The organism is Micromonospora sp. NPDC005173, assembly GCF_040608515.1.
GTDB lineage: Bacteria > Actinomycetota > Actinomycetes > Mycobacteriales > Micromonosporaceae > Micromonospora.
Genome location: NZ_JBEXIK010000023.1, coordinates 57,672 through 104,068, shown reverse-complemented (window position 1 = coordinate 104,068; position 46,397 = coordinate 57,672). Strand labels below are relative to the sequence as shown.

Here is a 46,397-nt window from a genome sequence, read left to right as displayed (position 1 = left end):
CGCGCCGCCGGTGAAGGCGAGTCCAGCAGCGGTCAGAGCGGTCTTACGAATCAGATCGGTACGCATGATGGCGTGCTCCTCTGCATCGGGGGTGCGCGGCACGCGACAACGGGGGACGGTGCGCCGCACGAGGGAAGTTCAAGAGAGGGGGAACGGTCCGGCGATCCGGGGGGACCTGCTCGGGGTTCCGGGGGTGTAACCGTGCCGGCCGGTCGGGTGTTCCCGGCGGGCTGGCGACTGGCTACGGGGGGTGTAACCGTGCCGGCCTGGCGGGTGTTCCCGGCGGGCTGGCGGCTGGCTACAGGGGGATGTAACCGGGGCGGCCTGGCCGGTGTTCCCGGCGGCTGCCGCGCACCGGGCCAGGGGGCCACGGTCGCATGCCAGGTATAACGACCCGGGCCAGCCCACGATTCCACGCTGAGGGTGGCCCCGACCACGGGACGGCCCACCCCAAACGGGACGACACCCCCAGCCCGTCACGGGCCGACAACCCCAACCCGCCCGTCCGCCCCCACAACCGGGACCCACCGGCGATCTACCCCGAGCGCGTCACACCCGATCGGACTCGCATCCCGAACCGGACACCACACCCACGTGGCCGCCCACGTCGACCGGCGTCCAGCCACGCACTTTCCGGGAAAACGCTGCCTCCCCGGCACGCCGAGGCCACACCTTCCCGGAACGTGCGCAGACCTAAGAGGCCGCCGCTCGGCGGGCGGGTGCGTGCTTTTGAGCGTGATGACTCTGAGGTATCAATATGACTCTCAGGTATCACGCTCAACCATGCGGATGTCCCCCCGCCGTCGACCCGCCCGACCGCCGGTCTCCCAGCCGGGCTCGCCCCCGTGAGGTCTGGGGTGACGGGTGAGGCGAGGCCGCGGGCGCGACACGGAACGCAGTGCGGGGTTGGCAGACGACGCAGGTGCGCGACGGCGCGGGCCACGGACGCGGGGCCACAGACGGCACGGACTGCACAGATCTTGGCCGCCGCTCGCGTCGTGCCGGGTGCAAACGGCGCGTTCGCAGCCGACGCGATTGCCCCGAGGGCGCGCGGCCACAGACGGCACGGGGGCACACAGCACGGGGTGCGCAGACCGCGCCGCGTCCACAGACCGCGCAGGTGCGCGGACGGCAAGCGGCACGCGGACAGCGCGGGGGCACGCGGACAGCGCGGGCTGCCCGGGCGAGATCGTGCTCGATCCAGGAAATAGTCCCCACGCGGCGCGAACGAGGCCACTACATCCAGGATCGAGCACGATCATGAGGCAAACGCGCGCCGTTCGGCGGCTGGCGGTGGGTTCGCCCGCGCCGGGTGGGTCAGGGTGTGGCGGTAATGCCGAATGGCGGCGGGTTCACGAACTCGGCGTCGCCTCGACGCCCTCGACGACCCCCGTGCCCTTGTCGAGCGCGGCAAGGATCGCTTCGGCCGTGCGGCGGCCCACCCCGGGCACCTCGGTGATCTCCTCGACCGTGGCGGCGGAGAGCCGCTTGAGTGAGCCGAAGTGCCGCAGCAGCGCCTTGCGCCGCACCTCCCCCAGGCCGGGCACGTGGTCCAGCGCGGACTCGGTCATCCGCTTGGAGCGGCGCTGCCGGTGGAAGGTGATGGCGAACCGGTGCGCCTCGTCGCGGATCCGTTGCAGCAGGTAGAGCCCCTCCGACGTACGCGGCAGGATGACCGGGAACTCGTCGTCGGGGAGCCAGACCTCCTCCAGCCGCTTGGCCAGCCCGCACAGCGCCACGTCCTCGATGCCCAGCCCCGCGAGTGCCTGGGCGGCCGCCGCGACCTGCGGCGCGCCGCCGTCCACGACCACCAACTGCGGCGGGTACGCGAACTTGCGTGGCCGGCCAGTGGTGGGGTCGACGAGGGTGCCGATCCGTGGCTCCTCAGCGCCGGACGGGGCCTCCAGGTCGTCGGCCGACTCCACCCCCACCTCGCCGGTCTCCGAACGCGCGTCCAGATAGCGGGCGAAGCGACGGCGCAGCACCTCGGACATCGCGGAGAGGTCGTCGGTGGCGCCCCGGACGATGAACCGCCGGTACTCGCTCTTGCGGGGCAGCCCGTCCTCGAAGACGACCATGCTGGCCACCACGTCGGTGCCCTGGATCTGGGAGATGTCGAAGCATTCGATGCGCAGCGGCGAGGTGCGCATGCCCAGCGCCTCGCTGATCTCGTCCAGCGCCTTCCCCCGGGTGGTCAGGTCACCGGACCGCTTGAGCTTGTGCCGGGCCAGCGCGTCCTTGGCGTTGCGCTCCACGGTCTCCATCAGCGAGCGCTTGTCGCCGCGCTGGGGCACCCGCAGCGACACCCGGCTGCCCCGGTGGGTGGAGAGCCAGTCGGCCAGTGCGTCGGCGTCCGCGGGCAGCTCGGGAACCAGCAGCTCCCGGGGTACGTCCGCCTCGCCGTGCTCGCCGCCGTACACCTGGGTGCAGAAGTGGTGCACCAGGTCGCCGGTGCTCAACTCCTCGGTCTTCTCCACCACCCAGCCGCGCTGGCCGCGGACCCGGCCGTCGCGGACGTGGAAGACCTGCACGGCCGCCTCGAGCGGGTCGTCGGCGAACGCGACCACGTCGGCGTCGGTGCCGTCGCCCAGCACCACGGTCTGCTTCTCCATCGCCCGGCGCAACGCCGCCACGTCGTCCCGCAGCCGGGCAGCCCGCTCGAACTCCAGCTGCTCGCTCGCCTCGGTCATCTCACGTTCGATCTTGCGGACCATGGTGTCGGTGCGACCGGCCATGAAGTCGCAGAAATCGTCGACGATGGCCCGGTGCTCGTCGGCGGAGACGGTGCCGACGCAGGGCGCCGAGCACTTGCCGATGTAGCCGAGCAGGCAGGGGCGACCGACCTGGCCGGCCCGCTTGAACACCCCGGCGGAGCACGTCCGGGCCGGGAACACCCGCAGCAGCAGGTCGAGGGTCTCCCGGATCGCCCAGGCGTGCGAGTACGGCCCGAAGTAGCGCACGCCCTTGCGTTTCGCGCCGCGCATCACCTGCAGCCGCGGGTACTCCTCGTCGAGGGTGACGGCCAGGTAGGGGTAGGACTTGTCGTCGCGGTAGCGGACGTTGAACCGCGGGTCGTACTGCTTGATCCAGGTGAACTCCTGCTGGAGCGCCTCGACCTCGGTGCCGACGGTGATCCAGTCAACCGACTCGGCGGTGGTGACCATCTGCCGGGTGCGCTCGTGCAGATTCCAGACGTCGCCGAAGTAGGAGTTGAGCCGGCTGCGCAGGTTCTTCGCCTTGCCGACGTAGATCACCCGGCCGGTGCTGTCCCGGAAGCGGTAGACCCCCGGCGACTCCGGAATGGTGCCGGGTGCGGGACGGTAGGTCGAGGGGTCAGCCACGCCAGCAAGCCTAGTCCGGCCCCCCGACACCGACCCCGTCCGGCACCATCACGCAAGATCCACTCGGTCTCCGGGAAGTCGGCGTGCCGACGGGCGCCGCACACCCCGACTTCCCGGAACGCGAGTCGATCAAGCGGCTGAGCCGCGCCGGCCCGACCCGACGGGAGCGGGCTGGACGCGCCGGCCGGTCAGGCCAGCGAGATCTGGTCGCCGGTGACCTTGATGCTCTTGGGCGGCAGCGGCTTGGTGGCCGGACCGGCCTTCACCGAACCGTCCTCGATCGAGAACTTGCTGCCGTGGCAGGTGCAGTTGATGGTGCCGCCGTCGACGTTCGTCACCGGGCAGTTCTGGTGGGTGCAGATGGCGCTGAAGCCCTTGAACTGGCCGGCAGTCGGCTGGGTGATGACCACGCCCGCGGGGAGGATCTTGCCGCCGCCGACCGGGATGTCGGTGGTGGTGGCCACCGACTGCGCGTCCTGCCGGTCACCGCCGCCAGCGTCGCCGGTGCTGGGCACCGCCGGGCCGCCGCTGGTGGGAGCGCCACTGCCGGCGTCGTTGTCGTCGTCGCTGCCGCAGGCAGCCAGTACGACGGCTGCGCCGATCGCCCCGACACCGGTGAGCAGGGTCCGACGGGTCTGCGTACCCGGACCGGTCAGCGCCTGATCGTCACTCATGCCTCGCCTCTCTCTGGGCTGCTGCGCCGGTCCCGATCAGCCGGCCACATTGGTCAACACGGGCAACTGTGCCGGATGGTTCACGGCGGTGTGGCCTCGACCCGGGAAATGGGAAACGCCGGCGATGCCCGATGGGGCACCGCCGGCGTTTGGTCCGCTCAGCGCGCGGTGGCCGCGACCTTGCGCGGCGCCCGAGTCTTGGTGACGCCGTTGGCCTGGGCGGCCCGCTTGGTGGCCGCCGCCGCGCCCTTGGCCTCACCGTCGAGCTTGAGCACCTGGCGCAGGAACTCGCCGGTGTGACTCTCGGGCACCTCGGCGACCTCCTCCGGGGTGCCGGTGGCGAGCACGGTGCCGCCCCGGTGGCCCCCCTCCGGACCCATGTCGATCAGCCAGTCGGCCGTCTTGATCACGTCGAGGTTGTGCTCGATGGTGATCACCGTGTTGCCCTTGTCGACCAGCCCTTCCAGCACCATCAGCAGCTTGCGGATGTCCTCGAAGTGCAGGCCGGTGGTCGGCTCGTCGAGCACGTAGACCGTCCGCCCGGTGGAGCGCTTCTGCAGCTCGGAGGCGAGCTTGACGCGCTGCGCCTCACCGCCGGAGAGAGTCGGGGCGGGTTGGCCGAGGCGGACGTACCCGAGGCCGACGTCGACCAGCGTCTTGAGGTGCCGGTGGATGGCCGGGATGGCGGAGAAGAACTCGGCCGCCTCCTCGATCGGCATCTCCAACACGTCCGAGACGGTCTTGCCCTTGTAGTGCACCTCCAGGGTCTCCCGGTTGTACCGGGCGCCCTTGCAGACCTCACACGGGACGTACACGTCGGGCAGGAAGTTCATCTCGATCTTGATGGTGCCGTCGCCGGAGCACGCCTCGCAGCGCCCGCCCTTGACGTTGAACGAGAACCGGCCCGGGCCGTACCCGCGCACCTTGGCCTCGGTGGTCTCGGCGAAGAGCTTGCGGACGTGGTCCCAGACCCCGGTGTAGGTGGCCGGGTTGGAGCGCGGCGTCCGGCCGATCGGCGACTGGTCCACGCCGACGACCTTGTCCACGTGGTCGAGACCGGCGACCCGGGTGTGCCGGCCGGGCACCAGCCGCGCGCCGTTGATCTGGTTGGCCAGCACCGCGTACAGGATGTCGTTGACCAGCGTCGACTTGCCCGAGCCGCTGACCCCGGTGACCGCGATCAGCTGGCCCAGCGGGAAGGAGACGGTCAGGTTGCGCAGGTTGTGCTCGCGTGCGCCGTGCACCACCAGCTCCCGGTCCGGGGTCTGCGGACGACGCTTCTTCGGCGTCGGGATCGACCGGCGCCCGGACAGGTACGCCCCGGTGATCGACTCTGGGTTTTCCAGGAGCGCCGGCACCGAACCGCTGTGCACGATCTCGCCGCCGTGCTCGCCGGCGCCGGGCCCGATGTCGACGATCCAGTCGGCGGTACGGATGGTGTCCTCGTCGTGCTCCACCACGATCAGCGTGTTGCCCAGCCCACGCAGCCGGATCAGAGTCTCGATCAGCCGGTGGTTGTCACGCTGGTGCAGCCCGATCGACGGCTCGTCGAGCACGTAGAGCACACCCACCAGCCCGGAGCCGATCTGGGTGGCCAGCCGGATGCGCTGCGCCTCGCCACCGGAGAGGGTGCCGGCCGGCCGGTCCAGGGAGAGGTAGTCCAGGCCGACGTCGAGCAGGAACCGCAGTCGGGCGTTGATCTCCTTGAGCACCCGCTCGGCGATCATCTTCTGCCGGTCGGTCAGCTCGATGCCGGCGAGCAGGTCGGCGCACTCCCCCACGGACAGGTTGCAGACCTCGGCGATGCTCTTGCCGGCCAGGGTCACCGCGAGCACCTCGGGCTTGAGCCGGGCGCCGCCGCACGCCGCACACGGCACGTCGCGCATGTAGCCCTCGTACTTGTCGCGGGACCACTCGGACTCGGTGTCGGAGTGCCGACGCTCGATCCACTGCACCACGCCCTCGAAGCCGGTGTAGTAGGAGCGCTCGCGGCCGTACTTGTTGCGGTAGCGCACGTGCACCTGGTCGTCGGAGCCGTGCAGGATCGTCTTCTGCGCCCGCGCCGGCAACGCCCGCCACGGGGTGTCGACGTCGAAGTGCTGGGCCTCGCCGAGTGCCTCCAGCAGGCGCAGGAAGTATTCGAGGTTGTGCCCGGTGGACCAGGGCTGGATGGCGCCCTCACGCAGGCTGCGCTCCGGGTCGGGCACCAGCAGCTCCGGGTCGACCTCCTTCTTGGTGCCCAGGCCGGTGCACTCCGGGCAGGCGCCGTACGGCGCGTTGAAGGAGAAGACCCGGGGCTCCAGGTCCTCGATGGCGAGCGGGTGGTCGTTGGGGCAGGCCAGGTGCTCGGAGTAGCGGCGCTCCCGGTCCGGGTCGTCCTCCGGAAGGTCGACGAAGTCGAGCAGCACCAGGCCGCTGGACAGGCCCAGGGCGGCCTCGACCGAGTCGGTCAGCCGCTGCTTGGCGCTCGGCTTGACGGTGAGCCGGTCGATCACCACCTCGATGGTGTGCTTCTCCTGCTTCTTGAGCTTCGGCGGCTCGGTCAGTGGGTGCACCACGCCGTCGACCCGGGCCCGGGCGTAACCCTTGGCCTGCAGCTCGGAGAAGAGGTCGACGTACTCGCCCTTGCGGCCGCGGATGACCGGGGCGAGCACCATGAACTTGGTGCCCTCGGCCATCGACAGCACCCGGTCGACGATCTGCTGCGGGCTCTGCCGGGAGATCCGCTCGCCACAGACCGGGCAGTGCGGCTCGCCGATGCGGGCGTAGAGCAGCCGCAGGTAGTCGTAGACCTCGGTGATGGTGCCGACGGTCGAACGCGGGTTGCGCGAGGTCGACTTCTGGTCGATCGAGACGGCCGGGCTCAGCCCCTCGATGAAGTCGACGTCGGGCTTGTCCATCTGGCCGAGGAACTGCCGGGCGTACGACGAGAGCGACTCCACGTACCGCCGCTGCCCCTCGGCGAAGATCGTGTCGAAGGCCAGGCTCGACTTGCCCGACCCGGACAGCCCGGTGAACACGATGAGTGCGTCCCGGGGCAGGTCGAGACTGACGTCACGCAGATTGTGCTCGCGCGCGCCACGGATGATCAGTCGGTCGGCCACGGTTCGTGTACTCCCGGGAGAAGATGAAGCGGAGAATCTGTCCCGCTCTGGGGTGGTTCTGAGCGGTGGTGCGGGCGCGGAAAACACGCCTCGGCAACTCTAGCCCCGAGGTATGACAGTTTTCCCCGCCCGCACATTCCCCCAGCTCAGCCCGGTCGGCCGGGCCGGTCAGTAGCCCCCGGGCGTCGGCGGTCGGGCCGCCCGACGCCGGGCCGAGCGCCACCCACCGCGCCGCTCCGCGGCCAGCCGCGCCTCCCGCCGCCGGCTCTCCTGAGCCACCTCCCGCTGCAGCCGCCGCCAGCTCTCCCACCGGCGGGTGGAGAGCTCCCCGGTGCGCAGCGCCTCGCCGACCGCGCAGGCCGGCTCGCCGTCGTGCCCGCAGTCGGCGTACCGGCAGCCCTCGGCAAGCCCGGCGATGTCGGCGAACGCCCGGTCGAGCCCGGCCACGCCGTCCAGCAGGCCGACCGCCCGCACGCCGGGCGTGTCGATCACCGCGCCGCCACCGGGGATCGGCACCAGGGCCCGCCAGGTGGTGGTGTGCCGACCCTTGCCGTCGACCCGGCGGATCGCCTGGGTCGGCATCATCACCGCGCCGGCCAGCGCGTTGACCAGGCTCGACTTGCCCGCCCCGGACGGCCCGAGCAGGCCGAGCGTGCGGCCCGGCGCCACCTCCGCGCGCAGCGGCTCCAGCCCGACGCCGCGCTCGGCGCTGACCGGCAGCACCGGCACCCCGGGGGCGACCGCGGCGAGCTGACGGGCCAGCGCGGCCGGATCGGCCGCGAGGTCGGCCTTGGTCAGCACGACCAGCGGCCGGGCCCCGGACTCGTGGGCCAGGGACAGCAGCCGCTCGATCCGACCGACGTCCGGCTCCGGGTGCACCGGCTCCACCACGGCGGCGGCGTCGAGGTTGGCGGCCAGCACCTGGCCGCTGGCGTCCTTGCCGGCGGTACGGCGGATCAACGCGGCCCGCCGGGGCAGCACCGCCTCCACGGTGGTGCGGCGGTCCGGCCAGTGGGTGAGCAGCACCCAGTCCCCCGCGCAGGGCAGCGCGGAGGGATCCCGGACGGCGGCGGCCAGCACCGCCCCGCCCAGGCTGGCCCGGACCGGGCCGGCCGCGGTGAGCACCGTGCAGACCCCCCGGTCCACCCGGGCCACCCGGCCCGGGTGGTGCTCACCGCGCCGCGCGGCGTACGCCGCCCGTTCGGCGTCCCAGCCGAGGGCGGTCAGATCGATCGTCATGGCATCCTCATCGGTGTCGAAGCTGGTGATGGCGGAACACGCGTGTCACGGCCGGCATGATCACCACCTCCGTCCGACGTCCCGGTGCCGCGTATGTCGCCGACGGTAGGACGCGCGCCGACGCGCCGAAAGCGATTTCCCCGGCGACGGCGCGACGGCGGACCGCTAGGGTCGACGCGTGACCACCGATCCGCTCCTGCTCACGGGCGAGGTGGACGACGCGACCAGCCGGCTGCTGCGTACCGCGGCCTCCTTCGACGCCGCGGACCTCGCGGCCGCGTCGCTGCTGCCCGACTGGACACGCGGCCACGTGCTGGCCCACCTGGCGCGCAACGCCGACGGCTTCGTCAACCTGCTCACCGCGGCCCGCACCGGCGAGCCGGTGCCGATGTACGCGTCGCCGGAGGCCCGGGCGGCGGACATCGAGGCCGGCGCGGGCCGGCCGCCAGCCGAGCACCTGGACGACCTGCGACGCAGCGCGAACCGGTTCACCGAGGCCGTCGCGGCCATGCCGGTCGAGGCGTGGGCGGCGACGGTGCAGACCCGCCGGGGCCCGTGGCCCGCCGCCCTGCTCGTCTGGGGCCGGCTGCGCGAGATCGAGGTGCACCACCTCGACCTGGCCGCCGACTACCGGCCCGCCGACTGGTCGGAGGCGTTCGCCCACCGGCTGCTGCACGAGGTGGCCGCACATCACGCCGACCAGCCAGCAACTCCGTCGATGGTGCTGCGCTTCGACGGCGCCGGGCACGAGTTGGTTATCGGGGAGCGGGCCGACGCCCCGATCATCGCCGGTCCCGCCCCCGACCTCGCCGCCTGGCTGATCGGCCGCGACGGCGGCGACGCGCTCGCCGTCACTCCCGACGGTCCCCTGCCTACTCCACCGGAATGGATATAGACACCTGATGACATACAGCGGAGACGTCACCAACGGCGGTGCGCCGGCGGTGCGGGAGCTGGACGGGCTCACCATCAGCAAGCTGTCGGTGGGCCCGATGGACAACAACGCCTACCTGCTGCGCTGCACGGCCACCGGCGAGCAGGTGCTGATCGACGCCGCCAACGAGGCGCCCCGGCTGCTGGACCTGATCGGCGACCGGGGGCTCACCGCCGTGGTGACCACCCACCAGCACATGGATCACTGGGTGGCGCTGGAGGAGGTGGTGGCCAAGACCGGCGCCCGGGCGCTGGTGCACGCCGACGACGCGGCCGGGCTGCCGATCGAGGCGGAGCGGCTCGCCGACGGTGACAGCGTGCCGGTCGGCGACTGCGCGTTGGAGGTCGTCCACATCAAGGGGCACACACCGGGCTCGATCGCGCTGCTCTACCGCGACCCGACCGGCACCCCGCACCTGTTCACGGGCGACAGTCTCTTCCCCGGCGGCGTGGGCAACACCGACAAGGACCCGGTGCGCTTCGCCGCGCTGATCGACGACGTCGAGGGGAAGCTGTTCGACCGGCTGCCGGACGAGACCTGGTTCTATCCGGGTCACGGCAAGGACAGCACGCTCGGCGCGGAACGCCCGGCCCTGCCCCAGTGGCGCGCCCGCGGCTGGTAACCCTGTGCGGGGCCGGCCCCCCGGCCGGCCCCGCTCCCCCCACCCGACGCGCGGACGCACCCCGCACCCGCCGTCGGGCCAAACCGGTCAGGGCGTCGGCGCCGCGGTGACGGCCCGCAGCCGGCGCCGGGTGCCCAGCAGCACCACAGTCGCGAGCACCAGCCCCACGCCCATGGTGACCAGCAGCGGGCTCGACTCCCCCGGCAGCAGCCCGGCCAGCGAGCGGGACGCGGTGCCCAGCGCGAGGTAGAGACCCGCCCAGGCCGCCGCGCCGAGCGCCGCGCAGCCCAGGAACCGCCGGTACGACATGCGCAGCCCGCCCGCGGCCAGCGGCAGCAGCGCGTTGAACACCGGCAGGAACGGCGCCACCACCATCATCCGGCCACCACCACCCCGCAGGATCCCCTCCGCCGCCGTCCAGCGCGCCTCGCCGATCCAGCCGCCGACCCGACTGCGTCGCAGCCGCTCGGAGTACACGCGACCGACCAGGAAGCTCAGCGACCACCCGGCCAGGCAGCCGACCAGCACCGCGGTGAAGGTGGCCAGCCCGGTGGCCGGGCGGCCCACCCCGACCGCGGCCAGGATCGCCACGTCACCGGGGACCAGGACGCCGAGCAGTGGGATGGCGTCGAAGAGCATGACCAGCCCGAGCGCGCCCATCAGCAGCAGGATGGGCAGTTCTCCGACCTCGGCCAGCCATTGCGTCATACCCCGTACGCTATGACCGCCGCACCACCCCCGACATCAGGTCGCACCCCCCAGCGACCCCTGGTGTCCGCCTCAGGGTCGCCCCTGAGATCGGGATCCCGCCTCAGTCGGGTCGCAGCACCTGCACCCGGCGCAGCGACGAGTCCACGGACGGTTCCGTGGTGGGCACCGGATAGTCGGCCAGCACCGTCAACCGGTCCGCCGGCAGGTGCCCCCGGTCGGGGTCGCCGACCAGCACCTCGGCACCGCGGGCGGCGGCCCGTTGCAGGAACGGCAGCATCCGGTCGGCCAGTGCGCGGCTGTAGAAGGCGTCACCGGCGAGGACCACGTCCGCCTCCGCGTCGCCGCTGTCCAGCAGGTCACTCCCGCTGGCGTCGACGGCGACCCGGTTGGCCCGCGCGTTGACCGTGACCGCCGCGACGGCGTACGGGTCGATGTCGTTGGCGACCACTTTGGCGGCGCCGGCCAGCGCGGCGGCGATGGCCACCAGCCCGGACCCGGCGGCGAGGTCGAGTACCCGCCGGCCGGCGACCAGCTCCGGATGGTCCAGCAGGTGGCGGGCCAGGGCCTGACCTCCGGCCCAGGCGGAGGCCCAGTACGGCGGCGGCAGGGCGTGCCCGGCGGCGGCCTCCATCCGGGCCCACCAGACGATCGCGTCCTCAGCCAGGTGCAGCCGCACCTCGGGGACGAACGGAGTTGGTACCAGTCGGAGCCGGTCCAGGCCGTCGCCGGGCGCGTCGATCTCGCGCTCCAGCTCGGACAGCGCGGTGGCTGCGGCACCCCTCATCGGCGCAAGCATGCCCCAGTGGCGGGTGGCGGGGGCGGGGTTTCGCATGGCGGCACGTAGAGTTCACCCGACTTCACCCGAGTGCCTACGGCACTTCGGCCGGCGGATCCGGGTTTTGCCCGTTACTGTCGGACTGGTACGGGCGATCATCGGCCACAGGCCGAGGGTCAGCCGCTTTGAACAGGGAGAGATGCATGGCAACCGGCACGGTTAAGTGGTTCAACTCGGAAAAGGGCTTTGGCTTCATCGAGCAGGACGGTGGAGGGCCGGACGTGTTCGTCCACTACTCCGCCATTGCCTCGAGCGGCTACCGGGAGCTCAACGAGGGCCAGAAGGTCGAGTTCGAGGTGACCCAGGGGCAGAAGGGTCCGCAGGCGGACAACGTCCGCCCGATGTAGCTCCGTGCCGGTGGCGGCGGCCGGTCGACGGCCGCCGCCGCAGCGCACTCAATACGCCGCCGGGGCGGCGGGCAGGTCCCGCCGCCGCCGGAGCGGCCCCATCAGCAGGATCAACGGGGTGAGCGCCAACCAGGTGGTCATCACCCTGATCGCCGTCTCGACGCCGTACCGCGCGCCGAGGGCGCCAGCCAGCACGGCCGCCAGCGGGATGGTGCCGTAGTTGAGCAGGTGCATGCTCACCGTCACCCGGCCGAGCAGGTGGTGCGGGGTGTACATCTGTCGGAAGCTGCCCTTGACCACGTTGCCGACGGCCACACCGAGGCCGATCAGCACCCCGCCGAGGGCCGGCCAGACCAGCCCGACACCCGGCGCGGCCAGCGGAATGAGCAGCGCGGGCGGGCCGGTGAGGGCCGCACCGACCAGCAGAGCCCGCGCGGTGCCGCAGCGCCGGGCCAGCGTGGTGGCCAGCAACGCACCGACGATCCCGCCGGCGCTCATCACCGCGATCAGGACGCCCACCAGGCCCGGTTCGAGCCGCAGCTCCCGGACCAGGAAGACCACCAGGACGGCCTGGTAGCCGATCAGCCCGATGTTGCTGGCCGCACCGAAGACCGCCAGCACCCGCAGGTACGGGTCGCGGACGACGAAGCGCAACCCCTCGGCGATGTCCCGGCGCAGCGACCGGGATGGGTCCGCCCGCCGGGCGCGCGGCTCGACGGTGCGGATCCGCAGCAGGAAGGCCGCGGAGAGCAGGAAGGTGAGCGCGTCCAGCAGCAGCGCGGCGACCGCCCCGGTGAGCTGGGCGATCAGGCCCGCGACTCCGGGTCCGACGACGTAGCTCACGGTCTGGGTGGCGTGCAGCTTCGCGTTGCCCTCCGGTAGCTGCTCGGGTCGCAGCACGACCGGCAGGTACACCTGGTCTGCGGTCTCGAAGAAGACCCGCGCGGTGCCAGCGCCGAGCGCGACCAGCAGCAGGTGCCAGACGGTGAGCCGATCCAGCGCGGCGGCCAGCGGCACACTGAGGAAGGCCAGCGCGCAGAACACGTCGCAGGCGACCATCACCGGACGGCGCGGCAGGCGGTCCACCCACGCGCCGGCCGGCAGGCCGATCAGCAACCAGGGCAGCCAGGCCGCGGCGGTGAGCACCGCCACCTGGAAGGTGCCGGCGTCGAGCACGGCCACCGCGACCAGCGGCAGCGCGACCGTGGTGACGTTGCTGCCGATGCTGCTGACCGCCTGGCCGGCCCAGAGCAACCGGAAGTCCCGGTGCCGCAAAAGGCCACCGGCCGGCCGGACCGGACCCGGATCGGTGCGGGTGGCCGCGGTCACGGCCGGGCCGGAACGCCGTGGGCGAACACGAACACGGGCTGCCGTTCGCGGCCGTCGTCGGGCAGTGGCCGGTCGGCCCAGCGGGCCAGCAGGTCGATCATTTCGCGGCTCAGCTCGGCCAGTTCGTCCGGGGTGAGGTGCAGCCACTTGTCGGTGGAGAACGGGCCGTCCTGCCAGGCGGCCTGCGCCGACTCGTCGGCGGCGTGCCAGGCTCGGGCCAGGGCGACGTGCCGGTCCAGGTTGAGCGACGTGGCGGCGTCGGCGACCGCCCGGGCGGCCGGGTCGGCGTCGAAGTCGCTGTTGGACCAGCGCACCGCCCGGGTGACCAGGCGCCACCACCGCTCGCGCCGGTCCCGGACCAGGTCGGGGGCCTCGGTGACCAGCCCGGCGGCGGCGAGCACCTTGAGGTGGTGACTGACGTTCGCGGGCGCCTGGTCGGTGCGCTCGGCGAGCAGGCCGACGGTCGAGGGCCCGTGCACCTTGAGCACGTCCATGAGCCGGCGGCGCAGCGGGTGGGCCATGGCGGCCAGCACCCGCGAGTCGGTGACCTGTCGTACGTCGGGACTCTCCATGCCACCGACCCTGTCATCCGCAACATCTGTTACGCAACAGATATTGCTAAACAGTCGTTGCGGATCGGCAGGTTCGGGCCAACCGACGCGGCCGGGGGCGGCTCAGGCGACCAGCCGGCGGGCCAATTCGTCGGCGACCTGCTTGGCCATCGTCGGCGGGATGGCCGCGGCGATCTTCTCCGGGGTCAACCCGGCCAGCACGCCCTGGATGATCGCCGGCTCGTCGGTGAAGTCGCGACCGGCCAGCGCGGTCAGCGCGGTCTGCAGGGCGGTCACCTGCGCGGCGAGCGACTTCAGCGTCGGGTGCGCCGGCACGTAGTTCTGGACGGTGGCATCTTCACCCATCGTCATCCGGGTGTAGATCTGCCCGACCGGGTTGCGGCCGTCCAGCACGGTCAGGTTCCGGTGGACGGTGGCCAGCCAGGCGTGTTCTTCGGGAGTCATGTCGTTCTCCTCCAGGAGTCCGATGGAGCTGAGGTAGCGGCGGAACAACGGCCGCTGGTCGCGGCCCCCCTTGATGGCGTCACGGAAGAAGCTGATGTGGGTGTGCCAGCGGTGCGAACTGTCGCCGGTGCTCCGCTTGCCGAGCCGGTCCCACCGCTTCACGGTCGTACCGTCGGGGCTGTAGATGATCTCGCGGATGTCCCGGGTGTCGGCCGCGTTCGCGACGCACTGTCCCACGCACCAGAGCGAGAAGCTGCGCAGGGTGTGCGTCCGGCCAGCGGAGCGGACGTCGAAGCCGCCGACGTCCAGTGCTGCCGCGTCGAGGGTCAGGCCGGCCCGGTCCCGGGGTGACTCCACCACCGAGTAGTCGTTGGTGACCACCCGGTCCGATCCACAGTGGTAGCCGCCCCGGTGCGCCGGATCGCCGACGATGCCGACTTCCGCCGGCTCCAGATCGTCTGGCCCGGGGGCGTTGTCGAGGTGGGTCAGGAGCAGGGTGCGGACGGCCAACAGATTCGCCGGGGCCTGGGTCATGGGGTCCCCCTCTCCAACGGGCGGGGACCGGGCACGACGTCACACCGCGTACGCGGTGCAGGGCTGCGAACGCGCCCGGTCTTACTGATGCACGGCGCCGGGCGTTGACTCAACGATAGCCCGCGTTTTCGATGAATGCCCAGCTCAGAGGGGGTCAGTTCAGATTGGAGGTTGCGCAGAGCCAGAGTGGACGATCGGCAGGAACAACGCCGAGGGGTGCGCCGGGTCGTGCAGAACCTGTCGCCAACCGGCACGCAGTGTCACGGCCGCACCGAGGGGTTCCCCGCTACCCGGGTTGCGCGCCCAGCGCGGATGGGCACCACCGGTCACCTGCACCCGCAGGCGGTGCCCGGCGCCGAACCGGTACGCGGTCGGCCACAGCGGCACCGGGACCCGGCACACCCCGGACGGGTCGGCCGCGAACCGATCGGGCGTGACCCGGACCAGACCGTCGCACACGTTCCACGAGCGACCGCGGCGGTCCACGTCGCACAGCCGGACGAAGACATCCAGGTACGGCAGCTCACTGCGGACGTGGATCTCGGCGCGCACCGGGCCGATCACCTCGACCGGCTGGGTCAGCGGGGTGCTGGTGTACGTCAGCACGTCGGGGCGGGCCTCGACACGCCGGTTGTCGACCGGGCCGGCCCGCTGCGCGACGAGCAGCGGCCCACCCAGCGACGGGGTGGGGTCGCTCGGGTCGTACCGGAACTCGTCCGGCGCCGATGCAACCGGGGGGGTCGCGGCCAGCACACCGCCGGGATGCAGGTGCCAGGCGGTGTCGACCGCCGGCGGTGGCCAGTCCGGCAGGTCCCGCCAGCCACCGCCGGCGCCGCTCACGTAGAGCTGGACCGGGGCCGACGCGGACCGGTCGACGCGGACTGCCGGCCCGCTCGCTGTGGCCGGGCCGGTCAGGTGCTCGTCGAGCCAGGCCAGGCCCTCCCGCAGGGCGGCCACGAACAGGCCGGGACTGCCATGCGTCCACGGGCCGATCACCAGGCGCGGCCGGGCGCCGGCGGCGCGCAGGGTGGCGTGGTCGTCGAGCTGGGCGGGCAGGAAGATGTCGTGCCAGCCGGTGACCATGACCACCGGTGCCCGCACCCGGGCCACCTGGTCGTCGAAGACCCGGGTCCGCCAGTACACGGCGTCCGGCGTGTGGTGGCGCAGCCACTCCTGGAAGAACGGGATGGTCACCCCGGTGGCCACCCGATCCGCCCCGGCCAGCGGCAGGTGCTCCAGTGCGGCGACCAGCCGGGGCTGCCCACGCTTGAGCTCCCACTGCCGGGCCAGCCACGGCACGGTCTGCGCGTGCAGCAGCTCCGCCCAGGTCAGCACCGTGTCCAGGGCGAAGGACTCCCCCGCGTACGTCGAATCCCGGGTCGCCGAGGCGGTCACCACCGCGACCATCGCGCGCAGCTCCTCGCCGGCGTCGGCGGCCAGCGCCCACTGTGCGAAGCCCTGGTAGCTGACCCCGAACATGCCGAGCGCACCGGACCACCAGGGCTGGCGACGCAGCCAGTCCAGGGTGTCCAGCCCGTCGTCGCGCTCGTGCACCAGCGGGGCGAACGTCCCACCGGAGCCCCCGGTGCCCCGACAGGACTGGATCACCGCGTGCCAGCCTCGCGCGGCGAGCAGCCGGCCGAGCAGCCGCAGCGGGCCACCCCGCCCGTACGGGGTGCGGATCAGCACGGTGGGTGCGTCCCGGCCGGCCGGGGCGTAGTGGTCGGTGCGCAGCACCACGCCGTCGCGGACCCGGACCGGGATGTCACGGGTGACCCGCACCGGGCCGGGGCTGGTCGCGGGCAGCCGCAGCGCGGCGCCGGCGAGGTGGGCGACGAGCCGGTGCGGCACCGGTCAGTCCGTCGGCCGTCGGGGCGACTGGGGCCGGGCGGCGCGGACCGCGTCGCGGTGCGCGCGCAACGACTGGCTCATCTCCCCCATGAACCGGTGCAGCACCTCCAGCTCGTCGTCGCTGAAGTGGGCCATCACCGAGTCGGTACGGGCGCCCAGCGGCTGGAAGAACTGCATGGCCAGCGCGGCCCCCTGGTCGGCGTAGTGCAGGAACACCTTGCGTCGGTCGACGGTGTCCCGGTCCCGGCGGATGTGGCCGGCACGCTCCAGCCGGTCGATCAGGGCGGTGACCGAACCGGAGGAGAGGTTGAGCTGCTCACCGAGGCGGCCGGGGGTGATCGGGTCACCGAACAGCTCGGCGTCCATCACCGCGATCAGCGCCTGCAGGTCGGTCGGGTTGAGCCCGTGCAGGTTGGCGAAGGCGTGCCCGACCTGCTGGGCGTCCGCCGCGTACCGCCGCAGGTTGTTGGTGATCTCCGCGACCAGCTGCTCGCGGCGCGTGTCGCGCCGTCGGTACATGCCGTGAGTCGCCACCTCGCGCCGCTTCTTCCCGTCGTCGGTCCCCAGGTTGCAGCATAGAGCAACCGTCGATAATCTCGATAGTCGAGATACTTGACCACCTGAAGGACCCTGAGGTCACCTGATGTCTGTCTTCACCAGAGTCGCCCGCGGCCGGTTGGCCGCCTGGCTCACCGTGGCCGCCGCGATCGTCGTCGGCGCGGCGATCTTCGGGCTACCCCAACCGAACAACCCGGCGCCGATCTCCGCCAGCGGCCTGTCCGTGCAGTGGCAGTCGACCCAGGTGGAACGGTTGCAGGACCAGCTCCCGTCCAGCGAGGTCCAGCCGGCCATCGTGGTGGTCAGCCGCGGCGACGGCGGTGCGCTGAGCGAGGCCGACCGGAGTGCCGTCGCCGCCCGCTCCGGCGATCTGGGCCGCTTCGCGGTGAGCGGGCAGGTCAGCCCCCCGCAGCTCTCCCCGGACGGGACCGTGGCGCTGGTCGCCGTGCCGCTCAGCACTGCCGGTGGCCAGGACGAAGTCACCGGGACGGTCAGCCAGGTACGCGCCGCGCTGGCGAACCTGCCCGACGGCCTCACCGTCGAGGTCACCGGCGCTCCCGCCTTCACCGCCGACCTCGCCTCGGTCTTCGAGGGCGCCGACATCACCCTGCTCGCGGTGACCGCCGCCGTGGTCGCGCTGCTGTTGCTGATCACCTACCGCAGCCCGTTCCTGTGGATCGTGCCGCTGGTCGTGGTCGCGGCGACCGAGCAGCTCACCCTGCGCGCGGTGGACACGATCGTGCCGGCCGTCGGCATCACCCTCCAGCAGGGCCAGGTCACCGGCATCGCCAGCGTGCTGGTCTTCGGCGCCGCCACCGACTACGCCCTGCTGCTCATCGCCCGCTACCGGGAGGAGCTGCGCCGCGAGGAGGACCGGTTCGCGGCTATGCGCGCCGCGCTGCGCCGGACGGCCGAGCCCATCCTGGCCAGCGGCGGCACCGTGGTGCTCGGCGTGCTCACCCTGCTGCTCAGTGAGCAGGAGACGAACCGCGCACTGGCCGTGGCCTGCGCCACCGGTGTGGTCTTCGCCATGCTCTCGGCGCTGTTCGTGCTTCCCGCCCTGTTGCTGCTCTTCGGCCGCGGCCTGTTCTGGCCGTTCGTACCCAAGGTCGGTGGCGCGGTCCGCGAGGGCCGGCTCTGGGGCCGGCTCGGCACCGCCGTGCAACGCCGTCCGGCGCCGGTCGCGGTGCTGGCCACGCTGCTGCTCGCCGGCCTGGCGCTGGGTGGGCTCGGGATCCGCACCGGGCTGTCCGAGACCGAGCAGTTCCGGGCCCAGCCCGAGGCGGTGACCGGCGCGCAGACCCTGGCCCGGGCGTTCCCCGCCGGCACCACCCAGCCGGTGGCCGTGCTCACCACCCCGACGGCCGTGCGGGCGGTCACCGACGCGGCCTCCACCGTGCCGGGGGTCGCCTCGGCCCGCCCCGGCGACGCCGGCCAGGCCGTCGCCCAGGTCGACGTGGTGCTGGCCTCCGAACCCGGGACCACCGCCTCCAACCGGACGATCGAGGCGCTGCGCGCCGCGGTCGCCGCGGTCCCCAACTCCGCGCCACCTACGGCAGAGGGCGCCGACGCCCCGACCGGGGCGATCGTCGGCGGCAGCGTGGCCGCCACCTACGACTCCGAGGAGGCCAACGACCGGGACCTGCGGCTGATCCTGCCGATCATCCTGCTGCTGGTCGGCGCGGTGCTCGTACTCCTGCTGCGGGGCCTGCTCGCGCCGGTGCTGCTGGTGCTCACCGTGATCGCGTCGTTCTTCGCCAGCCTCGGTGCGGCGTGGCTTCTCTTCGACCACGTGCTGGGCTTCCCGGCGCTGGACAGCGGCGTGCTGCTGCTGGCCTTCGTGTTCCTGGTGGCACTCGGCGTGGACTACAACATCTTCCTGGTCACCAGGGCCCGGGAGGACGCCCGCAAGGCGGGCACCCGGGACGGGATGCTCTCCGCGCTGCGGGTCACCGGCGGGGTGATCACGAGTGCGGGTGTCCTGCTCGCCGCGGTCTTCGCGGTGCTCGGGGTGCTGCCCCTGATCACGCTGACCCAGATCGGCATCATCGTGTGCATCGGCGTCCTGCTGGACACCCTGCTGGTCCGCACGGTCCTGGTCCCGGCGCTGGCGTTCATGCTCGGCGACCGCTTCTGGTGGCCCGGCCGGATCGCCCGCGAGCGCGTGGCGGAGGCCCCGGCGCCACCCGAGCTGGTCGCCGCCGCCCGGGACTGACCGGGCACCGCGACGGGGGCGGGGCCGGGTCTCCCCGGCCCCGCCCCCGTCGCGTCGGTCGGCGTGCTCAGTACGCCAGGCAGACGCACTCGGTCATCAGCGCCCGCACGTTGCGCACGTACGACGGGTTGGGGATGGCCAGCGGCTGTCCCTCCTGCGCCACCGCACCGTGCCCGAAGTTGTACGCGGCGATGACCGCGTTGAGCAGGCAGGAATTCAGCTCGGTGCTGCACAGGGCGGCGTCGAGCCGGTAGTCGGACTCGAAGTACATGTCGCCGATGTACTTGGTCAGCCAGGCCAGGTAGGTGCCGCCGAGGTACGCGTTGTCCCGGTAGTTGTCGATGTCGTAGCTCTGCTCGAACCGCTGGTTCATCCAGGTCGCGGTGTCCGGCATCACCTGCATCAGCCCGACACCGCCGTCGCAGGCGTAGATGTTGGACTGCCAGCCGCTCTCCTGCCAGGCGGTGGCCTTGACCAGGTTCAGCGGAATCTTCAGGGCCGGGGCGGACACCGGCCAGTAGGTGCGCGCCGCCGCGTCGGTCAGCGCCGCCTTCGCCTCGGCCCTGGTCGCCTGGGTGCCCCGGTAGCTGGGCGTGCAGGGGCTCGCTCGCGGACGTGGCGGCGGCGGCGGAGCCCAGGTCTCGGTGGGCCGTCTGGGCACCAGGCGCGGCCTCGGCGCCGCGGTGGCCGTGCGAGTCGCCGCCTTCGGCGCTGCCGGGCTCGGGGACGCGAGGCGTTGCGGGGCGGCACCCGCCGCCCCGGTCGCCGACGGGCTCGGCTCCGCGGCGTCATCGAGCGGGACCTCCGCCGGCGCCTCCACCGGTACCTCGGTCACCGCGACTGGCGCGGTCTGGTCCTGCGGGCGTTCCTTCGCAGGGCCGCAGCCGACCAGCGTGCCCGCCAGCAGCAGCCCGGCGAGCAAACCGGCGCCCACCCGACCATTCCGTCGATGCATGCCGTTCCTCCCCCATGTGATCGTCGCCGCACCCTAGCAAGGTTCGACCGGGCGGCGAGGCCCCTGCGACGGTGGCCGGACCCCGTCCGCCGGCTGCTCCCGATCCCCCATCGCCCGGTCCCGGGTGGCCCAGGCGACCATGAACACCACCGTCCAGAGCACCCCGAGCAGCACCGCTGCCGCGGTCCCGCTCGTCGTGTCCAGCCCGAGGTAGAGCCGCGCGCCGCCGACACCGACCACGCCTGCGGCGGCGGCTGTCCAGGTTGCCACCGCCACCGGCCACCGGGCGCCCCGGGACACGAGCCAGGCCAGGGTGCAGAAGCTCGCCGCGACCACCGCGTTCTGGGTCGGAAACGGGACCGACTCGCCGCCGTCCGGGCCGGCCCCCGGCGAACCGGTCAGCTCGGCCACCACGGCGAGTACCAGCAGCGGCACGAACGCGCCCACCGTGCCGACCACGCTGAGCAGGTCCGCCCGCCACGGCCGGTTCCGCCACGCCAGCACCGCGGCCACCATGGCCACCAGCACGATCAACACCCACCCGCGCACCAACGACACCACGACCATGGTGGCGTCGGCGGCGCCCGGGGTCCGGCGGGCGGCGAACCAGGCCTCGATCGCCCCGTCCAGCGTGGCCAGCCCGCTGCTGCGCACCCCGACGGCGAGCAGGCCGGCGATGGCGAGCCCGGCGGCGAAGAGCAGCACCAGCCCGGCGGCGAGGTTGAGCAGCAGCGTCCAGGCCGGTCCAATCCGCATGGCCACCAGGAAGAACAGCACCCCGTAGCGGGCGCTGAGCCAGCGCACCGGGGGCAACGCGCCGGCCCGGGAGAGCAACGCCCGTACCGGGTCGGGGTTGCGGCCCAGCCACCGGCCGGCGAGCACCACCCCCAACAGCCCGGCCAGCAACACCAGTGCCGCGCCGGTGGCCCGGCCGAGCAACCGGGAGACCGTGTCGTACGACTCACCGGCGAGGTGACCGAGCAGCACCGACCCGCCCACCCAGGTCACCACACCGGCCAGGTTCCACGGCGCGAACCGTCGGTACGGCATGTCGGACGCCCCGGCCAACCGGGGCACCAGAGTGCGGGCGAAGGCCACCCAGCGCGCGGCGAACACGCCCCGCCCCCCGAGCCGCGCGAGCATGGCGTCCGCCCGGCTCCACCGCGCGGGCCCGACCCGGTGGCCCAGCCGGGCACGCAGCCGCGGGCCGTACCGCCGTCCGGCGCGGAACGCCAGCCCATCACCCAGGACCGCCGCGACGATCATCGCGAGCAACGCCGGGCCCAGCCGCAAGGTACCGTTGTAGGTGAGGAAGCCGACGAGCAGCAGGGTAGCCTCACCCGGCACCAGCAGGCCGAAGATCACCGCGGTCTCGCCCATCACGATCAACGCGGCGACCAGGTAGATCCACAGGGTGGGCAGACCCTGCAACAAGGTCAGCAGATCGTGCACTCAGGCCCCCGGGACACGGGAGTCAGCATGCCAGCCGGGGGAACGACCCGGACAGCAGTTTCACCAGAGATCAGGGGCACCTGGGGGTGACCCCGACGCAGCCTGCGCGAGCGCAGGCGGAAGGATAGAGGGTATGCAGCTTCGCACCGACCTCCGCAACGTCGCCATCATCGCTCACGTCGACCACGGCAAGACCACCCTGGTCGACGCCATGTTGCGGCAGGCTGGCGCGTACGGCGCCCGGGGTGAGACGACCGAGCGGGTGATGGACTCCGGGGACCTGGAACGGGAGAAGGGCATCACGATCCTGGCCAAGAACACCGGCGTGCACTACCTGCCGGCGGACGGCTCCGACCCGGTCACCATCAACATCATCGACACCCCCGGCCACGCCGACTTCGGTGGCGAGGTGGAGCGCGGCCTGACCATGGTCGACGGTGTGGTGCTCCTGGTCGACGCGAGCGAGGGCCCGCTGCCGCAGACCCGCTTCGTGCTGCGTAAGGCGCTGCGGGCGCGACTCCCGATCATCCTCGTGATCAACAAGGTGGACCGGCCGGACGCCCGGATCAAGGAGGTCGTGGACGACACCTACGAGCTCTTCCTCGACCTGGACGCCGACGAGGAGCAGATCGACTTCCCGATCGTCTACGCCTGCGCCCGCGACGGCATCGCCTCGCTGACCCAGCCCGCCGACGGCTCGGTGCCGGACGACAGCACCTCGCTGGAGCCGCTGTTCCGCACCCTGCTGGACACCATCCCGCCGCCCGCGTACGAGGACGGCGCGCCGCTGCAGGCACACGTCACCAACCTCGACGCCTCGCCGTTCCTCGGCCGACTGGCGCTGTGCCGGGTCCGCCAGGGCACGATCAACAAGGGTCAGACGGTGGCCTGGTGCCGCACCGACGGCAGCACCCAGCGGGTCCGCATCTCCGAGATGCTGATGACCGAGGGCCTGGAGCGCAAGCCGGCCGACTCGGCCGGCCCTGGCGACATCATCGCCGTCGCCGGCATCCCCGAGATCATGATCGGTGAGACGCTGGCCGACGCGGAGCACCCGGTGGCGCTGCCGCTGATCACCGTCGACGAGCCGGCCATCTCGATGACCATCGGCACCAACACCTCGCCGCTGGTCGGCCGGGTCAAGGGCTCCAAGGTCACCGCGCGGATGGTGAAGGACCGGTTGGACAAGGAACTGATCGGCAACGTCTCGCTGCGGGTGCTGCCCACCGAGCGGCCGGACGCCTGGGAGGTGCAGGGCCGTGGTGAGCTGGCGCTGGCCATCCTGGTCGAGCAGATGCGCCGGGAAAGCTACGAGCTGACCGTCGGCAAGCCGCAGGTGGTCACCCGGGAGATCGACGGCAAGACCTGCGAGCCGGTCGAACGGCTGACCATCGACGCGCCGGAGGAGTACCTGGGTGCGATCACCCAGCTGCTGGCCACCCGCAAGGGCCGGATGGAGCAGCTGGTCAACCACGGCACCGGCTGGATCCGGATGGAGTGGCTGGTCCCGGCGCGCGGCCTGATCGGCTTCCGCACCGAGTTCCTCACCGACACCCGGGGCACCGGCATCCTGCACCACGTCTTCGAGTCCTACGAGCCGTGGTTCGGTGAGCTGCGTACCCGCAACAACGGTTCGCTGGTCGCCGACCGCTCCGGCGCGGTCACCGCCTTCGCGATGATCAACCTGCAGGAGCGCGGGCAGCTCTTCGTCGACCCGACCACCGAGGTGTACGAGGGCATGATCGTCGGCGAGAACTCCCGCTCCGACGACATGGACGTCAACATCACCAAGGAGAAGAAGCTCACCAACATGCGGGCGTCGACCTCGGACGAGACCGAGAAGCTGATCCCGCCGCGCAAGCTGTCGCTGGAGCAGGCGCTCGAGTTCTGCCGCGAGGACGAATGCGTCGAGGTCACCCCGACCGCCGTCCGGATCCGCAAGGTGATGCTCGACCAGCAGTTGCGTGGTCGGGCGGCGGCCCGCCGTAAGCACGCCGGCTGACCCACCAGCACCCGGCACCGGGCGCGTCGGCCGCTTGCGGCCGGCGCGCCCGGCCGCTTTTCAGCGGGGGTACGCCGGCCCCACTCGGTCGGCCCGCCCGTGATCGGCTACGGTCACCGGCATGACCTGGGATGATCTCGACGCCCACCTGGACAAGGTGCCCGGCACCGTCTCGGCGTACGTGGGCCGGCTCGACGCGCCCCCGACCTGGACCCGCCACGCCGACGCCGCCCACTACGCCGCCAGCACCATGAAGGCGGGGGTGCTCGCCGCGCTGCACCGCGCCGCCGAAGCCGGCACGCTGGAGCTGGACGCCCCGGTCCCGGTGGTCAACGAGTTCGACTCGGCCCAGCCCGGCGCGCCCCGATTCTCCTGCGCGCAGCACTACGACAACGACGACGCGGTCTGGGACCGGGTGGGTGGCACCGCGCCGCTGCGCTGGCTGGCCGACCGGATGATCGTGCGGTCCAGCAACCTGGCCACGAACCTGGTCATCGGGCAGGTCGGGCTGCCGGCGGTGGCCGAGGTGTGGGCGCTGGCCGGTGCCCGGTACAGCGTCACCGGCCGGGGCATCGAGGACTTCGCCGCCCGCGAGGCCGGCATCACCAACCTGGTCACCGCCGCCGACCTGGCCGCCCTGCTCGGCGCACTGGCCACCGGGGCCACCACCCCCGGCCGGCTCGCGTCGCCGGCCGGCTGCACGGCCATGCTGGACGTCCTGCTCGCCCAGGAGCACCGCGAGGACCTGGCCGCCGGCCTGCCCGAGGGCACCCGGATCGCGCACAAGGGCGGTTGGGTGCGCGGCGTCCGGCACGGCGCCGGGGTGGTGCTGCCCGACGACGCCCCGCCGTACCTGATCGTCGTCTGCACCACCACCGACCTGGCCGACGGCGGCCCGAGCGGAGACGAGGTCGAGGACGACGCCTGCCGGCTGATCGCCAACGTCTCGGCGCAGGTCTGGGCGGCCCGCCACCAGCTCTGACCCGCACCCGCCGATCCCGGCTAGGCTGCTCGCACCCCCACCCCGGAGCCGCTGATGCCCCGCAGTCGTACTCTCCTGGCCGCATTCCTCGCCGTGACGGTGGCGAACCTGCTGGCCAACGCCACCGGTGGCGGGGTGGCCGAACTGCTCACCAAGCCGCTGCTGATGCCGCTGCTGGCCGCGTACCTCTGGCGGGCCACCGCCGAGCGCGGTGCCCGTCCGGACCGGTTGGTGCTCGCCGCGCTGGCCTTCTCCACCGGTGGCGACGTGGCGCTGCTGGGCGACGGCACCGGCTGGTTCATGGCCGGCATGGCCTGCTTCCTCGCCGCCCACCTCTGCTACCTCGCGGCGTTCACCCGGCACGGCGCCGCGACCGCGCTGCGCCGTGCGCCGCTGGTCGCGGTCCCGCTGGTGTACGCGGTGCTGACCGTCGTCGCGCTGACCTGGATGTGGGCGGGACTGACGGACGCCGGGCTGGCCGTTCCGGTGGCCGGGTACGCGCTCGCGCTGGCCGCGATGGCCAGCACCGCCGTCACCCAGGGCTGGCGGGTCGGTCTCGGCGCCGCGCTGTTCCTCGGGTCCGACCTGTTGATCGCCACCGGGGTGGCTGGAGTGGCACAGCCACCTGGCGCGCCGGTGCTGGTCATGGCGAGTTACGCGGCCGGCCAGGCGCTGATCGTCATCGGCCGGGCCGGCCGCGCCGGAACGCCGGCCGGCGCGCCGGTCACTCCAACAACTGCGCCCGTAGCCCGGTGAGGATCTCGTCGGTCAGCCCGAGCCCGTCGCGCAGGTAGCCGTCGAACGAGCCGTGCACCCGGCGGACCTCCTGGTAGCCGGCGTCGAGGTACTCCGGGCGGACCTCCAGCACCGGCAGCACCGCGTCGACGTCCAGCTCGGGCTGCCGCCGCCGCATCGCCTCGATGATCACCGCGCGGAGGCTGTCGGTCAGCTGGTTGTTGCGCAGGTACTCGGCGCGGATCGTGGCCTCGTCCACTCCGAGCGCGGTCAGCAGGATGACGGTGAGCCAACCCGTGCGGTCCTTGCCGGCGGAGCAGTGGTAGACCAGCGGCAGGTTCTCCGGCCGGGTCGCCAGCCGTACCGCCTCGGCGAAGCCGACCCGCGCCGACGCTCCGGTGACGAACCATCGGTAGATCTCCGCCATCGCCCCCGCCGTGCCCTGCCGGGCCAACTCCGCGTACGAGTTCAGGTCGTGGCCGAGCAGCACCGCCGAGACGTACGTGAAGACCGGGTGCTCCGGGTCGTGCACCGGCAGATGCACCATCCGGGGCTCCCCGACGAGCCGGTCCGCCGGAGCCACCGCGATCTCCGAGCCGTCGCGCAGGTCGAGCACGCAGGCCGGCCCGAGCTTCGCGAGCACCGGCAGGTCCTCGTCGGTGAGCCGGCCCAACGCCGGGGTACGGATCAGCCGTCCGGCGCGCACTCGTCGGCCGTCGGCACCGACCAGGCCGCCCAGGTCACGCGCGTTCGGCGCACCCACCATCTCCCAGTCCCGCCCGGTCATCCGGTCTCCCCTCCCGCCGCCTGCCTGCGTATAGGGTGCCCCACATGACGATCTCGGCGGTACGCACCCACCGGGTTTCCGCACCCCTCCACACCCCTTTCGTCACCGCGCTGCGCCGTACCACCACAGTGGACACGCTGGTCGTCGAGCTGGTCGACGCCGACGGCCGGTCCGGCTTCGGCGAGGCGCCGCAGGTCTGGCAGGTCACCGGCGCGTCGGTCGCCGGAGCTGAGGCGTGCGTGCGGGAGCTGCTCGGGCCGCTGCTCACCGGACGCGACCCGGACGACCTGGTGACCCGCTGCGCCGAGGTACAGCGCGCGGTGGTCGGCAACGAGGCGGCGAAGGCCGCGGTGGACGTGGCCCTGCACGACCTGGCCGCCCGGCGGCTGGGCGTACCCCTGGTGCGGCTGCTCGGCGGCACCAGGCTGCGGGTGCCCACGGACGTCACGCTGGCCGCGGGCGACGCGGTGGACCTGGCAGCGGCCGCGCGGCAGCGACAGGCCGACGGCTTCGGCGTGCTCAAGCTGAAGGTCGGCACCGACGCGGCCGGCGACCTGGACCGGGTGCGGGCGGTCCGCTCGGCGGTCGGCGCCGGGGTCCAGATCCGCCTCGACGCCAACCAGGGCTGGACGCCCCGGGAGGCGGTCCGGGTGATCCGCGGCATCGAGGACGCGGGGCTCGATGTGGAGCTGGTCGAGCAGCCGGTGGCCCGCTGGGACCTGGACGGGATGGCCTGGGTCAGCGACCGGGTGTCCGTGCCGATCCTGGCCGACGAGGCGGTCTTCGGGGTTCGTGACCTGGTGGAGGTGATCCGCCGCCGGGCCGCCGACCTGGTCAACGTCAAGCTGGCCAAGTGCGGCGGGCTGCACCCGGCGCGCACCCTGCTGGATCTGGCCTCCGCGCACGGGCTCGGCACGGTGGTGGGGTCGATGATGGAGACCCAGATCGGCATCGGCGCGGCCGCGAGCCTGGTCGCCGCGTACGGCACCACCGCAGTCTCCGACCTGGACGCCGCCTGGTGGCTGGCCTGGTCGCCGGTGCACGGCGGGCTGCACTACGAGGCAGCCACCGTGGTGCTTCCGGATGCCCCCGGCCTGGGCATTTCCGGCTTGGCTGAAGCAAAGATACAGACCCGCAGTTGATGATCGTTAGTTTCTTTCATATGGTTTCCGGAGGACGGCCGACACGAGCTGGGGGTTGACGTGGAGCTGCAACCGGGCCGCGAGGCCGTCGTCCGGGTCGCGGTGGCGACGCTCTGGACCTGCCCCGAGGCGGTCCGCGCCGTCGACGGGCCGGCGCTCACCGCGCGCGCCGACATCCCGGCCTGGGTCTCCGGCCTGGACACCGACCAGCAGGTCGGCGACTGCGTGCTGAGCCAACTGCTGCTGGGTGAGCGGGTGCTCATCAGCGAGCTGCGCCCGGACGGTTGGGCGCGGGTGGTGGCCGTCGAGCAGCCCGCCGCCACGCTGGATCCGCGCGGCTACCCGGGCTGGCTACCGGCCGACCAACTGGCCCCCGTCGACCCGGCCGTCACCGGCCGCCCGCTGGTGGTGGACGCCACGGTCATCGGGCTGCGCGCCGCGCCGGACGGGCCGGTCGTGCTGCCCGGAGTGGTCGTCGGCACCCGTCTCGTCCCGGCCGGTCCGGCGCTCAACGGTTGGCAGCCGGTGCACGTCCCCGGTCAGGCCGCGCCGCTCTGGCTGCCCGACGGCCAGTTGGTCCCGGCACCGGCCGCGCCGCCCAGCGCCGCCGATGCGCTCGCGGTGGCGCAGCGGCTGCTGCACGTGGCCTACGTCTGGGGCGGGCTCTCCTCGTACGGCATCGACTGCTCCGGGCTGGTGCACCTGGCCTGGCGCCGGTTCGGGGTGCTGCTGCCCCGCGACGCGGCCGACCAGGCGGCGGCGACCACCCCGCTGCCGCTGGGCGCGGAACGCCCCGGAGACCTCTACTTCTTCGCCCGCCCCGGCCGGAAGATCCACCACATCGGAATCGTCACCGCCGTCCCCGGCGACCACGAGAACCGGCGGATGCTGCACGCCTGCTACCGGCGGCGGCGGGTCGTGGAGGAGCCAATGCCGGCCGATCGGACCGCGACCCTGGTCGGCGTGCACCGGGTCTGACCGGCCGGGCGCGTCCCCGCGCCCGGCCGGCGGTGGTCAGCGCCGGGCCTCGGCCAGCTCGCGCCGCCGGTCCCGGGAGGACTTCACCAGACTGGCGATCGTGGCGACGCCGAGCGTGCCGAGGATGATCAGCAGCGACAGCCAGATCGGGATGTGCGGCGCCCAGCCCACGTGCTCCCCGCCGTTGATGAACGGCAGGTTGTTGTCGGCCAGCGCCTCCAGCACCAGCTTCACCCCGATGAAGCCGAGCACCACGGCCAGCCCGTAGCTCAGGTAGATCAGCCGGTCGAGCAGGCCACCGAGCAGGAAGTAGAGCTGGCGCAGGCCCATCAGCGCGAAGACGTTCGCGGTGAAGACCAGGTACGGCTCCTGGGTGATGCCGAAGATCGCCGGGATCGAGTCCAGCGCGAAGATCAGGTCGGTGGTGCCGATCGCGATCATCACGATCAGCATCGGAGTGAACAGCCGCCGGCCGTTGAAGTGCGTGGTCAGCTTCGCGCCGTCGTAGTCCTTGGAGATCGGCAGCGCCTTGCGGCTCCACCGGATCAACAGGTTCTCGGAGAACTCGTCCTCGTCCGGCTCACCCTGCCGGGCCAGGTTGACCGCGGTGTAGATCAGGAAGGCGCCGAAGATGTAGAAGACCCAGGAGAACTGCGAGATCAAGGCGGCGCCGGCGGCGATGAACCCGCCGCGCATCACCAACGCCAGCACGATGCCGACCAGCAACACCTTCTGCTGGTACTGCCGGGGCACACCGAAGCGGGCCATGATGATCACGAAGACGAAGAGGTTGTCCACCGAGAGGCTGTACTCGGTGAGCCAGCCGGTGTAGAACTGCCCGGCCGCGCTGGCCCCGGAGGTCAACCAGACACCGGCGCCGAAGAGCAGGGCCAGGCCGACGTAGAAGCTGACCCAGAGGCTCGACTCACGCACGCTCGGCTCGTGCGGGCGTCGACCGATGATCAACAGGTCGACGAGCAGGACCGCAGTCAGTGCGACGAGGGTCCCCGCCCACACCAATCCGGACACGTCCAACGTTCATTCCTCCGGCAGACACGCGGCGTCGGGCACACCGTACGCCCCTGCGGGTCCCGGCGTGCCGCTCACGCTCACTCTGGTGACTGTCGGAGGTCTCTTCCGCCACCGCCCGCGAGCGGGACGGCGACCGACGGCGCCGGGTCGTACGCCGAAAACCGGCGGTCGACCGTGCTGACGACTCCGTCGCGAGGGAATACTCCCCTCCTCGATGACCATTCTTGCCCACCACGCCGTGTGATCGCACCCCGGGTAGCCGGTGTTACCGGCCACCCGCCGGCCGGGAATACCCCGCGACACACGGTCTAACGCGTCCTAGGAGGCTAGTGCGTGTCGGATGCGGCGAGCGGGTCGGCGAGCGACCAGCCGGCGGCGAGCAACGCGTCGCAGGCAGCCACAGCCCGGGTCAGCCGCTCGGCGTGCGGTCCCACCAGCTCCACCACCGGCACGCCGCACCCGGCCAGTTCGGTGCGAAACCGCTCGGTCATCCAGCCCCGCAGGTGCTCCCCGTCGCGCAGCCCGTCGTCGGCGAAGGGCACGCCCCGGTGGTCGGTCAGCAGGTACAGCGCAGGTCGACGGGCCGCCGCCCGGACCGCCGGAGACGTACCACCGAGGTAGCGCTCCTCCCAGACAGCGGTGGCCCGCGCGTCGGTGTCGCAGAAGAGCAGCGGCCCGGACGAGCGGGCCGCCGCGTCCTCGGCCGCCTGCTGCTCGCGGACCACCGTGCGGAAGTCATCCCGATCCCAGCTCACGTCGAAGACGCTCGCCCCGGGCGAGTCTTCCCGCAGCCGGGCCAGCTTGCGGGCGGTCAGCTCCCGGCCGTACTCCGGCACCCAGCCGGTGCGGTAGTGCGCGGCGAGCGCCATCGCCATCGTGGTGGTGCCGGTCGACTCGGCGCCGACCACCACCACCCGCCGGACGAACCAGGCGCGCACCGGCGGGCTCAGCCACCGCCAGTGACCCACCGGGTCCGCCCGCACGGCGGTCCCGGAGACCGGCACGGTCCGCCGGTCCGGATCCACCGACACGGGTACGGCGTCGAAGCGGCGGGCCAGCTCGGCGCCGTACGCCTCAGAGGAGAAGACGGCGTCCACCGCCCCCGGTCCGACCGCCTCGCGGAACACCGCGCAGTGCGCGTCCCAGACCACCGGGTCGGCGTAGTCCACCGGGTGGTCGTCGTACCGGCCGACGAACCGGACCCACGGGGTGTCCGCGTGCACCTCCCGCAGCCAGTCCAGCCGCACCTCGAGCGGGATGGACTCGCGGCGCGAGGGCGCCACCACCACGGTGACCGTGGCGCACCGGGCAGCCGCGGCCGCGATCAGCGAGTGGTGCCCGGCGTGCGGCGGGTAGAACTTCCCCACCACCATCCCGTGCCGGAACTCCGCAGCGTCCGCCTGCTCCGGCGAGCGGGGTGTCGGCGGGCGGGGTGTCGGCCGGCGGTCTGGTGCCCGCTCGGTCACGCGGTGACCCGGGCCGGGCCGGGCCGGACGGGGGTCGGCCGGTCGGCCCGGCGCAGGTCCGCACGCCAGGCCCGCAGCCCGAGCACGCAGAGGGCGAGGAACACCAGGTACAGGACGGCGGTCAGGTGCAGCCCCTTGTACGCGTAGAGCGGGATGTAGATCAGGTCGGCGGCGATCCAGAGCCACCAGCTCTCCACCCGCTTGCGGGTCTGCCCGTACGTGGCCAGCAGGGACAGCGCGGTGGTCAGCGCGTCCGGCAGCGGCACCGTCGAGTCGGTGGCCCGGTCCAGCAGGACCCAGAGCGCGCCGGTGAGCAGCACCCCTGCGACGGCCAGCGCCAGCCACTCCCGCCGCCCGGTCCGGCTCACCGTGAGCCGGGTCCGCCGCTCGCCACCGAACAGCCAGTGCCACCAGCCGTAGCAGCCGAGCGCGACGTAGACGACCTGGAGCCCGGCGTCGGCGTACAGGCCGGCGGTCCAGAACAGCAGCATGAGCAGCAGCACGTTGGCGATGCCGACCGGCCAGTTCGCGATCCGCTGCCGGGCCACCAGCCAGACGTTGAGCACGCCGGTGGCGAACCCGAGCAGTTCCGCCCACGTGGTCCCGGTGCCGGCCACCCGGAACGCGGTGCCGGTGAGCCAGTCGATCATCACAGTGCCCTCCCGGGCACCCACCCTAGGGCCACTGTCGACACCGGAACAGACCCCACCACCCCGTCGGGCTGACCCGCCGTGGGAGGCTTCCGACATGGTGCTTGAGGTCGCGTTGATCGACGTACTGCCCGGACACGAGGACGAGTTCGCCGCCGCGTACGCCCAGGGTCACCCGGTGCTCGCCGGGGCACCCGGCTGCCGGTCGGTGCGGATGACCCGGGGGATCGAGTCCCCGACCCGGTTCGTGCTGCTGGTCGAGTGGGACTCGGTCGAGGCGCACAACGACAACTTCCGGGCCACCGAGCGGTTCACCCGGTGGCGCGAGCTGATCGGGCCGCACTTCGCCGGGCCTCCCCTCGTCGAGCACTTCATCGACGTACCGGCCTGAGCGGAGCTGTCGTACCCCACGGTTATCGTGCCCACCGCACGCGCCGGCCGCCGGTCCCGACGGGCTCGGGGGCGCCGGGCCCGGTGGCCGCGCGGCGCCGCTGCCCTCATTCCCCGACGCGTCGGGCCAGCGCGGTGACCGTCTCCGCCGGTGACAACGCGGCGGCCAGCAACGCCTCGGTCATCCGCTCGTACCGGTCGACGTCCAGCACGGTGGCCAACCGGACGTCGGTGGTCAACGCCTCCAGCATCACCGTCCGCGGGTCCGCCGGGTCGGGGAAGGCATACCAGGAGTACGGGGTGAGCGGGTGCAGCCCGCCGTCGGCCGCCGCGCCGCGGGGCAACAGCCGGATCGTCACGTGGGCCAGCCCGGTCACGGCGACCAGGTGCCGCAGTTGCTCACGCCAGACCGGGACCGGCAGGTCGCCCGGGTCGCAGGCCGCCTCGGCGAGCACCACCGTGTAGCGCGCTGGGTCGGCGCGACGCAGCACCTCCTGCCGCAGACCCCGGGCACGCACCTCGGCGTCCACGTCGATCTCCGGCGTGAACAGGGCGCCGGCGGAGACCCGGAACCGGGCGTACTCCGGCGTCTGGAGCAGCCCCGGCACGACCGCCGGCTGGTACTCGACGATGTGGGCGGCGCCCGCCTCCAGCTCGGCGTACGTACGCTGCCGCTCGCTCATCTCGCCCAGCGTCTTCCACCAGCCGCGACTGGTGGCCGCGTCCCGGGCGATCACGATCAGCGCGTCCCGGGCCGGCGCCGGCACCTGGTAGATGTCCAGCAGATCCAGCACGTCGGCGAGGTCCGGTCGGCTCTGGCCCAACTCGATGCGGGACAGTTTCGACGTCGAGGCCCAGCCCAGCCGGTCGCAGACCTGCTCCAGGGTCAACGCCTCGCGCCGGCGTAGCTGGCGCAGCTCGGCACCGAGCCGCACACGTCGAATGACAGGACTCGTTGGCAACGGCATCCCCGCCTCCCCACCGAGGGAGAGTACGCAGGACGGTCACCCAGTGCAATACCACGCTCGCACACCGCTACCGGACTGACCTCTCCCGGCGACCGATCGGACCGGCCCGTACCTGCCGTTCCGCACCCGCTGTGGCCGCCGGGGCGGCCGTCACTTCACGCCGGTGGCGTCCATTCCGCGCAGCTCCTTCTTCAGGTCGGAGACCTCGTCGCGGATCCGGGCCGCCAGCTCGAACTGCAGCTCGCGGGCGGCGGCCAGCATCTGGTCGTTCAGCTCCTGGATGAGCTGGGCCAGGTCGGCGCGGGCCATCCCCTCCCGCGAGGTGGTGGTGGCGGCGGCCCGACTCCGGCTGCGGGTCTCCTTGACCGGCGCCTTGCCCCGGGAGAGCTGGCGCACCGCACCGCCGACCCGGGAGTTTTCGGTGTCCTCCGCCTCGCGGTAGATGTCGTCCAGGATGTCGTGGATCTTCTTGCGCAGCGGCTCCGGGCTGACCCCGTGCGCCTCGTTGTGCGCGATCTGCTTGGCCCGCCGCCGATCGGTCTCGTCGATCGCGTTCGCCATCGACGGAGTGATCTTGTCGGCGTACATGTGCACCTGACCGGAGACGTTACGGGCGGCCCGCCCGATGGTCTGGATCAGCGACCGGCCGCTGCGCAGGAAGCCCTCCTTGTCAGCGTCGAGGATCGCCACCAACGACACCTCGGGCAGGTCCAGACCTTCGCGGAGCAGGTTGATGCCGACCAGCACGTCGTAGTCGCCCTTGCGCAGCTCGCGCAGCAGCTCCACCCGGCGCAGCGTGTCGACCTCCGAGTGCAGGTAGCGCACCCGGATGCCGTTCTCCAGCAGGTAGTCCGACAGGTCCTCGGCCATCTTCTTGGTCAGCGTGGTGACCAGCACCCGTTCGTCCCGATCGGTACGCAGCTTGATCTCGTGCATCAGGTCGTCGATCTGGCCCTTGGTCGGCTTGATCACGACCTCCGGGTCGACCAGCCCGGTGGGCCGGATGACCTGCTCGACGAACTCACCCTGAGCCTGCTCCAGCTCCCACGGGCCGGGGGTCGCGGAGAGGTAGACCATCTGGCCGACCCGCTCCAGGAACTCGTCGAAGCGCAGCGGCCGGTTGTCGGCCGCGCTGGGCAGCCGGAAGCCGTGGTCGATGAGCATCCGCTTGCGGGACGCGTCGCCCTCGTACATGCCGCCGATCTGCGGGATCGTCACGTGCGACTCGTCGACGACGGTGAGGAAGTCGTCCGGGAAGTAGTCGAGCAGGCAGTGCGGCGGGCTGCCGGGCAGCCGCCCGTCCATGTGCATCGAGTAGTTCTCGATGCCCGAGCAGAAGCCCACCTGCCGCATCATCTCGATGTCGTAGGTGGTGCGCATCCGCAGCCGCTGCGCCTCCAGCAGCTTGCCCTGCCGCTCCAGCTCGGCGAGCCGTTCGGCCAGCTCCGCCTCGATGTCGCGGATCGCCCGCTCCATCCGCTCCGGCCCGGCCGCGTAGTGCGTGGCCGGGAAGATGACCAGCTGGTCGACCTCGCGGACCACGTCACCGGTCAGTGGATTGAGGTAGTAGAGCTTCTCCACCTCGTCGCCGAACAGCTCGATGCGGACCGCCAACTCCTCGTACGCCGGGATGATCTCCAGCGTGTCGCCGCGGACCCGGAACGTCCCCCGCTGGAAGGCCATGTCGTTGCGGGTGTAGCGGATGTCGACCAGCCGCCGCAGCAACTGGTCGCGGTCGACCTCCTGGCCGACGCCGACCCGGATCGCCCGGTCGAGGTACTCCTCAGGGGTGCCCAGGCCGTAGATCGCCGACACGGTGGCCACCACGACCACATCACGGCGGGTGAGCAGCGACATCGTCGCCGAGTGCCGCAGCCGCTCGACCTCCTCGTTGATCGAGGAGTCCTTCTCGATGTAGGTGTCGGTCTGCGGGATGTACGCCTCGGGCTGGTAGTAGTCGTAGTACGAGACGAAGTATTCGACGGCGTTGTCCGGCAGCAGCTCGCTGAACTCCTTGGCCAGCTGCGCGCAGAGCGTCTTGTTCGGGGCGAGCACCAGGGTCGGGCGCTGCAGCCGCTCGATCAGCCACGCGGTGGTGGCGCTCTTGCCGGTGCCGGTCGCGCCGAGCAGCACCGTGTTGCGGTCGCCGCGCCGAACCCGACGCTCCAGATCGTTGATGGCGGCCGGCTGGTCGCCGGCCGGCTGAAACTCACTGACGACCTGGAAGCGGCCGTCCAGCCGAGGAATGTCGAGCGCCATGACCTCAACGGTACGCCGGAGGTCCGACAGGAACGGCCGTCACGCCGGGTACGTGATCAGCTTCAATATTCCCATTGTGTGGCGCATGTCACCGGCACTAGGCTCTCGCTGTAGGCCGCTCGCGGCGGCCGACCGGGCCGGTGGCCAGGCCGTCATCTCGGCCGGCCGCCCCCGGCACAGCGGGTCGCAGCACCCGGCGCGTCCGGCGTGCGCACCCGTGTGGTCGCGCTCGAGGCGCAGACCGGCCGCCGCGAGCGCCCTGCTCGTCACCCCGGCGCCGCCCCGCCCGTTTCACATCCGTGGACACCTCTCCGAAGCCGGCACGCGACATCGATCCCGGGGACACGTCCCGGCCCACCGACACCGCCGACCCCGCCGGTCCGTCCCCGGCCAGCCGCCGCCGACGGACAATCCTGCTGATGCTCGGCCTGACCGCGGTGACGTCCGCGACGGCGCTGGTGATCGGGCTGTTGAGCTGGGCTCCCGACCCGCCCGAGCCGGCCCGGCCGCTGACCGTCGCCGAGGGCGAGCGGTTGGCCGCGATGCGGGTCACCAATCTGCGGGACCTGCGCGCCGGGGTCCATGTCACGGTCGGCGCCGGTGCCGCCCGTACCGAACTGGTCGGCTGGGTGGACTGGTCGCGGACGCTGCTCTACCTCGACGTGGGTGGTCCGGGCGCGGGCGCCGAGCGAGGCCTGTTGCAGAGAGCCGGCCCGTTGCTGGTGATCCGACCGGACCCGGCTGCGGTGCCCACCCCCGCAGCGCCACCACTGGTGCCCCCGGCGGACCGCTGGCGGCTGCACCACCTGGCACCCGGCGCGGGCCTGGCACCCGTGCTCGACCTGCTTCTCGGCCTCGCCGCCGACCGCCCGGACCCCGCCCAGGCGCTGCGGGACAGCGGTGCCCGCTGGGTGGCCCGGGACACCGTCGCAGCCGGGCCGGTGGACGTCCTTGAGGCGCCGCTACCCGGCGGAACCTCACCCGCCGCCAGCGGCACAGCGCCGGGAAGTACAGCACCGACGACCAGGGCAGGCGGCGACGTCGACGGGCAGCCCCGCTACTGGCTCGACCAGGACGCCCGGCTGCACAAGCTGGTCCTCCGGCTGCGCGACGTCGGCTCGATCACGGTGACCCTCAACCGGGCGGACCGGCCGACGCTGCGCCCGGTGGACGCACTCGGTGGCCGGCCCGGGCAACCCCGCGCGCTCACCGGCGCCGAACAGGACCGGCTGGACCGGCTGCCGACCCGGCTGCGCGCCCAGGGCGGTGCCGCGCTGACGTTGACGGCGCCGACGGGCACGGACACCAACCTGCGAGGCGCCGGCTGGTTGAACTGGACCGCCCGCACCGCCTACCTGGCCGCCGCCGACCTGGGCGTACCGGATCGCCGGACCCTGCTGCGGCGGGACACCGCCGGCCTGGCCCGGGTGGACGTGCCGGCCGCGGCCGGTGGCGGCGGCACCGCGGAAACGCCCGGTCGGCCGCCGCTGCCGCCCCCTGCCGGGGCGTGGCGGTTCACCCGGTCCGGCACGGACGACCTGAGCCTGCTGGTCGGGGCCGCGGTGGCCGCCGCCGGGTCATCCGGGCAGCGTGGTGCGGCCGTGCGGGTACGCGAGGACGTCGCCGGCGGGCGGACCGTGGACGTCGTCGAGCTGCGCACGGCCGACGCGCGGCTGCGCTACTGGATCGACCGGGTCGGGTCGCTGCGCCGGCTGGAGCTGCACACCGCCCCCGGCGCGTGGGCGCAGCTGGACCTCAACCCCGCCTCGGTACCCCGGCTGACCCCGGTGCCGCGCCCGGCAGCCCCCGGCGGCACCCGGCGTCCCGGCGCACCCTGATCCCCCGCGACGCGGGCGGCACGCGCCCGGTGAAACGCCCCGGTGTCAGCCGTGCCGCTCAGGGCCGCCAGCCGGTCTGCGCGGCCCACTGCTCGGCCCGCAGGTACTCCTCGTCGAACCACGGGTCGCGGGCCGTACCGGATCCGGTGCCGGCCGGCGCCGCGTCGACCAACTCGCGCTTGAGCAGCAGGTAAGCCGCACGCTGGTCCGGGTCGGCGCGCAGGTGGTCGCGCATCAGCAGCGCGTACCGCCAGCCCGGCGAGCCGGCGGCCCGCACGTGCACGCGCACCGGGCGGGCAGGGTCGGCGCTGCCGTGCAACCGCTTCTCCCACCGGCCGCTGCCGGCCGGACGGGGATCGTCCCACCACTGCCCCGGCACCGGCGGGAACCCGGCGTTCGCCAGCCGGTCGGCCAGCACCCCGTCGGCGTCGGCGAGGCTGGGCACGGCCACCTGCACGTCGATGACGTCCTCGGCGGCGAGGCCGGGCACCGCGGTCGAGCCGATGTGGTCGATCCGCAGGTCGGCCGGGGCGAGCGCGTGTCGGATCCGGGCGGCCAGCCGGGCGTACTGCTCGGGCCAGTTCGGGTCGGTCCCGGTCGGGTCGACCCGGCCCGGCGGAACCACCCGCCGCTCCCGCAGGTTGTGCTCGTAGGGCAGCAACCGCTGGTGCCAGAGTGCGTCGACGGCGGCATGCAGCTCCGCCAGGCTTCCGTCGTTGGTCAGCACCACGTCCGCCACGGCGCGGCGACGGGCGTCGTCGGCCTGCGCGGCGATCCGCCGCTCGGCCTCCGCACGGTCCATCCCACGATCGCGCGCCAGGCGTTCGAGTCGGGCCGCCACGTCCGTCTGCACCACGACCACCAGGTGGTACGTCGGCGCGAGACCCACCTCGACCAGCAGCGGTACGTCGTTCACGACGATCGCGTCGGGCGCCGCCGCGGCGGCCAGCTCGGCGGTGCGGGCACGGACCCGGGGATGGGTGATCGCCTCCAACTGCCGGCGGGCGGTCTCGTCGGCGAACACCACCGCACCCAGTGCGGCGCGGTCCAGTGCGCCGTCGGCGTCCAGCACCTCGGTGGAGAACGTGGCGACGATCTCGGCCAGGCCCTCGGTGCCCGGTGCGACGACCTCCCGGGCCACCCGGTCGGAGTCGATGAGCACCGCACCCCGCTCGACCAGCCGCGCGGCCACCGCGCTCTTGCCCGACCCGATACCGCCGGTCAATCCCACCCTCAGCACCGGACCAGTCAACCGGATCGCTAGCCCCGTCGCCAAACTCGCCCGCGGCCCGGCGAGATCGTGCTCGTTGGCGCCGGCAGCGCGGCGACCGGCTCCTTGGCCTGCCGGCTCGGGGCCGGGCCCCTCCTGAAGGGACATCCCAGGTGTCTCTATTCTAGTAATAGAATACTGATATGGAGCTGACTCCAGCCGAGCTGACCGTGCTGGGCTTGATCATCGAACGCGCCCGGCACGGCTACGACCTGGAGCAGGTGATCGAGCAACGCGGCATCCGGCAGTGGTCCGACGTCGGGTTCTCCTCGATCTACTACCTGCTCGCCAAGCTGGAGAAGCGCGGCCTGGTCCACGTTCCCGAGGCTCCCGCCGCCCCAAAGTCCCGCCGCGTGTACCACGCCACCGCCCAGGGCCGAGAGGTTGCGGCGCGCACCGCGCTGGCTCTCATCGAGGAACCACGGCCGGTCCCGCACCCGCTTCTCGTCGGTATCGCCAACCTGCCCCTGCTCTCCGATCAGGAGTACGCACAGGCGCTACGCACCCGGTTGGCGCGGGTCGAAGCCCGCATCGAGGCGGTCCAGGTGGCGCAGCAGGCGCAAGCCGCCCTCCCGCGACCGGCGCGTGAGGTGTTCTCGTACTCGCTGAGCCTCCTCGAGGCAGAAAGGCAGTGGCTCGCCGCCCGAGCCCAGGTGCCTGATGACGGACAAGACTGACTTCAAGAAGACCACCGACGCCTATCAAGCCAGACGAGGCGAGTTCCGGATCGTGGACGTGCCCGACATGCAGTACCTCATGATCGACGGCCACGGCGACCCGAACACCTCACCGGCGTTCACCGACGCCGTCGAAGCCCTCTACCCAGTGGCCTACAAGCTGAAGTTCGCCAGCAAACGAAACCTCGGGCGCGACTACGTCGTCCCGCCCCTGGAGGGCCTGTGGTGGGCCGATGACATGGACTCCTTCACCGCGGAACGCGACAAGTCACGGTGGGACTGGACGCTGATGATCATGGCCCCGGACTGGATCAACCAGGACATGGTCACCGCCGCCATGGAGCAGGCCGGAGCCAGGAATCGCCCGGCGCGTCTCGACGACACCCGGCTGGAGACGCTCTCCGAGGGGCGGTGCGTACAGACGCTGCACGTCGGGTCCTTCGACGAGGAAGCCGAGGTGCTGGCGCACCTGCACCACGAGTTCGTGCCGGGCAACGGGTTACGGATGGTCGGCAGGCACCACGAGATCTACCTCAGCGACTTCCGCAAGGTCGCACCCGACAAGCAACGCACCATCCTGAGGCAACCGGTCACCGTCACCGCCGCAGCGAATGCGTAGCTGACCCGGCGGCCGGCCCGGGGTACGGCGAGGGCCCCGCCCCCGGCGATCCGAAGATCGCGGGGACGGGGCCCTTCGTCGTTCAGCGGGTCACTTACCGCCGGCGAGCTTCTCCCGCAGTGCGGCGAGCGCCTCGTCGGTGGCCAGGGTGCCGGCCGGCTCCTCGGCCTGCCGGCTCGGGGCCGGGCTGGTCGAGGAGGTGGTGCCCCCAGCGGCGGCCGGGACGACCGGAGTCGGGTTGGCAGCGGCCTCGGCGTCGGCGGCCCGAGAGGTCTGCACCTGCTTGGTGTGGGCCTCCCAGCGCACACGAGCCTCGGCGTACTGGTTCTCCCAGGTCTCGCGCTGCTTGTCGTACCCCTCGAGCCACTCGCCCGTCTCCGGGTCGAAGCCCTCCGGGTAGATGTAGTTGCCCTCGGTGTCGTACGTCGCGGCCATGCCGTAGAGGGTCGGGTCGAAGTGCTCCTCGCCCTCGACGAAGCCCTCGTTGGCCTGCTTGAGCGACAGCGAGATCCGGCGACGCTCCAGGTCGATGTCGATGACCTTGACCATGACCTCGGAGCCAACCTGGACGACCTGCTCCGGGATCTCCACGTGGCGCTCGGCCAGCTCGGAGATGTGGACCAGGCCCTCGATGCCGTCGTCCACCCGGACGAACGCACCGAACGGCACCAGCTTGGTGACCTTACCCGGCACGATCTGCTGGATCGCGTGGGTGCGGGCGAACTGCCGCCACGGGTCCTCCTGGGTCGCCTTCAGCGACAGCGAAACCCGCTCGCGGTCCAGGTCGACGTCCAGGACCTCGACCTCGACCTCCTGGCCCACCTCGACGACCTCGGACGGGTGGTCGATGTGCTTCCAGGACAGCTCGGAGACGTGCACCAGACCGTCGACGCCGCCGAGGTCCACGAATGCGCCGAAGTTGACGATCGAGGACACGACGCCCTTGCGGACCTGGCCCTTCTGCAGCTTGTTGAGGAACTCGGTACGCACCTCGGACTGCGTCTGCTCCAGCCAGGCCCGGCGGGACAGGACCACGTTGTTGCGGTTCTTGTCCAGCTCGATGATCTTGGCCTCGAGCTCCCGCCCGACGTACGGCTGCAGGTCGCGCACGCGCCGCATCTCGACCAGGGACGCGGGCAGGAAGCCGCGAAGCCCGATGTCGAGGATGAGGCCACCCTTGACCACCTCGATGACCGAGCCGCGGACGACGCCGTCCTCGTCCTTGATCTTCTCGATCGTGCCCCAGGCCCGCTCGTACTGCGCCCGCTTCTTGGAGAGGATCAGACGACCCTCCTTGTCCTCCTTCTGGAGAACCAGGGCCTCGATGTGGTCACCAACCGTCACAACCTCGGCGGGGTCCACGTCGTGCTTGATCGACAACTCCCGAGAGGGGATGACACCCTCGGTCTTGTAGCCGATGTCGAGCAGGACCTCGTCCCGATCGACCTTGACGACGGTGCCTTCGACAATGTCGCCGTCGTTGAAGTACTTGATGGTCTCGTCGATCGCGGCGAGGAATGCCTCCTCGGAACCGAGATCGTCGTGGGTGACCCGGGTGGCGCTCGAGGGGGCCTCGATGCTGCTCGTCATGTGGGCGGTTGCTCCGGTCGGATGGGTTGTCACAGCAGGCTGGTGTCGCAGTGACCTGTTCGCGCCAGCGGATCCGTCGCCGGGCACACCGAACGATCACAGTGAGATCATGATGTGGCTCCGTCGACCGCGCACCTGCTCCCTGCCGAGACACACGATCCGCGAGCGCATCGTCTAGCCTACCGTGCGCATTACCACAGCGTGCAAGCCCTCCCAGCTTCTCGCCGTTCGATGACCTGCGAAAGCCGAACAATCGCCCGGAAAACACCCCTGCTGTCTCCTGGGTCACACCGGCCCCACCGGCCCCACCCAACCGGTGGCCCGGCGGCGGCGCGACCGTGCCGGCGGGTCGGCCCTGCCCACCGCCCGCTGGAGCCGCCCCGGGGCCTAGCGTGAGCGGGTGGATGACGACAGCCGGGTTACCCGGCGCCGGGTGGGTGACGCCGAGGCCCGGCGGGCAAACCGCGGCTGGTGGGACACCGACGCCGACGACTACCAAGCCGAGCACGGCGCGTTCCTCGGTGACGTCGACTTCGTCTGGTGCCCCGAAGGGCTGCGCGAGGCCGACGCCCGGCTGCTCGGTGACCTGCCCGGGCGGCGGGTGCTGGAGGTCGGCTGCGGCGCCGCGGCCGCTGCCCGCTGGCTGGCCACCCAGGGCGCCCGGCCGGTCGCCTTCGACCTGTCCGCCGGCATGTTGCGGCACGCCGCCGAAGCCGCCGACCGCACCGGGGTACGCGTACCGCTGGTGCAGGCCGACGCGCTCGCCCTGCCGTTCGCCGACCAGTCGTTCGACCTCGCCTGCACCGCGTTCGGCGCAATCCCGTTCGTGGACGACTCGGCGACCCTGCTGGCCGAGGTGCACCGGGTGCTGCGCCCCGGCGGCCGGTGGGTGTTCTCGGTGACCCATCCGATGCGCTGGATCTTCCTCGACGATCCGGGCGAGGGTGGGCTGACCGCCGTGCACTCGTACTTCGACCGCTCCCCCTACGTGGAGCAGGACGAGTCCGGCGTGGCCACCTACGTCGAGCAGCACCGGACCCTCGGCGACCGGATCCGCGAACTGGTCGGCGCCGGGTTCCGGCTGCTGGACCTGGTGGAGCCGGAGTGGCCGGCGGGGCACGAGGGGATCTGGGGGCAGTGGAGCCCGCTGCGCGGACGGCTCTTCCCCGGCACCGCCATCTTCGTCACCGAGAAGCCCGCCGGCTGACCGCGTCGCACGCGCGGCGCGACCCCCACCCCATCGGATCGACCGCTTCGCCAAGCCCGGCGAGTACGCCGCCGCCGGCATTCCCTTCTACTGGCGGATCGAGCAGGACCCGGTGCACGTCTACGCGTACCGGGTCGGCGACCGGGTGGGGCCCGGCGGTGAGCGGCAGTACGAGCTGGTCGCCGACGGCGCTGACGTGATCGAGTTGACCGAGCCGTTCGAGATCAAACTGCCGATCGCCGAGATCACGCCGTAGTCGACCGGTTCGGCTGGCCGTTTCGCCCCGGCGGTGCCGGGTAGCCGAGGAGCATGGCCGAGCAGAGGGAATTCCGCGAGGGCGACCACGTCTCCTGGGCCAGTCACAGCGGCCGGGCGCACGGCGTGGTCAAGGAGAAGCTGACCGACCGGACGCACGTACGCGGACACGCCGTGAACGCGACGGAGGACGAACCGCAGTACCGGATCCGCAACGACGACTCGGGCCGCGACGTGGCCCACCGGCCCGAGGTGCTGCGTCATGAGGGGTCGTGACGATGGGCGGGACACCCATCGGGAGTTCACCGAGGCGGTGAACATGAAGCCCGGCGAGCTGTCCACCTGGCTGGAGACCGACGAGTCGAAGCAGGTCGGCTGGCACAAGGGCGGTCGCTCCGGCGGCGGCGAGTCAGTCGGCCACGAATCCGGGCGCAAGATCATCAACCTGTTGCGCCGCAAACGCGGCGAGCTGTCCGAGGGCGACTACAAGCACATGCGCAAGGTGGTCGGCTACGTACGCCGGCACATGGCCCAGCGCCCCTCCGGCAACGTCCGCGACACCAAATGGCGCTGGTCCCTCATGAACTGGGGCCACGACCCCCTCAAGTAACCCACCAGGCTGGCCCAGCCCAACCACTCTGATTCACAACGCCGAACAGCACCGACCACAGAGACCCAGTCGGGGTTCCGGGGCAGCCCGACCCGCGCAGGGATCAAGCCTGACCGTCCGGAGCGGGTCGGGCTGCCCCGGAACCCCCAACCGCAACCAGAAAATCAGTGGTCGGCGCTGTTCCAGTCCCGGCCGTTGCCAACCGACACCTCCAGCGGCACCGACAACGGGTACGCCCCGCCCATCTCCCGCCGGACCAGCGCCTCCAGCGCGTCCCGCTCACCCGGCGCGACCTCGAAGACCAGCTCGTCGTGCACCTGCAACAGCATCTGGGAGCGCAGCCCGGCCTCGCCCAGCGCGGTGTCGACGTGCAGCATCGCCACCTTGATGATGTCGGCCGCCGAGCCTTGGATCGGGGCGTTGAGCGCCATCCGCTCGGCGATGTCCCGGCGCTGCCGGTTGTCACTGACCAGGTCCGGCAGGTAGCGGCGGCGACCCAGGATGGTCGAGGTGTAGCCGTCCTGGCGGGCTCGGGCGACCACCTGCTGCAGGTAGTCGCGCACCCCGCCAAAGCCGGCGAAGTAGTTTTCCATCAGCCCGCGCGCCTCTTCGGTGCCGATGCCGAGCTGCTGGGACAGGCCGAACGCGCTCAGCCCGTACGCCAGGCCGTAGTTCATCGCCTTGATCTTGCGGCGCTGGTCCGGGGTGACCTCGTCGAGCGGCACCCCGAAGACCGACGATGCGGTAGCGGCGTGGAAGTCGGCGCCGGAGTTGAAGGCTTCGATGAGCGCGTCGTCCGAGGAAAGGTGCGCCATGATGCGCATCTCGATCTGGCTGTAGTCGGCGGTGAGCAGGCACTCGTAACCCTCACCCACCACGAAGGCCCGGCGGATGCGCCGGCCCTCCTCGGTGCGGATCGGGATGTTCTGCAGGTTGGGCTCGGTGGAGGAGAGCCGCCCGGTGGCCGCGACCGTCTGGTTGAAGGTGGTGTGGATCCGGCCGTCGTCGGAGACCGACTTGAGCAGCCCGTCGACGGTCGACTTGAGCTTGGCCACGTCCCGGTGGCGCAGCAGGTGGGCCAGCACCGGGTGCGGGGTCTGCGCGTAGAGCCACTGCAGGGCGTCGGCGTCGGTGGTGTAGCCCGTCTTGATCTTCTTGGTCTTCGGCAGGCCCAGCTCGGTGAAGAGGATCTCCTGCAGCTGCTTGGGCGAGCCCAGGTTGAACTCCCGGCCCACCGCCTCGTACGCACCCTGCGCGGCGGCCTTCACCTCGGCGGCGAAGTGCGCCTCCAACTCGGACAGATAATGCGTGTCGGCGGCGATGCCGGTGCGCTCCATGCCGGCCAGGACCCGCATCAGCGGCAGCTCCACGCCGGCCATCAGCCGGGCCGACTGCTCGCCGTCGCGGGACAGCTCGGCGTCGATGGCGTCGGCCAGGTCGAGGGTGGCCCGGGCCTGGAGCATCAGATTTTGCTCGGCCACGCTCTCGTCACCCAGCCCGTCGAGGGTGAGCTGGCCGGTCTCCGGCGCGTCGACCCGCAGCTCCCGGTGCAGGTAGCGCAGCGCCAGGTCGGTCAGGTCGTAGGAGCGCTGGTCGGGGCGGGCCAGGTACGCGGCGATCTGGGTGTCGCGGACGATGCCGGACAGCTCCCAGCCGTGCGCGGAACAGGCCAGCACGGCTGGCTTGCTGTCGTGCAGCACCTTGGGCCGCTGCGCGTCGGTCAACCAGCCGGCCAGCGCGCCCTCGTCGGCCGCGTCGAGTCGCGCCGGGTCCACCCAGGCCGCCGCTCCGCCGGCGGTGGCCAGCGCCAGGCCGGTGATCGAGGCGGTGTGCCGGCGGTTGGGGCCGGTGTCGAGCTTGATCGCCAACCCGACCGGGGTGCCGGTCGGGGCGTGCGCGGAAAGCCACGCGGTCAGGGCGCCCGGCTCGGTGAGCACCTCGCCGGTGAGGTCGAAGCCGGACTCGGCCTCCGGCTCGACCGCCTCCAGATACTGGTAGAGCCGGTCGCGCAGGATGCGGAACTCCAGGGTGTCGAAGACCTGGTGCACCGCCTCCCGGTCCCAGCCGGCCCACCGGGCGTCCTCCGGGCGCAGCGGCAGCTCAAGGTCGGAGACCAGGCAGTTGATCTCGTAGTTACGGATCACGTCGGCGAGCCGCTCGCGCAGGCTGTCGCCGGCCTTGCCCTTGATCTCGTCGGCGCGGGCGATCACGCCCTCCACCCCGCCGTACGTGGCGATCCACTTTGCCGCGGTCTTCGGGCCGACGCCCGGGACGCCGGGCAGGTTGTCGCTGGTCTCGCCGACCAGCGCGGCCAGGTCCCGGTAACGCTCCGGACCGACGCCGTACTTCGCCTCGATGGCCGCCGGGTCCATCCGGGCCAGGTCGGAGACACCCTTGCGCGGGTACAACACGGTGACCTGGTCGCCGACCAACTGGAAGGCGTCCCGGTCACCGCTGCTGATCAACACCGTCATACCCTGGTCGCGGGCCTGGCAGGCGAGCGTCGCGATGACGTCGTCGGCCTCGTAGCCCTCCATCTCCACCACCGGGATCTGCAGCGCGGCCAGGACCTCCTTGACCAGGCTGACCTGGCCCTTGAAGTCGGTCGGGGTCTCGCTGCGGCCGGCCTTGTACTCCGCGTACCGGTCGGTGCGGAAGGAGCGGCGGGAGACGTCGAACGCGACGACGATGTGGGTGGGCTGCTCGTCGCGCAGCACGTTGATCAGCATCGAGGTGAAGCCGTAGACCGCGTTGGTGGGCTGGCCCGTCGTGGTGGAGAAGTTTTCCACCGGCAGGGCGAAGAACGCCCGGTATGCCAGGGAGTGTCCGTCGACGAGAAGTAGGCGCGGCGTCGTAGCTGTCACGGCAGCGACTCTAGTCCGTCGCACCGACATCCCCGGGTGGCGGCACCGCGCGTCCGACGGCGGAACAGACGGCCGGCCGGAACGCCGGCGGCCGGCCACCCCGTGAGGGATGGCCGGCCGCTGGTTGGTCGGATGGCTCAGGCCACGCCGAGGTACGCCTCCTTGACCGACGGGTCGTGCAGCAACTCCTGACCGGTCCCTTCCTTCACGATCTGACCGGTCTCCAGCACGTAGCCGCGGTGCGCCCGGGAGAGCGCCTGCTGGGCGTTCTGCTCCACCAGCAGGATCGTGGTGCCCTGCTGGTTGATCTCCGTGATGATGTCGAAGATCTGCCGGATCACCAACGGGGCCAGACCCAT

At 72.2% G+C, this 46,397-nt stretch carries 40 protein-coding genes (1 of these 40 only partly in view); 17 read left to right on the top strand and 23 right to left on the bottom strand.

What is annotated here, in order from left to right; genetic code table 11:
- Positions 1-1,352: 1,352 nt before the first annotated feature.
- The 4 genes from uvrC to rsgA all read right to left on the bottom strand — a co-directional run bounded on the left by uvrC (position 1,353) and on the right by rsgA (position 8,358).
- Positions 1,353-3,341 carry an excinuclease ABC subunit UvrC gene (gene uvrC, locus ABZV00_RS23770; protein WP_355609764.1) on the bottom strand — a complete coding sequence of 663 codons (1,989 nt, stop codon included), beginning with the start codon at positions 3,339-3,341 and terminating at the stop codon, positions 1,353-1,355.
- Between the two features lie 188 nt (positions 3,342-3,529).
- A complete protein-coding gene (locus ABZV00_RS23765) occupies positions 3,530-4,015 on the bottom strand; it encodes a Rieske (2Fe-2S) protein (protein WP_355609763.1) in 486 nt (161 codons plus the stop codon).
- Positions 4,016-4,173: 158 nt separating this feature from the next.
- Positions 4,174-7,119 (bottom strand): excinuclease ABC subunit UvrA, encoded by a 2,946-nt coding sequence (uvrA, locus tag ABZV00_RS23760; protein ID WP_328418763.1) that lies wholly within the window; start codon positions 7,117-7,119, stop codon positions 4,174-4,176.
- Between the two features lie 168 nt (positions 7,120-7,287).
- Entirely contained in the window at positions 7,288-8,358 is a 1,071-nt protein-coding gene (gene rsgA / locus ABZV00_RS23755) for a ribosome small subunit-dependent GTPase A (RefSeq protein ID WP_355609761.1), read from the bottom strand.
- Between the two features lie 178 nt (positions 8,359-8,536).
- On the opposite strand from rsgA, the gene ABZV00_RS23750 reads away from it, so the two are divergent.
- Together ABZV00_RS23750 and ABZV00_RS23745 are read left to right on the top strand one after the other, a co-directional pair.
- Entirely contained in the window at positions 8,537-9,253 is a 717-nt protein-coding gene (locus ABZV00_RS23750; RefSeq protein ID WP_355609759.1) for a maleylpyruvate isomerase family mycothiol-dependent enzyme, read from the top strand.
- A gap of 7 nt (positions 9,254-9,260) precedes the next feature.
- Positions 9,261-9,914 carry an MBL fold metallo-hydrolase gene (locus ABZV00_RS23745; protein ID WP_328418766.1) on the top strand — a complete coding sequence of 218 codons (654 nt, stop codon included), beginning with the start codon at positions 9,261-9,263 and terminating at the stop codon, positions 9,912-9,914.
- Between the two features lie 87 nt (positions 9,915-10,001).
- On the opposite strand, the gene ABZV00_RS23740 is transcribed toward ABZV00_RS23745, so the two are convergent.
- Positions 10,002-10,622, bottom strand: a complete 621-nt coding sequence (locus tag ABZV00_RS23740; RefSeq protein WP_355609756.1) for a VTT domain-containing protein — start codon at positions 10,620-10,622, stop codon at positions 10,002-10,004.
- Between the two features lie 103 nt (positions 10,623-10,725).
- Positions 10,726-11,421, bottom strand: coding sequence for a 50S ribosomal protein L11 methyltransferase (locus tag ABZV00_RS23735; RefSeq protein ID WP_355609775.1), 696 nt, complete (start codon positions 11,419-11,421; stop codon positions 10,726-10,728).
- 182 nt (positions 11,422-11,603) lie between these two features.
- Between ABZV00_RS23735 and ABZV00_RS23730 the strand changes: the two genes are divergently transcribed.
- A complete protein-coding gene (locus ABZV00_RS23730; RefSeq protein ID WP_007462771.1) occupies positions 11,604-11,807 on the top strand; it encodes a cold-shock protein in 204 nt (67 codons plus the stop codon).
- Between the two features lie 48 nt (positions 11,808-11,855).
- On the opposite strand, the gene ABZV00_RS23725 is transcribed toward ABZV00_RS23730, so the two are convergent.
- From ABZV00_RS23725 to ABZV00_RS23705, 5 genes are all read right to left on the bottom strand, one after another.
- A complete protein-coding gene (locus ABZV00_RS23725; protein WP_355609754.1) occupies positions 11,856-13,136 on the bottom strand; it encodes an MFS transporter in 1,281 nt (426 codons plus the stop codon).
- Positions 13,133-13,708, bottom strand: a complete 576-nt coding sequence (locus tag ABZV00_RS23720; RefSeq protein WP_355609752.1) for a metalloregulator ArsR/SmtB family transcription factor — start codon at positions 13,706-13,708, stop codon at positions 13,133-13,135. The genes ABZV00_RS23725 and ABZV00_RS23720 overlap by 4 nt, the downstream gene beginning before the upstream one ends.
- A gap of 102 nt (positions 13,709-13,810) precedes the next feature.
- The gene (locus ABZV00_RS23715; RefSeq protein ID WP_355609750.1) at positions 13,811-14,686 is read right to left on the bottom strand and encodes a hypothetical protein; all 876 of its coding nucleotides are present in this window, start codon (positions 14,684-14,686) and stop codon (positions 13,811-13,813) included.
- A gap of 159 nt (positions 14,687-14,845) precedes the next feature.
- Positions 14,846-16,498 (bottom strand): CocE/NonD family hydrolase, encoded by a 1,653-nt coding sequence (locus ABZV00_RS23710; RefSeq protein WP_355609773.1) that lies wholly within the window; start codon positions 16,496-16,498, stop codon positions 14,846-14,848.
- Positions 16,499-16,540: 42 nt separating this feature from the next.
- Complete coding sequence (locus ABZV00_RS23705; protein WP_328418771.1) at positions 16,541-17,056, bottom strand: MarR family transcriptional regulator; 516 nt, start codon at positions 17,054-17,056, stop codon at positions 16,541-16,543.
- Between the two features lie 124 nt (positions 17,057-17,180).
- Here ABZV00_RS23705 and ABZV00_RS23700 point away from each other — a divergent pair, with 124 nt between their 5' ends.
- Positions 17,181-19,310 (top strand): efflux RND transporter permease subunit, encoded by a 2,130-nt coding sequence (locus tag ABZV00_RS23700; RefSeq protein WP_355609748.1) that lies wholly within the window; start codon positions 17,181-17,183, stop codon positions 19,308-19,310.
- Positions 19,311-19,377: 67 nt separating this feature from the next.
- Here the strand turns inward: ABZV00_RS23700 and ABZV00_RS23695 are convergent, their stop codons facing one another.
- Positions 19,378-20,265 (bottom strand): lytic transglycosylase domain-containing protein, encoded by an 888-nt coding sequence (locus ABZV00_RS23695; protein WP_355609746.1) that lies wholly within the window; start codon positions 20,263-20,265, stop codon positions 19,378-19,380.
- 33 nt (positions 20,266-20,298) lie between these two features.
- Complete coding sequence (locus tag ABZV00_RS23690) at positions 20,299-21,717, bottom strand: DedA family protein (RefSeq protein WP_355609744.1); 1,419 nt, start codon at positions 21,715-21,717, stop codon at positions 20,299-20,301.
- Between the two features lie 133 nt (positions 21,718-21,850).
- On the opposite strand from ABZV00_RS23690, the gene typA reads away from it, so the two are divergent.
- From typA to ABZV00_RS23675, 3 genes are all read left to right on the top strand, one after another.
- Positions 21,851-23,719, top strand: a complete 1,869-nt coding sequence (typA, locus tag ABZV00_RS23685) for a translational GTPase TypA (RefSeq protein ID WP_328418775.1) — start codon at positions 21,851-21,853, stop codon at positions 23,717-23,719.
- 121 nt (positions 23,720-23,840) lie between these two features.
- Positions 23,841-24,701: a serine hydrolase gene (locus ABZV00_RS23680; RefSeq protein ID WP_355609742.1), complete on the top strand. Its 861-nt coding sequence runs from the start codon at positions 23,841-23,843 to the stop codon at positions 24,699-24,701.
- Between the two features lie 54 nt (positions 24,702-24,755).
- Positions 24,756-25,457 carry a lysoplasmalogenase gene (locus ABZV00_RS23675; RefSeq protein WP_355609740.1) on the top strand — a complete coding sequence of 234 codons (702 nt, stop codon included), beginning with the start codon at positions 24,756-24,758 and terminating at the stop codon, positions 25,455-25,457.
- Here the strand turns inward: ABZV00_RS23675 and ABZV00_RS23670 are convergent.
- Complete coding sequence (locus ABZV00_RS23670; protein WP_355609738.1) at positions 25,426-26,223, bottom strand: tyrosine-protein phosphatase; 798 nt, start codon at positions 26,221-26,223, stop codon at positions 25,426-25,428. The two genes, ABZV00_RS23675 and ABZV00_RS23670, sit on opposite strands and share 32 nt — an antisense overlap.
- Positions 26,224-26,267: 44 nt before the next feature.
- Between ABZV00_RS23670 and ABZV00_RS23665 the strand changes: the two genes are divergently transcribed.
- Positions 26,268-27,365 carry a dipeptide epimerase gene (locus ABZV00_RS23665; RefSeq protein WP_355609736.1) on the top strand — a complete coding sequence of 366 codons (1,098 nt, stop codon included), beginning with the start codon at positions 26,268-26,270 and terminating at the stop codon, positions 27,363-27,365.
- Positions 27,366-27,425: 60 nt separating this feature from the next.
- The gene (locus ABZV00_RS23660; protein WP_355609734.1) at positions 27,426-28,343 is read left to right on the top strand and encodes an NlpC/P60 family protein; all 918 of its coding nucleotides are present in this window, start codon (positions 27,426-27,428) and stop codon (positions 28,341-28,343) included.
- A 36-nt stretch (positions 28,344-28,379) separates the two neighbouring features.
- On the opposite strand, the gene ABZV00_RS23655 is transcribed toward ABZV00_RS23660, so the two are convergent.
- The 3 genes from ABZV00_RS23655 to pnuC form a co-directional block, all read right to left on the bottom strand.
- On the bottom strand, positions 28,380-29,378 hold the full coding sequence (locus ABZV00_RS23655) for a TerC family protein (RefSeq protein ID WP_328418781.1): 999 nt from the start codon (positions 29,376-29,378) through the stop codon (positions 28,380-28,382).
- Between the two features lie 323 nt (positions 29,379-29,701).
- Positions 29,702-30,841: an AAA family ATPase gene (locus tag ABZV00_RS23650; RefSeq protein ID WP_355609732.1), complete on the bottom strand. Its 1,140-nt coding sequence runs from the start codon at positions 30,839-30,841 to the stop codon at positions 29,702-29,704.
- Complete coding sequence (gene pnuC / locus ABZV00_RS23645; protein WP_355609771.1) at positions 30,838-31,491, bottom strand: nicotinamide riboside transporter PnuC; 654 nt, start codon at positions 31,489-31,491, stop codon at positions 30,838-30,840. Before pnuC ends, ABZV00_RS23650 begins: the two co-directional genes overlap by 4 nt.
- A 97-nt stretch (positions 31,492-31,588) precedes the next feature.
- On the opposite strand from pnuC, the gene ABZV00_RS23640 reads away from it, so the two are divergent.
- The gene (locus tag ABZV00_RS23640) at positions 31,589-31,882 is read left to right on the top strand and encodes an antibiotic biosynthesis monooxygenase family protein (RefSeq protein WP_328418783.1); all 294 of its coding nucleotides are present in this window, start codon (positions 31,589-31,591) and stop codon (positions 31,880-31,882) included.
- Positions 31,883-31,988: 106 nt separating this feature from the next.
- Here ABZV00_RS23640 and ABZV00_RS23635 read toward each other — a convergent pair whose 3' ends face one another.
- Together ABZV00_RS23635 and uvrB are read right to left on the bottom strand one after the other, a co-directional pair.
- On the bottom strand, positions 31,989-32,849 hold the full coding sequence (locus ABZV00_RS23635) for a helix-turn-helix transcriptional regulator (protein WP_355609730.1): 861 nt from the start codon (positions 32,847-32,849) through the stop codon (positions 31,989-31,991).
- A gap of 150 nt (positions 32,850-32,999) precedes the next feature.
- Positions 33,000-35,108 carry an excinuclease ABC subunit UvrB gene (uvrB, locus tag ABZV00_RS23630; protein WP_355609728.1) on the bottom strand — a complete coding sequence of 703 codons (2,109 nt, stop codon included), beginning with the start codon at positions 35,106-35,108 and terminating at the stop codon, positions 33,000-33,002.
- A gap of 299 nt (positions 35,109-35,407) precedes the next feature.
- Between uvrB and ABZV00_RS23625 the strand changes: the two genes are divergently transcribed.
- Positions 35,408-36,946, top strand: coding sequence for a hypothetical protein (locus ABZV00_RS23625; RefSeq protein WP_355609726.1), 1,539 nt, complete (start codon positions 35,408-35,410; stop codon positions 36,944-36,946).
- Positions 36,947-37,004: 58 nt separating this feature from the next.
- Here ABZV00_RS23625 and coaE read toward each other — a convergent pair whose 3' ends face one another.
- Positions 37,005-38,186, bottom strand: a complete 1,182-nt coding sequence (coaE, locus tag ABZV00_RS23620) for a dephospho-CoA kinase (protein ID WP_355609724.1) — start codon at positions 38,184-38,186, stop codon at positions 37,005-37,007.
- 173 nt (positions 38,187-38,359) lie between these two features.
- On the opposite strand from coaE, the gene ABZV00_RS23615 reads away from it, so the two are divergent.
- Together ABZV00_RS23615 and ABZV00_RS23610 are read left to right on the top strand one after the other, a co-directional pair.
- Positions 38,360-38,893, top strand: a complete 534-nt coding sequence (locus ABZV00_RS23615; protein WP_355609722.1) for a PadR family transcriptional regulator — start codon at positions 38,360-38,362, stop codon at positions 38,891-38,893.
- Positions 38,877-39,512: a GyrI-like domain-containing protein gene (locus tag ABZV00_RS23610; protein ID WP_355609720.1), complete on the top strand. Its 636-nt coding sequence runs from the start codon at positions 38,877-38,879 to the stop codon at positions 39,510-39,512. Before ABZV00_RS23615 ends, ABZV00_RS23610 begins: the two co-directional genes overlap by 17 nt.
- Before the next feature lie 90 nt (positions 39,513-39,602).
- Here ABZV00_RS23610 and rpsA read toward each other — a convergent pair whose 3' ends face one another.
- Positions 39,603-41,102 carry a 30S ribosomal protein S1 gene (gene rpsA, locus ABZV00_RS23605; RefSeq protein WP_328418789.1) on the bottom strand — a complete coding sequence of 500 codons (1,500 nt, stop codon included), beginning with the start codon at positions 41,100-41,102 and terminating at the stop codon, positions 39,603-39,605.
- Positions 41,103-41,502: 400 nt separating this feature from the next.
- Between rpsA and ABZV00_RS23600 the strand changes: the two genes are divergently transcribed.
- The 4 genes from ABZV00_RS23600 to ABZV00_RS23585 all read left to right on the top strand — a co-directional run bounded on the left by ABZV00_RS23600 (position 41,503) and on the right by ABZV00_RS23585 (position 43,174).
- Positions 41,503-42,309 carry a class I SAM-dependent methyltransferase gene (locus ABZV00_RS23600; protein WP_328418790.1) on the top strand — a complete coding sequence of 269 codons (807 nt, stop codon included), beginning with the start codon at positions 41,503-41,505 and terminating at the stop codon, positions 42,307-42,309.
- Positions 42,310-42,421: 112 nt separating this feature from the next.
- Positions 42,422-42,565 (top strand): hypothetical protein, encoded by a 144-nt coding sequence (locus ABZV00_RS23595; RefSeq protein WP_355609717.1) that lies wholly within the window; start codon positions 42,422-42,424, stop codon positions 42,563-42,565.
- A 53-nt stretch (positions 42,566-42,618) separates the two neighbouring features.
- A complete protein-coding gene (locus ABZV00_RS23590; protein ID WP_328418792.1) occupies positions 42,619-42,840 on the top strand; it encodes a DUF2945 domain-containing protein in 222 nt (73 codons plus the stop codon).
- Positions 42,827-43,174: a DUF3140 domain-containing protein gene (locus tag ABZV00_RS23585; protein WP_355609715.1), complete on the top strand. Its 348-nt coding sequence runs from the start codon at positions 42,827-42,829 to the stop codon at positions 43,172-43,174. Before ABZV00_RS23590 ends, ABZV00_RS23585 begins: the two co-directional genes overlap by 14 nt.
- A 164-nt stretch (positions 43,175-43,338) precedes the next feature.
- Here the strand turns inward: ABZV00_RS23585 and polA are convergent, their stop codons facing one another.
- Positions 43,339-46,038, bottom strand: coding sequence for a DNA polymerase I (gene polA / locus ABZV00_RS23580; RefSeq protein WP_355609713.1), 2,700 nt, complete (start codon positions 46,036-46,038; stop codon positions 43,339-43,341).
- A 137-nt stretch (positions 46,039-46,175) separates the two neighbouring features.
- Positions 46,176-46,397, bottom strand: partial view of an ABC transporter ATP-binding protein gene (locus tag ABZV00_RS23575; RefSeq protein WP_328418794.1) — the 3' portion only. Its footprint extends 492 nt past the window's final position; the window shows 222 of its 714 coding nt (coding positions 493-714); the start codon falls outside the window, past its right edge; it ends in the stop codon at positions 46,176-46,178.

What these genes read in the sequence shown, in the direction of transcription:
- ABZV00_RS23765 (WP_355609763.1), bottom strand. Translation starts at nt 4,015, where the DNA reads ATGAGTGACGATCAGGCGCTGACCGGTCCGGGTACGCAGACCCGTCGG.
- rsgA (WP_355609761.1), bottom strand. Translation starts at nt 8,358, where the DNA reads ATGACGATCGATCTGACCGCCCTCGGCTGGGACGCCGAACGGGCGGCG.
- ABZV00_RS23745 (WP_328418766.1), top strand. Translation starts at nt 9,261, where the DNA reads ATGACATACAGCGGAGACGTCACCAACGGCGGTGCGCCGGCGGTGCGG.
- ABZV00_RS23740 (WP_355609756.1), bottom strand. Translation starts at nt 10,622, where the DNA reads ATGACGCAATGGCTGGCCGAGGTCGGAGAACTGCCCATCCTGCTGCTG.
- ABZV00_RS23735 (WP_355609775.1), bottom strand. Translation starts at nt 11,421, where the DNA reads ATGCTTGCGCCGATGAGGGGTGCCGCAGCCACCGCGCTGTCCGAGCTG.
- ABZV00_RS23730 (WP_007462771.1), top strand. Translation starts at nt 11,604, where the DNA reads ATGGCAACCGGCACGGTTAAGTGGTTCAACTCGGAAAAGGGCTTTGGC.
- ABZV00_RS23720 (WP_355609752.1), bottom strand. Translation starts at nt 13,708, where the DNA reads ATGGAGAGTCCCGACGTACGACAGGTCACCGACTCGCGGGTGCTGGCC.
- ABZV00_RS23715 (WP_355609750.1), bottom strand. Translation starts at nt 14,686, where the DNA reads ATGACCCAGGCCCCGGCGAATCTGTTGGCCGTCCGCACCCTGCTCCTG.
- ABZV00_RS23705 (WP_328418771.1), bottom strand. Translation starts at nt 17,056, where the DNA reads ATGTACCGACGGCGCGACACGCGCCGCGAGCAGCTGGTCGCGGAGATC.
- ABZV00_RS23700 (WP_355609748.1), top strand. Translation starts at nt 17,181, where the DNA reads ATGTCTGTCTTCACCAGAGTCGCCCGCGGCCGGTTGGCCGCCTGGCTC.
- ABZV00_RS23695 (WP_355609746.1), bottom strand. Translation starts at nt 20,265, where the DNA reads ATGCATCGACGGAATGGTCGGGTGGGCGCCGGTTTGCTCGCCGGGCTG.
- typA (WP_328418775.1), top strand. Translation starts at nt 21,851, where the DNA reads ATGCAGCTTCGCACCGACCTCCGCAACGTCGCCATCATCGCTCACGTC.
- ABZV00_RS23680 (WP_355609742.1), top strand. Translation starts at nt 23,841, where the DNA reads ATGACCTGGGATGATCTCGACGCCCACCTGGACAAGGTGCCCGGCACC.
- ABZV00_RS23675 (WP_355609740.1), top strand. Translation starts at nt 24,756, where the DNA reads ATGCCCCGCAGTCGTACTCTCCTGGCCGCATTCCTCGCCGTGACGGTG.
- ABZV00_RS23670 (WP_355609738.1), bottom strand. Translation starts at nt 26,223, where the DNA reads ATGACCGGGCGGGACTGGGAGATGGTGGGTGCGCCGAACGCGCGTGAC.
- ABZV00_RS23665 (WP_355609736.1), top strand. Translation starts at nt 26,268, where the DNA reads ATGACGATCTCGGCGGTACGCACCCACCGGGTTTCCGCACCCCTCCAC.
- pnuC (WP_355609771.1), bottom strand. Translation starts at nt 31,491, where the DNA reads ATGATCGACTGGCTCACCGGCACCGCGTTCCGGGTGGCCGGCACCGGG.
- ABZV00_RS23640 (WP_328418783.1), top strand. Translation starts at nt 31,589, where the DNA reads ATGGTGCTTGAGGTCGCGTTGATCGACGTACTGCCCGGACACGAGGAC.
- ABZV00_RS23635 (WP_355609730.1), bottom strand. Translation starts at nt 32,849, where the DNA reads ATGCCGTTGCCAACGAGTCCTGTCATTCGACGTGTGCGGCTCGGTGCC.
- uvrB (WP_355609728.1), bottom strand. Translation starts at nt 35,108, where the DNA reads ATGGCGCTCGACATTCCTCGGCTGGACGGCCGCTTCCAGGTCGTCAGT.
- ABZV00_RS23615 (WP_355609722.1), top strand. Translation starts at nt 38,360, where the DNA reads ATGGAGCTGACTCCAGCCGAGCTGACCGTGCTGGGCTTGATCATCGAA.
- ABZV00_RS23610 (WP_355609720.1), top strand. Translation starts at nt 38,877, where the DNA reads ATGACGGACAAGACTGACTTCAAGAAGACCACCGACGCCTATCAAGCC.
- rpsA (WP_328418789.1), bottom strand. Translation starts at nt 41,102, where the DNA reads ATGACGAGCAGCATCGAGGCCCCCTCGAGCGCCACCCGGGTCACCCAC.
- ABZV00_RS23590 (WP_328418792.1), top strand. Translation starts at nt 42,619, where the DNA reads ATGGCCGAGCAGAGGGAATTCCGCGAGGGCGACCACGTCTCCTGGGCC.
- ABZV00_RS23585 (WP_355609715.1), top strand. Translation starts at nt 42,827, where the DNA reads ATGAGGGGTCGTGACGATGGGCGGGACACCCATCGGGAGTTCACCGAG.